We start from the raw sequence: 49498 nt of genomic DNA, 5'->3' as shown, positions 1-49498 counted from the left end.
ATGAGCGATCGTTCCAGCACTCCGTGCGGTAACTGTCGAACTGCATATGGAGCACGTTGCCGGCCAGATCCCCGAGTTCCGGGTACAACGATCGCAACTTGGCGATCACATCCTTGTCGTCGTACCACAGCTCGATGTCCGCGGTGTTCAGGCGCTTCAGATTGAACACCGGGACGTCACGCCAGATTTTCTGCACGCAACGCTCTGCACCCCACTCGATCTCAATGCAAGCGCGTTTCCACGCACGCTCTGCCTCCCGGGCCCGGAGGAAACGATACTCGTCGATCGGCTCGAATCCTGGCATCCACTCGACGTTGGCGAGCCCCACCCACGGCTCCCGCCCCGACTCATTCGTCTGGCCGAACGTCGGCAGCATGGAAAGACACAGACCGTCGACCTGTTTGGGTAGCTTCATCGGCTGGCCACGATAGACGAAGGTGCTCTGCTCGCCATCCACGACTTCTCCAAGCAGCAGCTTGACCAACGTGGCGTGAGTTGCTTCGCGCGAGCTGAATGCTCCGGGCACGAACGCGTTGAAGGGCTTGTGCCGGATCTCGAACTGCTGGGTCGCATCGTCACCCTCGGCGACTGACTCGACCACGTAGGGCTCCGGGACGATCGACCACTTGCTGACCGCTTCCTCGGCCGATACCGTGGCGTCTTCGATCAGGCTGCGCGCCAGATCGGCAAGTTGCGGGGCCTTGGGCTGGGCGCCTGTCTCCCTGACCAGTTGCACGAGCTTTTCGAAGACGAACACCCGGCCATTCCGCACCAGATACTTCGCGTTCGGAATGGCCTCGATTTCCCGTAGCGCCTCGCGCAGCGGATCGTTCTGCTGATTGAGCAGGAAGCTGGCTTCGTCGAGAAAGACCAAGGGCTTTGCCGTGTTTTGTTCCATGATTCCGTCCAGTAAAATCGTGGGTTAGATGCCAGCCGTGTCTTTTGTGAGGCTGTCCAGTTTCGCCTGCGCATCCGGTGACAGTTGCAGGCTGTTCGGCAAATTGTCGATGATCACCGCAACGTCGCGCGCGAAGCTCTCACCTCCCTCAACCCTTGCCAAGGCGACAACGTCCATCTCGCATTGGTTCGGCCCGTTTTTCGGCTCCAGCGTCATCGTCGCGAACCGGCCGTAGCCCTGCGTCACGGCCGTCTTCTCGTCGACGCACGGTTTGTAGTGAGCGGCCACCATCTGCCCTGCTTTGCCGCTGCTGGAGATCTTTGCCCAGGCTGCATCATTGCTCTGATTGATCGATTTCATCAGATCGTCAGCCGCGTGCTCCAAGGTCATATTGAAGCCGAAGGTCAATGCAAGGCAGGCCGTCCCGGCCGCAAAGGGCAGGCTTTTCGGGGACTTTTTGCGGCGAAATAGATTCTCGATGATGATGGCTAGCAGGTGCGCCATGGTTCCTGCAGATAACGCTGCCCACCACGGCCCAACAAAGAGCGCAGAAAGGGCGACTCCGATCGGGAAACGCTTCGCGCGCTCGCCGAACATGACTGCCCCGGCAGCGTGTACGGAAAGCGCCGTGATCGCGCTGACGATGATCGTATGGAGAAGATGATGCAGCATGCCGGCCCTTATCGGTCGAAGTACTTTCTGTTTTGAAGCGGTTCGTGTTTGGGACGCGGCGGCACGTAGATCCGGGCTGCGTTGTCCAGGAAGGGAACGCGGCTACGAATGGCACGATCCCATTTATGCCGTGGATCCGGGAACTTCTCCCGCAGTAGGCCTTGGTAGTAGCCACTATCGAGTGCCTGCCCGAGCAGGAAGCCAAGGTCGAACAGCGCCATGCGCTTCAGGAATGTCCGTTCGCTTTCTTGCACGAACTTTGCGCTGAAAAGCGGAAGCCTGTATTTGACGTTGATGTTGTACTGAGCTTCAGTCGCATCCACGCTGCTCTTGAAGTTGAATCGGTCTTCCGGCGCGACGTCCTTAAACAAAATCCGCAGCGACTCCAACCGCCCAAAGTGCTCCCCGGCATCGTCCAGGTATTCCGGATCCTTGGTGAATTGAATGTTCACCACGCCGAGTTCACCGTTTTCGAGGGGACGGGAAAAGGTCTTGACCTCGGATTCCAGCATGGCCTCGACAGCAAGCACCAGATCAAATCGCTTGATCTTTTCCCACGCATATTCAGATTGATACCTTCCCATGTTGCTCCGATTCCCCCGTACGCAAGCGACTGGTCGTGCCAGCCCGTTCCACTCGATGTCCCGATCAATTCCTGTCCTGAAATTAACGGCAGTCAGGCACCACGCCTTGAGTCTCCGCGGCAACATTCTTCCTGCTGGGAACCAATCGGCTGAATAGAAGCCTATCACGCCATACAGCCGAAACCAGCCCCCTGTAGTCGGCGCAAAATCGGCGCGCGCCCCCTAGAAACTGAGTTTGTGATGTTTAGCATGGGATCTGTCCGGCTCGCAGCGACGTGTGCGTTACGAGTTGGCCTAACCAACAGGAGCTGAACATGAACAAGCGGAAGGGCAATTCTCCGGTGATGGGCGAACAGCTCGTCATCCCTCTGGACGTCGATCTCGCATTCCAGGCCGGCGTGAAGAAGAAGGCGTTCGAGGGTACGAAGTCCGCCGACCTTTATCGCCCGCTCATCGAAAAGATCCGGGTGATCGACGGCTTCAACCCTCGCATCAAGACCAGGAAGTACCGACTCGGCATCGAAAAGCTGGCTCGCGACATGGCGCGCGACGGCTTCGACGAAACTCAGACGCTGACGGTTTTTCTCATCTACGAGAACGGCCAGCACATCATCTGCCTGCACGACGGCCACCGCCGCCTCGAGGCAGTGTTCCTGGCCAACCAGTACCGCGTGGCGGAAGGAAAACCACCCATCGAGCGCGTACCGGTCACCATTACGGACAAAGCCGACAGCAAGTCGCTTAACCTCGGCGTGATCCGGCGAAATGACAAGGAGCCCCTGACCGTTCTCGAGAAGGCCATCCTCGCTCACCGCCTGAACACCGTTGACGGTATGTCCCCGGAGGAGATCGCCGTGGAGATGCAAGACAGCCAAGGCGAGCTCACCCCCTACTACATCGAGGGCTTGCTTTTGCTGGCAAGCGCCGATCGCCGTATCCACGAGATCGTCGCCGAAGACAAGATCTCCGGCACGGAGGCGATCAAACAGATCCGGAAGCACAAGGCCAACGCGCTGTCGTTCCTGCAGCGCGCGACGGATGGCAAGGAGCACGTGCGGCCGCGCGACCTCCCGGGCGCACTGGTCAAGCGCGTGACGAAGAAAATCGCGCCCCGTCTCGTGACGGCGGTTCGCGAGCTCGAGACTGACCCGGCCTACGGCCAGCTCAAAGAGGAAACGCGCCTGAAGATCAAGGAGCTGATGGACAGGCTTAGCGAGGCGGAGAAGAAGGATCCGCCGCTTGCAGCCGACGACGGCAATTCAGCACCTGCGGCAGATGACGATGAGTGAGATTCTCGCCGGGCGGTTGAGGAAATCGCCCGGCGATCTAGCCGCGTTGGTCAGTGGTCATCCCACAGGCCGAGCAGCTTCTCTGCAGTCTCGACGAACCCCTCGACCGGGGAGAGTCCCGTCCGGATGCCACCATGCTTTTCAGCCACGGCTTTCGCTTCATGGACCAGCCGTTGGTGATGCGCGCTCAGACTCGCTCCTTCGTATGGCGGAACGCCATACTTGATCGCACTGCCCAGCACGTCAAGACGCGGCCTACCGCCGTTCCTTTGAACGCCGGGTGGTGGCTTCCCATGTCTGATATGAGGTCGGCAAGGCGGTGCCAAAGCTTCGTCTGAATCGTGATGGTGGACATTGTCCATCTCTCCTGTCAGGAACGGTCGATCTCGACGTGCTTCTCGTCGAGCCGCAGTACCACGCGATCGATAAGTTTCGGCAGCACAAAGCGAGACGTTTTCTCGTCCCACCTGGCGTCCACGACCGCGTACTTCCCGTCGTCGAGTTGCTCGAGCACGGCCGGGAGATCGCCGTGATACGGGGCGCGGAGTTGGATGTACGTGAACTTGCCGTCGTCCCATACCTTCGTCGGCGTGAACTGCGGCGCCGGCGGGACGACGATCTGGTATTTCGTGCTGAACGGCTCGTCAGCGTGCGCCATTGCGCTGAACGCGGCGCACATCAGCATCGCGAGAACACTCTTTTTCATTTTGCCTCCTTCATCAAATCACGACCCACGGGTCGGGACATTACCTTGTGTACGCGTGCTGGGTATCAGATACTTGGCTCTTTGCGGCTACGCACCAGCAAGCGTCGCATTCGTTCGAGCATGCATACCGCAAAGACACCGAGCCCGCTGAAGCTGGCAAAGTCAATCCAATTCAGCCGCTCGTTGAACGCCGCCATCAAGGCCGCATCCTGCGGAAGTCGGAAGACCACCGGCGCACGCGGGGCCAAGACCGCAGCGACGATCACCATGAACAGCCCCAGAACCATCCCCGCGTTCAACACGATGCCGGTGTAGCGGCTTGACGTCTTCATTCGGCCGATCACAATCGTCATCAGCAAGGCAACCAGCAGTCCGGACAGACTGGCAAGCAACTGCATGGTGATGATTTCGGCCGTTTGCGTGTTTCGATTGTGCTGGCCAAGCCCCCACGACAGCCCGAACGTATTCCAGACGAGCAGCGAGATGAACAACGCGGTAGCCAACGGATGACGGCGCATCGCGTCGATCACACGGGCCGGCGCAAACATGAATGCAATGAGAGTCAGGTCGGCCAACGCGGCAGAAAGCATCCATAGCGGCGACCAATTCACCCAATCATGCAGAACAACAGGGATAGCAGCGCAACCCAGCAACCATGCAAGGAACTGGCCCTTCGGAAGCGACCGATTCTGGTAATGCTGCCTGACGCGCACCTCGAGCATCGCGATTCCCTGAACGAGCAAAAGGCCGAGCCAGAAGTACAGCATTCCGGAGGCAATGTGCTCGAACTGCGTTGGCATATTCGGCCCCAGACCCAGTTCCACTTGCCGCAGGCGGGTGATTGGCTCGAAAGATTGCGCGAGGCCTCGGTGCGCCTGAGTTACTGCTGCGGCCACCAGCCAGATTCCCGTGCGGAAAGCGAATTTTTCTTTCGTCATATTGCGTGTCATGTTCCAGATGCGATTAAAGGGGATGATGGTCAAACGCCGATAGGGAGTAATGGTCCCGTGCGTCGGCCGCCGCAGCTCAAAATCGCCAGGCGACACACCATATAGCCCCGCTTTTTATTCCGCCCTTCGCTCCTGTTTTTTCTCCGTCGCGGAGCCGTTCGGCTGCTTCGCCTGAAGCGGCTGGACGACGTGGTATCCAATCCCGAACCAGCCTTGCTTTTCCTGGACGATGCAAGTAGGCGACGGCCCGGTGCAAGGCTTTGCCGCCCCCACGCCACTCTGGAATCCGAATGCGTACGCGGCGTACGCCACTGCGCCCCAGCCGAAGATGGTTGCAAACGCGCCCAACCCGCTCAGCCCATCCCAGCTATCGAAATCGTCGAAGATCATGTCGTCGAGTGCTTCAGAGTTTGTCAACGCGGAAGTGGATCGCGCCGAGCAGCCTGGTTGGGAAGATGCCGCCGTTGTTTACTTCCAGTCCCGTCGACGGAATGTCCTCCGAGACGATCTCCGGCTTGTAGCCGTTGCACTGGTTGGCCTTGGTCTGGTTGTAGTTGTCCGGCCCGGATGCCGTACCGGAAATCTGCAGTTTCACCGAACCATTGGCGGAGATGGCTGAAGGTATGATCGCCAGGCGGTACTTCCATGCCCCCGACTTCAGCTCGACCGATTCATCGGAGGTCGGGGCGTGCGGAGACCGCTTCTCAGCCTCCTCATGAGCCTGTTTCGACGCAGCGTCCCCGTCGCCGCCGGAGAAGATCACATTGCGGATTGGCTCAAAGTCGGTTTTTGACATGCATGCACCGGCATAGGCGTAGTAGACATGGTCCGACAGGTCAATCGGCTTGCCGACGTGGACAGCCACACGCCGGCGCACCCCGAGCACGTCGACAGTGAGGAAGTAGTCCGGGCGGGGGGACGCTGCGTTTTCCGGCTGGTCGGAGACCTTGATCCGATTTCCCTGGGCATCGCACTGGAATTCGCTATGCTCGACAACCGGAAGGGCAACCTTGTCTGGGTCGTCCGTCGTGTGCTTGTATTCCGTCAACATGCAGAGTTGCCCTTGCCGTGTCAGCAATTCCCCCGCTGCGGGCGCCCCGAAAAGGCTCGTACCCGACCGGGTATCCTTGATCACGACCGCTTGATCCGCCATCGCGGCTGTTACGATGCTCGCCAGTGCGAGTGACAAAACCAGCTTCTTCATTTCATTCAACTCCACTCAGTTTTCGGCCGGGAAAAAAGCGCTGATACGCTATCAGCGGGCCGGAATCACCAGCTTCTGCCCGACCAAGATCAAATTCGGATTCGGAATGTTGTTCCGGCTCTGAATTTCACGATACCGCTGACCGTCGCCCAACTGGTTGGTCGCGATCAGGTTGAGCGTGTCACGCTGGCGCACTGTGTAGGCGTGCTCGCCGGCGCCCGCGGCCCGGGTCTGCGTCTGGTTGCTGATGAAGTACTTGCGCAGCAGATCGAGATAGGCGGGCGACTGCTTGACCTTCGCGATCGCAGCGTTCAGGTAGATCAGCAGCTCCTGGTCTTGTGCACGAACACCGATCTTGTAAGCGATGTTCGAGCCGTCGAGCTTCGTGATCGCAAACCGCAGGTCCGATCCCTTGATCGAATCGACCGCAAACGGATAGTCGTAAATGAAAGCGTCCACTGCACCGCTGTCCACACTCTTCTGGATGAAGGCGGGATCGGAATCGTCTTCCTCGACAACCGTCGTGTTCGGATACTGGCTCGTCACGAAGGCACGTACGTCCGGATCGCCTTTGAGGATGCCCACGCGCTTGCCTGCGAGATCTGCCGCCGTGCGAATCGGTGAACCCGAGCGCACGATCAGCGAGTAGCCGAAGTCGTCGACGTAGGGGACCGTGTACACCACCCCTTGGACCGGACGATTGTCCTGGAACGTCAGACCATCCATCGCGATATCGACGCCATGATTGCCGTCCGCATCGTTCGAAAGCAGTTGCTTGGGCACACCCGCATACGTATCGACCTCGTGATGCATGTCGACCTGCACCTGCTTCCCGTCCGTGTTGAAGGATGGATCGGCGAACAGCAACTTTGCGAAATCGACATTGAAGCCATGAGCCGGGGCGCCGTTCTCGTCGTCGTAGAACGGTGCGCTCGGGTTCTGGACTGAGACCCTCACGAGGCCATTCTTGATGATCGCCTTGAGCGTGTCCGAGTCCGGTTTATAACCGGCGGGTAAGGCCACCGTATTGGCCGCCGGCGCCCGTGCCAGAGCCGCTGCCGCGGAGCTCGCATCGAATCCGGTCGGCGTACCTTGAGTCTGAATGCTGGCCGATTGCTGACCGCCCGTCAGCTTCGACAGGCCGCCCTGCTGGAAAAGCCAAACCACGCCAATGACCACGATGAACGCGGCGGCGCCGAGAATTTTCCCGATATTCTTCATGTTTACTCGCTAGGTCGTTGTGGTACGTTTTACTGCTGCGGGCGTTGCGAAGGCAGCGACACGCGCGGATCGGTCGCGATCGCCGGTTGCGTGTCTTGTGCGAGCGCGGCCTGCTGCGCCTGCTTGACTTCCGGGTTGTCGAGAAGAGCCGTTTCCATCTGGCTGAATGCCATGTTGACGGACTTCATGACGGAATCGATCGACGCTTCGGTCTTGATTTGTTCGAACGTGTCGCCCGATTGCTGGCCGGCGACCTTGTTCATGCGCTGCGCGGCTTGCGACATATCCCACATAGCCCTCGCTCGGTCGATTGCATGCGCGAAATTGTCGAGCTCTGCGTTCACCTGCTTGTAGCGATCCTCACGGAAATGCAAAAGCTGCTGCATCGTGGCGAGTTGCGAACGGAAACGCGGCGCATCGTCCGGATACTGCTTTTCGAACAGACCAACCTTGTCCTGGAAATTCTTGACCTCCGTACGGAACTCGGTGATGCGGTCGGCGAAATCTGCGGCCGCACGGCGCTTGTCGGCGAGTTGGTTGATCAGCGTTTCGATCGGGTTGGCCTTCGCTTCGGCGACGACCATCTTGACCTGCGTGTTGCGCAGCTTCATCTCGACCACCGGGCCGAGATAGATCGCCGCCAATCCGACGGCACCGGCGGCAACCAGGGCCAACAGCCCCTTGAGCAGTAGCAGTGCTGCCGGTGCTGCGATCGCCACCCCGGCAGCGATCACGAGCCACTTGACGATCTTGGCTTTGCGAGCCGTTTCGGGGCTTACGTTCGGGATGAAAGAGTTCATTGAGGCTCCTCGGTTTATCTGATTCGGATTGGTTCTAAAAACTGACTTCGCCTTTTCAAGGGGCGACGTCTGCGTGCTTTAGTTGGGGAAACCTGAATCCCGTGGTCCCTCCCTTTGACTCTGCCGAAGCTCATCGGAACAAGAAAGCCATGTAGTTCCGGGCATGAAGCGGGTGCTGTTCCGCCTCAACGCGCCATTGCCATCAAGATCAACGCAGGTGTTAACGGCATAGTTGCGGAGAAATTGAAGCCCTCGCATCCCGCAAGTCCTCACCCTTCCCGCCCGTTCCACCTTCAGGCCCATCGGACACGCCGTACCGCATGCAGCGCCACCCGTTCTTCTCGTTCGACCTGGTCCGGCGGAAGCCAGTGCTCACCGCGTTCCAGTTGAGAAATGACGTCCCACTGCTGGATCTCAAATGCGACGCTCGGATCGGTTCGGACTCCATCGACGACCGGGTAGAGGTACCAGAACTCCGGGAACTGGTTCTCGCGCTCGAGTCGGAATCGGAGCTCGCCATCGATCAGGATGTCGTAGTTCCCCGTCGCGTCGTGCTCGCAACACACGCGATCAGCGTACTTGCCGGAACTCGCGCGACTGCGGACGGCGGGTTTTCGGGTAGATACAGGCATACGAGCCTTGCGATCAGATAGAGTCGACTCATTGTGCAGGGCGCCGCTTCCAGTTCAAGCCCCGACGAAAAAATCGGCCCCAGGCTGAGTACGGGGATACCAGCGTGGGGCCCAAGGGCAATCGACGTATTGACGTCGAATCGAGGGACGGTAATGAAGATCCGTCGAGTTGATCCTACCACAAAGCCCGTCTTTGGACTTCCTGTCCGGAAGTACCTAACACGGATCGATTCAGTTCTGACCGGACAAAAAAATGCCCGGCTGGGGTTTCCAGACCGGGCATCCGTTCGCGCTTCCTTTAACTTACTACCACTTACGGGAGAAGCGATTCCAATATACACATGAACTCCCGTCCCCTCCAAATAGTTTTTCGAGATCGCATCAAATTGTTCATTACATTCCCATCAGGAAGCGTATGGAGGCTCCATCGCGCCGCCTCGTGGCACCTTGCGGCCCCGCGGGCCGATGCTATCCTTGTGGCCATGCCAAGTACGTCCCCTTCCCCGCTTGCCGCTGTCGGCCGTCTCAGCATTCCGCCCGAAGCCCTTGAACACCGCTTCACTGTCGAAGCGCTGGCGGTCGCGCGATCCCGCGAGTCCGAAGAGCTTGAGCGCGTGATTGGAACCGACAACTCTGGACGCTGCGAACTGTATGGATGGGCGCCGCATGTAGCTCCACATGCCGACGGCTTCGGCTTTGTCTACCTCGTCTGCCTGAATGAAGGGGAAACGTCGATCTGTGCCCGGGATGCTTCCGACGAGGTGTACGAGGTGTTTGCGCCCGCCGGCGCCGTGATTCGGCTCGACGATCGAATGGTGCATTGGACGGCGGATACGGCCGTCCGAGTGGCGGCCTTCGTCGGACATTTTCCGGAACCTGTCGATGAAGTCGCGATCGCTCAGCTCGAAGCTGGGATCGCCGCCTTAGCCAAGGGCCTCTATGCGGGAGCGCCTCGCGTGCGGGACGGATTCCGCGTTCTGCTGGATGACGAGTGCTGGTCGGCAACTACGCTCGACGATGAACTCGAAACGACGTTACTGCGGGAAGCGAAGGCCGCGGGGCGCTGGATCGAGATGTGCTCGTATTGCGGCAACGCTGCCGTCAGGCCGGATCCGAAATGGCCGTACAGCATCTCACTGTCTCGATGCATGAAGCATCTTACTGCCAGCTGACAACAGACGGCCTTACAGTTGTTCTGCGGGCTGACCGGCCATCAGAATAGCAGCGTGCCTGTTTTGGTGGATCTCGCTACGCCCTTTGTCCGCCAGTGCAGACAGGAAAGTTCGATCGTCCATCCTGAACCTGCATAGCAGCTGGTTGATATTCGCGACCTTGACGACCTGGGCGATTGTCAGATTGCCGAGGATTTCGGCCACTTCTGCGGAGATCCCCAGCCGGAACATTCCGGTGTCGCGGTCCTCGCGCAGCATACGTTGCGCGAGCAAGAGATAAGACATGTTCAGTTCCCGAATCTCGGTCGGGATGTCGTGATTCGATTGCATGGCCGGTGCCTTACCTGATTTATCGCGTGACCCGCCTCGACAGATCCGCTGTTTCGGGGTAGCCGCGCTTTCGAGTGGCGCAGGTCAGGTGAGATTTTGCAGGAACCGATGCTATATGAATTTCTCGCTAGGAAGCTATACCAGCCAGAATTTTTTGTCAGAATTGCAACGAAATCGCCTCTTTCTTCTTTTCTAGTTCCTGATGAGAACGCCTTTTTGAGTCATGAGCACCGCGATTGCGCGCCGATACCTCTTTATGAGATCGAGATCGCGTTACGTTGGATTTGGAATTCGCGACAGATCGCTGTTGTCTCCGATATCGCGGAGCTTGACCTTCCGGCCGATCAGATTCGTCGCGGCCCACTGTGGATGAAGTCCCGTAGATCTCCCCCGGCATCCGCGTCTCGGATACGACCGCGTCGACGATACGCATGGAAAAACCTTCTGCCCGGCGCCTCGCTGCCGTCCAAACCCCACGACTGTCTTCGATTACATCATGGAGCACCAACGATGCGCTCGTCGTCAGTGTCACCCGCGAGCATGACACGCATCGGGTGCAGGACGTAGGGATTTCCGCCCTTGTCTACCTGTCCTGAATGGAGCTCGACCATGATCTGGGTTCGCGCGCTCGAGCGTCGCCATGTGGCTCTCCTGCCCGCCCGTCAGACACTCGGGGTGGTCCGCACCGGCGCACCGCGCTTGACGAAGAACTTGTCGACCCGCGCGTCGATGCCGGCCCGATAGCGCAGGAGCTTCGCGGCATTTGTCGCTTGCCATTCCAGATCGAAGGACTGGAGAACGGTTGAATCGATACGATGCGCGATCAGGTAGTACATCACTGCTCTGACTTTCTTCCCCTTCACATTGGCGTAATGCCGCGCGAGCTTCACCGCGTTACGCGCCGCCGGCGTGTACGACTTGACCTTGTGCGCCCGGAAACCGCTGCACTTGCGCTTGGCCGCGAGGATCTGGTCCTTGTCCGATACCCAGAAGCGGCCGGACCAGCCAACAAACCCGGCCGTGTCGACCGACCACGTTCCATCGCGGAACTCCGCTTCCACGGCGTTTCCGCTCCCGTCCTTCAGCCGATATTTCCCGGTCAGGCTCGGCTTGACGTTGAAGCTGAAATGGCCTTCTTGTTCTGTCCACTGCACGGTAGCTTTCCCCCTCACTATTTCCGCCTGTCGCTTTCGGCGTTGGCCCGCCGATAGCTCCTGTAGGTGCGCCACATCAGGGCAGCCTGGCACGCTCCGCCGAGGATACCCAATGTCGCGAGAAAACCGACATCGAATTCCCGCTGGAATAGCAGGAACGCGATGATTACCAGAGTGGCGCCGCAGATCAGGCGCAGGCTCCACTCCACACCATCTTTCCGGGTAGAAGGCAGCGCCATGATGGCAACGTCGCCGATCGCCGAAATCAACAACGTCAGCGCTATGATGTCCCACCCCTCCATTACTTCTACTCCCATTTTTCGGCGAACGCCTGCATGCGCACCGCCTCTTCCGGCTCGACTTCGCCAAGCGATTTGATGACCGACCAGCGTCCATCCTGATACAAGATCTTCTTGCCCTTGCGTAGCGCCTGAACACGACGGTCTAGCACGAGATCGTATTGGCTGGCGCCCGTAGCGTCGGCGATACGTTTTCACTCCGTTTCGATGCCACCAGTCAGCATCTTACGGAAGGTGTTCTGCCCGCTCTCGATCGCGTCGAGAATCATCGATTCGAGCTTCGTGTAGGTCGAGGTCATCGCGAGTCCCTAGAGCAGCTCGTACTTTTCCATCAATTCGAGCTTCCTGCTTTCCTTGCGACGGCGATCTTCTCGCGATTCCTCGGTCGGGACGATATCGCGTTTCGCCGCGAGCGTCGCGTCGTATCGCTCCGTCTCGGCAATCAGCTTGACGAGTTCCTTCAGTTCATTCTTTGCTCGCGTGAACATGCCAGTTCCTTCGTGTCAGAGTTGAGAGGTATTACGCGACCAAACAGACGTGTTCTGCGATCTCCGAATACGACATTCCGCCGTCGTAGTAGTCTTGCAGCGAATGCTCATTCGCCCGCACGTACGCTTCGGCCTTCGCCGGGACGTTCATGCTGACTTCGCGCATCGCCTTGAGCTCACAGAGGACGTTCGGCACGACGCCCTGCTCGAGGACGTTTCCGGTCTTCGCGACCGGGGTGGCATTCTGGCCCATTTTCTAAATTTCCAGAGAGTGACGAAACGGCGATGATGGAATTTTAGTGCAGCTTCTCGCCCCAGCCGTGCGCGGCCGGATTCATGACGGGACAGGCCTGCCGGATAAGACTGTCGAACTCGCAGTCGATCTCGCTCCAGTCGTCTGCGTCTGCGAAAATTAGCCGACCACGATCGGCAGCGCCGATGTAGCGCACGAGATTGCCGTGGATCTCGAACTCGTCGCCTTGCGCATTGATATCCACGAAAGTGCAGCAATACATCGCGCCGACTTCGAGAGCGTTGCCAGCGTGGTCCGTGATCACTGCAACCGGCGCATGCACGGGACGGGTTGTTTCCGTGGGCGCCAAACGGGCGTGGTTCAATACGTTCATGGGTGTCCTGTTGGTTGGTGGCTGACTTGCCATGCGTCCACTATAGCGGCGCGTATGCCCCATACAAGATCGCGCGAAACTCGCTTTCCCGGCTTTCCCTCGTTCTTTTTAGGCGTCGATTCCTGTTCGGAATCAGGTGAGCTTTTTCGGGAATCAGATCCTGATGCAATCGAATTCTGGTCCGCGCGCCGAACCTTGAATGGTGCGCGCCTCCTGGGATAATCCGTCCATACCCGATCACCGAGGAACGGAATTCACCATGCATCTCGCTCACATCGATCAGCACCGGACCCCGACACGCGCCGCCGGCGCCCTGCCACTCGGCTCCATTCTCGGCTCCGTCCAGGTGCCTGGCCACGTCATTCGCCTCTCAGATCAGTTGGCTGGCGAGTTCTACACCGCCGCCGAGGAAATCGAGTTCTGCGGCGATCAGGTCGAGACCTTCGCGATCCCGCCGTGGGCCAGCCGCGACGGTGCCGCGTGGCTTCCGGATCTCGCTGCGCTCGGCTACCGCCGCGCTGACAGCGGCCACCTGGGTGGCCGTGAGGAACTGCTCGTGGCGACCGCGGCCGCAGACATGCACACGGACGACGAGGGCCTGGTGCTGATGGTTGTGCTGCACAACGACGGCCTGACCTTTCGACAGGGAAAGGTCCGCCACAAGCCGAAGGCGGGCGACTGGTTCATCTTCGACGATCGCCTACCTCACGGCGTTGATGAGGCGCCCGGCCGGGCATCGTTTCTTGGCTGGAACATCCCTATCGCCCCGCTCTGATCGACGGCTATCGCTACCCAATTCTCGAGAGGAACACGATGAAACAACAGGACATCAAGGTCGGTAGCGTCTACACCGACGGTAAGGCAGGACTTCGCCGCGTCACGGCTGCTGGTCCGGAATACAAGCTCTACGACAGCCAGGAGGAAACGGACTGCCTCCAATACGAGGTCATCACGAGCGCAGCGGCAGGGTCCGTTGTCGAGCGTGGCAAGTCAGTCGACGGTAAGCCGCTCGCCCACTCCACACGCCAGTCGTTCGCGGCATGGGCGAAGGCCGAGGTGCCGGCCGACCAGCTTGAGCAGAAAGTCGCTGAGTTCGGCGCAAAGCGGGTCAAGCTCACCCCACCTCAGGCCAAACTCATGCGCACCTTTGACCCGGCGGACGAGCTCAAGACGGGTACGCACTGGTGCTGTGAGCCGGACGAGCTACGCCCGGCTCGCGCGTGCCAGGACAAGGGCCTGCTCACGATCGATGGCGAGCCGGGCCGCGGCGAGCATTTCGAGGTCAAGCTGACGCTTCTCGGCATCGAGGTCGTGCGGATCATGACGTCTGGCGTAACGGTGCCGGCGTAACCGTACTTCATCTGGCCTATTGTCTGTCGGGCCACAGTCCGCGGCCCGTCGACACTCGATTACTTTGCGGCGTTAGCGCGAGCATCAGTGCGCGCGACCATTCTCAGCAGTTCGGCCCGAATGAATTTCGGGAGCGTTTCACCGTTCCCCATCCTGATGAATGCCGCCCGATGTTCGCGTGAACTCGAGCACAGCGCTTCCAGCTTTGCGAACGCCTCACTCGACGTCCGATAGCTTTCAGTCTGGCGTACGAACTGACTCCACCAAAATTCAAGCGTGGACACTCTGCGGCGCAGGAGGGCGGCCGCGATCAGATGGTCTCTTACCTCGCGCTCTTCTGGCGGAATGCTGCCCACTGCAAAGCTATCGAAGGGTTCGGTCACGTACCTCTCGTCTAGAGGAGTGTCCATGTGCCGAGTCCGCTGACCATCTTGCATGAAAGTCAGGCTCGGATCGAACGGTTCCTGAGCGTATTCCCACGACGGTCGCGGAATAGCGCCGGCCGGAGGAGCATCAGCGCCCTGTCTGTTGCCGAGGTTATTCATAGTGATGTCTTCCTGGTTTGCCGCGGCGTTTAAAGGCTCCATGCGCCCGCTTCTCTTCAGACCTGATCGCCTGTAGGCCGCTGGCCAGCGCGAGCTTCGACTTCGAATGCGCCATTTTTCCCCGGAGACACATCTAAAGCTGCTTCGTCGTGGCCCCGCATGTCGATTTCGCGCCAAACTTTCGCGCTCAGCCCGAACTCCTCACGATAGGACGCGATACCCCGATTGATGACCTGCTCGAAGCGTCTGAAGTCCTCCTCCGTTTCGGCAAGCACGAGAGCCATGACCGGCTTTGCTTCCATGTCACCGAAACCCACTCGTGGCAGAGCGTGCATTGCATAAAACGTCTGGCCCGCCGGGAGCGCGTTGCAAAATGCCTCCACCGCTTTCGTAAGTTCTTCTTCATTCAACATGACTTTTCCTTCCCTTTTTTTGGAGTGACTAGGCTTCGACCTGAACCAACTCGAGGTCACAACTAGCCATCCAGTTCACTCCGGCTTCTCCTTCAGCAGTCCATTGAAAGCATACTCTCACGGGCAAAACGCACCCGCAGATCTTCAACGCTGACCTCGGCCGCCGACGCCGCTCGGACAACTGCATCTCGCAGATCCGTATGTTTCTCTACTGGGCTGCATCCACTGACTGGACGTACGTACGCACGACCACGCCACTCCTACCGGATCGATTTGCTTTTAACGCCATCGTCCCACGCCTGCAGCGCAGCCGATTTTGTTCGCATCGGGGTTGCCCGGACTCCCCCGGAAAGTGCGACTTCGTGCAGTACGCGGTCCAATACGTCGGCCCCTTCGTCACAGCCGGCTGCGCACCACATCGCGGACAGGGTTCGTTCATCGAATCCATCGCCGTTCTTCCGTCAGTGTGCCGGAACGACGTAGTCCCCGTTGGGGCGCTTGACGACCGTCGCTGGCATTCCGTCGTGCTCGCGGTGTTCGACGGTCCACGTTTCCACCACTCGCTCACCACCAGTCAGAAACTGGACCCGCACGGTGTTCGTGCCTGGTTTGACGACGACGCATCCGGTGAACGGGCGGAGGCTATCATCCGGACGGCCTCCGATCCAATAGTCCTTCCACGGACGAGGATCATCAGGGCAAGGATCGAAACCGAAAATCGCAGTCTCATGACCGTCAACCTGCACCTTGTATCCCGGCTTAATGACGATGTCAGGGTTACCCATGCCGGATTGGACCATGACATCACGAGCCAGATCCCGCGCGTACGGAAACGCGATGGCCAATACAACGATAAGGCCGGTGATGACTGCTGCGGCGTAACGAGCTCGGCGTTCGAGCTTACCTAGTGCCGCCGTGATAACATTTACCATGTCGATCCTACCTTCCCCATTCATTCCGAATTGGCTGCGGCCACCCGATTGACCAGGTGGCCGGAGCGCCGTTGTCACTTGTATTATTTGCCCCGCGCCGCCGCGTAAACCGCAGGCATGTCGACCTCGCCGTCGACGATCGCTTGCAGCACGTCGTCGGAGAAAGCCTTGACGACGCCGAGCTTGCGCGCCTTGAGCTCGACAGCTGCAGCTTCTTGCCACTGCTCGCTGTCGGTCAGTTCCGGCTCCAGGTCGGGATGAGTCGACACGTAGCCAGCCATCACGTTCTTTGCTTCGCTCCGAATATTTCTCGGCATTTCTCTGCTCCTGTCAGGAACTATCGCCACGCTTTCAAAGTGTGCCAGGCGGTTCCCACGAATCTAGCGATCGCAGCGGGCCGAGCCGATCGTTTTCCGATCTGGATTCTCGCCGCCAACTATCGCGTAAAGATCACACCGATCGCTGACAACATGACTAGCAGGCCCAATCCGATCAGGAACAGTACCTTCGCCCGCCAGCCCTTGGCCAGGTCGATTCCGATACGGTTGCTCAAAGCACCCCACACCATTGCAACAAAGAGCAACAGCCCGCCCCTGGTCGTTTCGTGAACGCCCAAAGCCATCATTGCCAGTTCGTACACCGCAAAAACCGCTGTGCCCATCGCGGCGGCGAATGTCACATCGTTGAACGTCGGACGACGAAGCTTCACTCCAAGGATCTGCATGGCTGGTTCTTTCGGGTTAGCCGGAACTTGGCAACCACAGGTTAACGGATTCGAACGGAGCAGCCTTAAATGCGGATGGCGGCCCGCACCGCGTCACCAGCGGCCTTCTCGTACAGCCGAGCGCTCTCATGGCTGTCGTCGCATGCGCGGCTGATCACACGGGCAATATGCGGCACCGCGCTCCGGCCCGGTTCACCTCCCTCGGCGGCCTTCAGCTCGGTCAGCACAGCGTCCGCGACGTAGAGGTAGTCCTGCCATCGGTATTCATTTCCCGCAGCGTCGCCCTGATGCATCGGCTGTTCGCCACAGGCCGAACAGATCGCACCGGCAACCCGCTCCCGAGTTGCCCGGTCAGGCTGAGTAGCGCGAAGTTTCTCCATGACCTGCTGGTAGTTCTCGTGGAGCACCGGCCAGTCCGGACCCCGCTCGAGCGCGTCCGGATCCAGACGACCTTCAAACACGCCAAGACGGACCTGCGGATGCTTGTGGCCGACCGTGGCCAGCCAACCCGCGCACGCGAGCTCTGCGCCGATCCTCGACTGGTGGCAAGCAAAGATCCTCGCTCCGATCTCCGGTCCCATCCCGCGATGGTCCGGACAGGTCGCCGCCAGATTCTCGGCAAATTCCATGTCGAATTGGGGGATATCAGTCGCCGAACTGTCGAGCCGCCACGGGCACGAGGCACACGGCTTGGTCATGTGGTGAAGCGGATTGTCTGCCATTTCCTGTCGCCTCTATTGAACCTCGGCACGGCCCGATGACGCCACCAGCACGGCCTCTCCGTTGATCCCCGGCGCATAGCCCACTCTCCTGAGCGCGTCCAGCGTCGGATAATACGTGAACTCCCCGAGTACTTCGGCACCATCGCCTTCCTCATAGGATCCGCACAACATGACCGTGCGATCCGTCACCTGGCAGGAGAGCCCCGGTCCCGGGTTCGCCACATCACGGACGAAGCCGTCTTCGTCCACGAAACACCCTTTCGGGTAGCTGGAGTTCGACATGGACGTGCCCCCGATCATGCCTTGACGTCCTGCAGGAATGCGTTGACCCGCGCCGCCATCAGCGGATCCAGTCGGCGCTCGATCGCGTCTTTCAGTTCCTGGCTGACAGCGATCTGGTAACCATGCTTACGGCCAAGCGCGAGGAAGGGTTCGTTTTCGGCGCACCACTTAACGAAACTGTCCAGCGCGTCGACGCCGAGCACCTCCCCTTCGACGAGTTGCGTTTCGCGCTCGAACAGCATGTCCCCGTCGCCCATTTTCGCGAGAATCACGGTCTTGCCGACTTTCGTCGGGATCGCGGCAAACCACAGGTCGATCACGGATCCGTCGATCTTGGCTCTCAGCTTCGCGGTCTGCCGGCGGTCATCGAGCTGGTAGGTAGGATGGGACGCCACCCTGGAGTGGATGTTGTACAGGTACAGAAATGCGGTATGGGCATCCACGACGCTAAGTGAAAGACTCAGACTGTCGCCCGGCTGCTGCTCGCCATAGGTGATGACCGCCGTGTCATTGTCGTCGCTGATCTCGCATTTGGCGATGATCCTGCCCGCCGCAAATTGGCGAAGGATCGCGGCTGGGAGCGTGGGAATTTTCTGGTCTACGTGCATTATTCTCATCCGGATTGAGCGTGCTGTGGCGAGACCTCGCCAACCGCGTCATCATCGCTTGCGCGGTCAGACTTCGAGGATCGTGAAGTCCGGGTTGACCTCGACGAGGTTGCCAAAATCGTCCGGTACCGCGAGATACGGGCCGGTGCCGTGCTCGAACACATAGGTCCACCGGATATCGAGCTTCCACTTTTCGATCGTCGCGTTTCCGTACATTGCCGAATCCTCCATTTATCTTGACCGGCAGGTCATGGCGACACATTACCGGGCCGGCAGCGGGATTCAAGCCTCTGCGCGAAAACTCAGTTCGTTCGACATGCCTCAAACGCGCGAGCTCGACGCGTATCTCGATTGACCGCTATGTTGTATGCCGCCGGCGAGTGCGCAATGGTCATCCGCCGGATGCCGATCGGCATTCCGCTACCTGATGCCCGCGTGGCGGCGGGCACCAGGCGAATTTACGCAGTCTGGATGTCGACGCGCAAGTTGTTGAACCATGCAGCGAAGTCTGCGGCGTCGGTGAAAACCTTCGTCAGCGCACCTTCATTGCTGATGCCGACCGTATAGCCCTCGTTGAGCAGTCCGACGATGTTCGTTTCAAAGAGAGCAGGATTCCCTTGTTTGGTAAGGGAATCGCTGATCGTTTCTACGGAAATGGTGACTACGGGGGTGCTCATGGTTCTCTTCCTTCATTTTCACGGCGGCCGGCCGTGCGCGGGGCGCCGCTGGCGCCGGTTGTTTTTCCTACCGGCTCGACTTGCAACGTCACGGCGAGGCAGGCACTCGCACCGACTCTACGCGATAGCCGTCTGCGCGCAGACGTGCGACGAGGCCATGTGGGCCAGGCAGGTGCAGTGCGCCGACGACGATTGCAGCATCACCATCATCCAGATAACCGCGCAGGCGGTCCATCCACGCGGCATTGCGTTCGTCGACCATGATGTGCCGATGCGTGGCGGCGTCGGCCAAATTGGCAAAGGACCCGTCTACGAGACGCTGTAGGGCATCAAAGTCGCCGGCATTGAAGGCGTCGGCGACCGGAGCAAGCACCGCGGCCGGATCATGGGACAGCGCCCATCTGAACCCGCGCCGCTCGATGCCCTCGGGCACTGCGAGTCGTTGACGCTGGGCGAATGCGTCGTCCTCCAGATACTCAGGCTTCAGGTGGTAGTCGCGCATTGCGGATAGCGTGAGCGCAAAATCCGCTGCATGAAACGGATTCAGTCCACACACCGTATAAGCGACCTGATTGGCATCGCGCACTTCGGGATGGGTGAGCAGTTCGTCGGCCTGCTCGGGCGTCTTGCCGGAACAGGCCGCTCGTCGATGATACGTATCGAGCTCGGCCGCGCTCAGCCCGACAGCCCATGCAGCTGGTTCGGCAGGTTTTGTCGTTACCGCCTGCGGTGCACCGAGTTTATCCGGCGACGTCGCTCCCATATGTTCGAGGACGTAGTGTCGTTTGCCGGCAAGCACTGCGGGCGACGGCCGCAACAGTCCTTTGGCCGGGACGTGCATGACACCAATCAGGAGACTCTGTCGTCCGCTGGGGGCGGTGACCGCGAATGCAGGCACTCCCTCAGTCGAATGATTAGCCAGCGGGCCAGCGCAAGCCACGCGAGTGCAGCACAAAAGAAACAACGCGAGCAAAGTTCGCTTCAATTTTGTTTTCCGACGATTACTTGTTCAATTCCCGATGGAGGTAGAGGGAACACCATTGCGACACTTCCAGTCAAGAATTCTGAAAGCGTCAAGGGCACCACTGCTTTCTTGCTTGCGACAGGCCCATCCATATAGCCGCACGCAGGGGCTTTTCAACCCCAACTGACCTGGTATCCGCCCGCCTGCGCCTGCTGAAATAGGTCCACAAAACGCAGCGCAACGCGCCGGATGTAATCGTCTGTCCGCCCGAGGGACACCATACGAGGCCCCCGACCGATCGAGACGACTCCTCCGGAGCGGTCAAGGGCTCGCATCGCCCCTTGTGTGTCGAGCGTCTCGGACGTCGCGAGTTCGCGCAGCGATTGAAGGTTAGCTACCTTCACTGCGCGGCGCAGCATCTCCGGAAGCTCGCTTGCTGACCAAGAGCCGCATTGATCGGGCGCCAACCCAAAAGCCTCGAGCATTGCGAACGCATTGCTATCCACCAGCTTGATCTCCGGCAGCACGGACACCTCCTCGGTGTACTCTTCGTAACCATCCGGCCGGTGTATAACTGTTCGCGTCGGCGCGTCGGGCGCCCAAAATGTGATGCTCACGTCAACTTTTCCTGACTGCAGTCAGGCTCGCCTTTATCGGACGACGCGGTTCGGCGAACGAATGCGTCCAGCCAGCCCGGCCACTTGCGCAGATCCACAAAGCCGTTGGGTTCTGCCGGCTGCTGCTTCGCCCACGCATCCAGCGATCGTCTTTCTTCGTCGTTGAGGCGATCCAACATCGAAGTCGGTTCTCCGCCTGTGATGATGCCCATCAGGTTGCTCGTCACGGTCATTCCCTCCTCTTATAGGGCCCTTTCCTTGTTCAAGGCGAGCACGGCCTTCACGCACGCGCGCTCCGGGTTTTCCGCATCTGCGGTTACTGTCGTGCGATAACCCGCTGTATCCGTGATGCGGACCAGGCATTGCCAGCTCTTCGCGCCCTTGAACCCCAATTGGAAATCCCCCTTCTTCCCGATGGGCAGAGCGTTCTGAATCAGCTTCTCGCTAAACTCCCGCCCGGCCTGCATCTGTATCCCGGTATCACGCATCTGGTCCTGCGCGAAAGCAGTTGTGGCCGATCCGATCAGCAAAGCCGCGACGATCGGTTTCATGTTGCGTGAACTTCCGGCCATATCGGGCTCCCTTTAAACACCCCGTTTGGAGAAGGCATTCCGGCTTACGCTCCCTGCCAGTTGCATACTGCCGACCAGCTCTGCTGCGCTCGCCTTCTCCAAACGAGGCGGATTACCATCCCGGAAGACGCTGATACCGCTGTCGGTCGTCATCCCACACCCTTAGTCGTCTTGACTCGACGAAACACCGCTCTCCGGAGTCCCAGCCCGGGAAATCTTGGAGATTTCCTCTTGCGTCAGCGCCAGTTCCCGATACACCTCCTTTTGGTCGGCATCGGTGGATTTCGGGATGAAGGTCTTCGATTCAATCATTGTCTTGACTCCTGTTGGATACTCAATTTTCTGCTACGGCATCTGAAAGCCGCTATTCGGGCCAGTGCCCTTGTGCGCAATCGAGCGCCTGGACTCGCCACCCCTCCGGATTTGCAATCATGTCCCGCCGGAGCTCGACCTTGCACTTCTGGCCTGCGACTTGCGCAGCGACAGTTGCACTATCCCCGTGAACGTTGGGAGCGCCCATCGCGATGAACCTACTGGCGAGGAACTTCTCGGCGACGCGTCCCGCACTGCTTTCTCCGCTTTCGTCTGCCGCCATCGCCCCGCCCCACGCACTCGCCAGCGCGAGCAGCACAACCATCTTCTTCATCTGATCACCCTCGTAGTTCGTATCTGGCGGTCCAACACCTTTGGGCTGCACCTCGCCAGTGTTTATGCTCACCCGCGAGAGTCTTCGTTTGCCGCCGTCGTCAAGGGGAAGACGCCCGTCACGTAAAGCAGCCCGACCACGCCAGCGAAGATTGCGACGAGTGCCGGGAAGCCCATCACGCCTGGCGCCATCCAGGCTGCGGTCATTGGCGCGTTTTTGAGACTACCGGGCGGAAACGGTTTGGCGAGCCATCCCAGCATCCATGCCCAAATGCCTGCACAAAATGCCAGCAGGAGCAGTCCCTTCAACCGGTTCCAAATATTTCTCGCCATGTCGTTCATAGACCCGTTCCAGATCAACCGCAAAATCATTGTTTTTGCACCCACTCAACGCGGTTGGGCTTCGACCGGCGTCAAGATGTAGCGCTTGTCGGTGCCATCCGACTGACGCACAGTGATCCCGCTCTTCATTATGCGTGTCAAGGCCGAAGCCCAATTTCGGGCGGCTTCCAGTTTCCCGTCGGAGCTGCCCCGCTCATACCCTTTTTGAAAGGCGATGCTTGCGCTGCCCACCGCGGACGTGACAGCTACAATCGCTAATGCGGCGGTCACGCTTGCCGGATGAGGTGCAATTTTCTTCACGATTATCCTGACTCTTTCCCCACCGCTTGCCGCTTTACTTGGCATATCCAGTTGAAATTCGTGGACACCTGCTACGCAGTTGCAACGAAATCGGCTTCCGTGATCATTCTGACCTAGGTGTTAACGGCCGCGACTGCCCGATTCTTAACCCACTATATCCAGCTGCGCCCCCTATTCAAGCTGCCTCAAGATGCCGCAATTTGGCCCGCGCGTACTCGGCCCAGGCCTGCACCAGCACGACCAAAATAATGGCCTGATCCGGCGTATCGCAGTTATGGGGCGTGTATTCCACCTCTGGACCGATCCAGTCGAGCCGATCGGGTCTTTGCAACCGACCGAACGCCTCAGGATCTGCGCCCAGACTCCCGCCAAACAGGGGATCCGCAATGAAGGCCCTCGGGCATGCCGTTCCCTCGACGAACATGATCTGGGCCTGCTGCCCCGCCTCACGCACGGAACCGCCCACCCTCTCGATTCGCCGGTGGATGCCAGACATCAGGCGCTCGATCTCGACAGCCGGGACCTGAATTTGGATCAGATCGCACAACGCCTGGGTCAAGACGGAAAAGCAGAATCCGGCCGTCTTGTTACCCGGCACGAGATCGAAACCGTCGATGCGATAGAAGAAGCGGTATTTGTCCATTGAGCGGCCTGGCGCAAACTCAGTTTATGGCGGGTACCTCGGCAAGCCTCGCGTGCGTCCACTCCGCGGTGAGGTTTGGTCAGCGGACAACTTCGTGATGGTCCTCGCTCAGCTCGCTGCCGGTGCCGAGCTCCAGGCCTGCGGTCCCGGTGTACCGACATCGGTGCGGGGCAATGCCATGCAGCCGTGGCCCGCGCAGTACCCCCACGAAACGCACCGCGCGCACGGGGAGGACGCCGCCACTGCAGCGGTGGGATCGTTGCCGGCGGGCGGCACGTTCCTTTTGACGCACTCGCCCGACGAGCACGTACCGGTTCCAGCCTCCTCGTTCAGACGACACGCGCTGAGCCGTCGGCTTACCTCCCGCACCCACGATGCGTGATCCTCCGGCCTCGCGTCGGCGTGCGCGCACAGGCACGCAACCACGTCCTTGGTCGAAAGCTCATCGTGCAGGGCCTTCCAGAGGCGTTCGAGATGAAAGCGGTTGGTGATACCGTCGCTCGGCGAGAACTCGTCCAGCAGCCTCGCTGCCTGGCGCGTACGCACATCCTTTCGATCGAATTCCGTGGTGATGTTCAGCAGCCAGCGCAGCGCATTGATGCCGCCGAAAACGCTTCTGGCGAGATCCTTGCGCGAATCGGCGCCGACTTGCGAGGCTTCCGTGACGTTGAACGCGACGAAGTGATCGTGCCCGCCGTTTTCGGGCCGGCATTGGCACGGGCGCCGAGGTGTGTGTTCGCAGCTCACGCCCGCCTGGAGCAGAGCCGGGGAGCAATGCACCCACTGGCCTGCCCGTGCTGCCATTTGCGCATTCTCGTCTACGAACGGGCGCGGCATCCAGTGGGTCGCTGCCCGGCATATTTCCGGCTGATCGTCCGGCGATTCGTAGGAGTTCTCGTTGAGCGAGTCAGCTTTCACGTCGAAAAACGGCTCACCGTTGAAGTCCACGCCCTCGGTGTAGATCAGTACGCGGGGATGCCTGTCGGAGTCGGGGAGGCTGTCTGTCAGACGGCACCATCCTACGTTCACCCTGCGGTCAGAATCTTCGCTGGCCCTCTCCGGCGCGGTGCTCTCGTAGACTTCTAGCGCACGGGCGCGCAGCTCGTAATCGTCGTAGGTCTTGGCGATCGCGTACAACGCGCTGCGCGCCTCGGCGAGCAGCGTCAGGATGTTGCTATTCGACATGGGGTTCCTTCCGGGGCGGTGGGATTGCCCCGTTCTGCGGACACTCTACCGAACGAGCCTTCCGGTTCAAGTCTCGGAAATCAACCGACCTGGGTCTTACGACCGCGCCGCCACAGCTTGGCGGGAGTTTGGTCGGCGATTGTCACGCCGTCTCGTTCCAGTACGCACCGGGTCTTTCCGGTGTCGAGGTCCGTGACCAACCACTTGCCTCTGGACAGCGCCGTAACGCGCGTGCGCGGATACCGCGCCTCGATAGCAATGCGGCGCCGCGCGGCGCGAATTGCCATGAAGGTAACAACGGGCCTCGCCAAGATTCCGATCAGGAGGAAGAGCGCGAACGGGCCGACGAGTACAGCACCAGTAATTTCCAGTGCGGATTTCGCGGAATGCCCCATGTGCGTGGCGAAACCGTATGTGGCAATAGCCTCTGCCAGCCCCCACAGGGCTATGCTTCTATACATGCCTTGACTCCTGACGGAAAATTGCTTCAGACAGCGAACACGTCATGCTCAGCCAGCCTTTCGAGGCCGATCAGCGAGTAGTAGGCCTCGTCGACCTCTGCGGCTTCAAGCCCGATGTCCCACGCTTCGCTTCCATCGGCGGCATAGAGCTTAGTGCCGCCAGTGCCGTCGTCCTTGTTGAATCGTCGCCCGCGATAGAAGCAGCCAAGGACCGTCGGCATCCCCGGACGTTCGAACAGCGCATAGCTGGGCCAACTATCGAGCTGATTGGCCTGCGCTGCCGGCTCTTCCGGATCGCAGGCGTTGAAGATCCGATCCGTCTCGTTCCAGACGTACAGACGCACGAACCCGGCCTCACGACTGCCTTCCGGCGCATTCCGGTTCCACCAGTCACAGAGATAGCGGACAGCAGGATGGGCCTCATAGTCCTGCTTGGCGGAAGACCGCAGCGAACTTTGCTCGAGCAGGTCGATCGCGACCTCAAGCACCTGATAGGGACCTGCGACGGTCTGGTTGGCGCGCACCGTATCCAGGCCCGGTCGCTCGCCACGCTTGGCGGCCGAGACGCGTGTGCCGTGGAAATCTGCGACGCTGCGTAGATCCACGCCTGCCAGATCCTTCAGAACCCCGCTGCGCTTCGGATGATCGGGATTATTCCAGATTCCCCAAAGCCATTCGTTGCCGCGATATAGGAACACGAACTTCTGCCCAACAGAGCTTTCCGGGCTCGATGCGATCGCGTCGCCGAGCGTGGCCGCATCGATGTCCAACTCCTTCTTCCATGACCCATACGCCTCGTTTTGGTCCAGCGTACGTAGTATCTGGATGCCCCGCTCGACCTCTTCCGGCTCGACGAACTTGCCCGCGAACGTGACATGGAAGGAGGAGCGCATCTCCCGCATGGCGACGCCGGTCACGCGGCCGTCCGGCAGTTCGCGCAGCACGAGTTCCGGATACCCGGGAAATTCTTCGGGAGCGCTGCTCGCGGTATTGGATTCCTGCATGGAATTCTCCAGTGAGGTTTGGGGATTACGACAGGCTGGACGGGGTATCGTTGGTTTTCCAGCGAGCCATCGGCGCCTTGTCCAGATCCGCCCGTACGTCGAAGATGTTGGCGAACAGCGCATCGGCGAGCTTGCTGCGAAACGTATCCGGGTAACCGTGCCAACCATGCTCCATGACGGCTTTCTTGACCGCCAACTCGGGCGTGTATCCCACTGCCCCGTTCTCGATCCGACCGTCATGGAAAACGAGCGCGATGCTATGCATCCGGAGGTATCGGAGCATATCGTTGACGAAGTCCGGCACCAGATCCACCAGCGCCTCCTGCCGCAGACGATTCAATTCTTCGGCGTTCAGGTCCCGGCACGGGTCAGCGAGCCTTGCGCGGATTGCCACGTTCAGCCGATTGCGCTCCTTGACCAGCTCGTCGAGGCTCTGGTCCGGAACGGATTGCTCCGCACTCCCAATCATGCGTCGCTCCCGTAGTATCCGATCGATTCGTCCATCTTCGGCACGATGACCGGTTGCCAGTAACCTCCGTAGGCATCGCAGTCGATCGCGGTAGTGATGCCGTATTGGCCGATGCTGACGAAGCACTTCTTGGTGCTTCCGGACCAGAGCACGGACAGCGGCACCGGACGGGCGTCGAGGTCGCCGGTCCAATGCCAGTACAGGCCCTGCTCTTTCGGCGGTTCCTTCGTCCATGCGAACGCGGGCACGTCATCGCTGGCCGTCGCGCGACCGAACTGGACGCCGCGCGAAAAACCCGCGCCGAAATCAAATTCGGCAGAACCGCCGGGCTTTGCGCCGTAGTCGCGCAGCGCCATCTTCTGGGCATCAACGTCGGAACGGATCACCCCGGTCCGCGTGAGCCCCCATGACGGCATGAGCTGCGCACCAGCCGGCAGGTCGTTCGTTTCCATTCCATTGCTTGCTTCTGCATTCGACATCGCAACCTCCATCAGATCGTGCCGCCAGTCATGTCTTGTCGTGAGTCACCGTGGCCACGCCGTTCGTGGTTTATCGATTGCGGCTGGTCACCACGGTTTCGAGGTGCTCTTTCATCTGGTCGAGCAGGAGCCGCGCATTGTTGTCGCCGCTCAACCTCGTGTCCTCGGTGTCTTCGTCCGGGACATGAAGATCCTTCTCGTACACTTGGCAGAGCCAGCCGCCTGGGTACATGGCATAGCCGGTCGCAACGAGCCTGCGCTTGCCGGTTGATATCTCGACGATCTGGCTGAAGTGCTGCGGAGTCTCGCGTGTCAGCAGCCAGCGGCGCGCACTCAGGAAACTTGCAGGCGCTTCCTTCAGTCCGAACCCTTGCCCCAGGAAATTGATCGTGAACCGCAAGCCGAGGATGTGTTCGGTCGAGTAGTCCCACCGGCCGAGCGCGACGCGACGCGCAATCCCGCGTGGGCTGCAGTTCCGCATGACGTGGTTCATGATCGTTACTCCGCTAGCGAGGACGAGTTTCGGACGGTCACTCAGCGCAGGTAATGCGGGCGGTGCCTTCGATCTTCACGCCGTCGAGCGAGCACTTCGGCCGCTCGGTACCGGCCATGTCGTGATTCGCGCCAACGACCTTGGCCTCGGGCGCGCTGGCGGCACTTGCCGCGCCGGCCACGCCGGCGGTGGCAGTCACGTCGGGAGCCTTCGGGCCGCTCACGATGACGGCTTGGCGCTGACCTTCCTTCAGGACGATGACGATCGGCGCATCCGCGGGCGTGCGGTACAGGACATATTCCATGTGGTCCTTCTCGGCCACTTCCTGGAAGAGCGCCACGCGATTCTTGCCGGCCTCGTCCTGGAGCAGCACAACCGGGCGCGGAAGGATCGGGCCGTGACCGAATATGAGGTGGATGCGGCCATCGGGGCTCGTGACCGCGTTCGGACGCAGTTCGTCGGCGCCGGCGATCGCGAAAGTCTGCGGGATCGGCTGACCAGCAGCGGGCTTGACCGGTTCGGCGTTCGCAACGCCGACCACCGCCAGCAGCGCCAAGATGATGGTTGTCTTCATGGATTTCATTTCCTGATTGGACGGGTTGAATGAATGGCTCTGCAGATCGCCGATCAAGCTGACGGCTTAAGCTCGGACACGCGGGTCTCGCTCACCAGCCCAGTGAACAGGCTCCAACCGATGCCCGCGCATCCCAGCAGCCAGATGATCTTTCCGATGAGCATCCACATGGCGACCGCATGCATATCCATCTGGACCATGTCGATCCTGATGGGCACCGGCGTCTCGTTACACGGAACTTCCTTACCTGTCCGCGCATGCGGCTTCGTGTCCAGATACGACGTACGCCATTTCACGTCGTCGGCAAGCAGACGATCGTGAGCGACGGACCACGCCAGATGATCAGTCTGGTCAACGTTCCAGCGGCATACGACCTGGTAATCCGTCACCGTCTGTAGTTCACGGAATACGGCCGGTACCGTGATTTGCGAAACTGCGACCGTCGCCTTGGATCCCACATACGCGCCGAGAAATAGCGCAACGGACGCGAGGTAGGCGATGCCGGCACGTCGCTTCGTTGCAGCGGACATGGACGGGGCCCGCTTAAGCAAGAGTACGTATGCGAGAAACGGCCCAAGCAGGATCGCGGTGACGACAGGGACATCCAACGCCAGCAAGTGCGGCCCATCTATCAGGATGGTCCAGAAGTTGTGCATGTGATTTCTCTTTTCGTGATTGGTGGCACAAGGCCGGCTACGCCGCCTTGCGGGCCGACTTGCGACGGTCCTCGTCGCTCCGCTCCCTGACCCATGCTTCGATCTTCGGCAGCAGCGCGGCCAGATCCTCGCCGTACAACCACTCCGTTCCGTAGTGGCCCCAGCTGAATCCGAAACTGTTGCTGTCGTGGCCCTCGAAGTACTCACGCACCGGCGTGGCGACGTTGACGAGGAGCCCCGTCAGATTCTTGTCCAGCACGTATTCGACGAATTCATCCGTCTCCATCCGAAGCGCCTTCTTGCCGGGAACGCCCACGGCCTTCGCGATTTCGACCAGTTCTTCGTCGATCGCATCGCGGCACGCTGGCGGCAGCGAGTCGTGCTGGGCGATCGCGCCGAGGTGGAATATCGCTTCAAATCGCCAGACGTTTTCACGCGCCGAGCCGGTGATCTGCTCGTTGATCTTCTTGGTCATGGTCGTGTCTCTGCTTCGGATGGAGTTTCGGGGCCGCTTACAGGCCGCCGTTCTGGATCAGGTACTTCAGCGCGTCCTGATTGCCGGCCGCTGCTGCGCGACGCATGAGCTCAAAGCCCTTCGCCTTCACCTGGGAAGCCGACATCGACGGATCAATCTTGATCACGCGCTCGGGATGGTCGGATCCGCTCATCAGGCGGCCGACCAGGAACATCGCCGTCGGCTCGCCTGCGTCGACTTCCTGCTGGAGCAGGCCCGGATAGTCCTTGCGGAAGTGCAGCGCGAGCCACGTGCCGGCAGCGCGGTTGCCTGCCTGCATCGCAGTCTCCATCGCGGGACGCATCTGCTTGTTTTCGTACGACTTCGACCAGGCGTCGATCGGATCCTTGATCGGCAGCAGAATGCCGAACACCAGCATGGCGATCATCCATCCAACAGCCTTGAGCCGTTTTCGCTGAGCCGGATCCGGATTGAGCAGAAATGGCGTGCTCTCCGGCCATGTGAGTGCCGCGGCGAGGTTACGGCGCTCGAGATGCAGTTCCTTGTTACGTTCGTTACGGGTCATCGACTTCTCCGAAAGATCCAAACTTGCGCCCGCTAGCACCTACCGTTCGGACATCAGGCATGGAACTAGCCGGCGCCTCCACACAGCATCACTGCTGTTCGGTTGTCAGTCGCTCGCGCGCATCGTTCAGCGTCGCGACCGGGTAGAAAGCGATCTTTCGGTCGGCAGATTCGAGCCAGACACGGATCAGGTGCGTGGCGACCTTTGCGTCGTGCATGCCGATCCACTCGAAATGCCCCGGATCGATCGCATCCTCCAAAACCGACTCACGCGGGCCAATCGCCAACATCAGCTTCGGCTTGCGCTCGCGGGCCAGCCAGAAGGTCCAAACCTCCCCTTCCGCCTCAGCCACGTCGAATTGCGCACAGACTCCCGCCGGAAGTTCCTTGAGCGCGACGGTCAGTTCCTCGATCGCCGCTTCGAATGCTTCCATCGCCAGTTGGCTGGCCCGCTCATAGATGTAGGCTGGCTCCATCGGCTGGATGATCCTGCCCCACGCCCGCTTCAATTCCTGTCGGGAAATTTCCGGCATGATGCGCCCCACGGCTGAACACGTCGGCGCACGAGCGCGCAAACGACACGGCAGGCTGGCCATAGCACCTTCTCTGCCTTGTAGCCGAACATTCTAGGGAGATCGATTCTTGTCAGGAATCTTGAATCGTGACCTATCAGGGATGTCTTTCCATGGAAATTGCGCCCAACAGTCCTTGGGCCGCGTCAAGCACAGCCAGGTCTCAGCGTTCCGCGCCATGCGCACGGTGCCATCCGATATCGCCGGATAAGACCGCAAGATCGCGGTCGAGGCGCGGAAGAATCGGCCTGCGTGTCAGGCGGCAAGCGCGATCACGCGTGGATTCCCGGACGCGGTCGCGGCGCCGGGATTCTTTCGCTCGCGCGAGCTCGCCGTGCGCCGGCCGCGGCTCGAGGCGATATCGCGGGCGATGCTCTTCGAGAGGTGAATGCCCCAACCCATGTCGCGGAATAGTTCCTCACGATCGCCAAGTTCATCCTTGCGAATTTCGATGATGCGGGCCATCTCCTGGCCGATGTCCTTGCGCATCCACTGGAGCGCGTAGCGGCCGTTCTCGCGGATCATTCGGCGGGCGATGCGATACTGGTTCTTGTTCATGGTCGGAGCTCGCTGGAAGGGATCGTACTGGTGCGCGGTCAGGTACGGCCGCCTGCGGCTACACGGGCAGCCGTCTTGAACGCGCCGAAGGATTCCTGCAGGTTGGCCTGCCAGGCGCCGGTCGCGCGGCTTTCGCAGAAAACGACACCCTGCGAGACCGCGTAATCGAAATGCATGCCGAGCACACGGCGAGCGATCTCCTCGCTCATTTCCTCGTGCCAGTAGCAGATCTCTTTGGACATCGCTGTTTTCCCCGTGATTGGCAGCAGTACGCTTGCGTGACCAATACTAGCGATGTCATCCTTCGTTTCAAGCCAGCACGTAGATCTTCCCTATGCGGTCTTCCTGGACGCCCACAGGTCTATTGCTTTCCTATCGGCCATTTCGGAACTCGTCGTGGGCGGCCACAACGAACGCTGCGATCGCAGCATCACCCTGAAAATGGCCAATGCGCAAGCCATTCTCGGATCCGTCATCGGCAAAGATCTCGCCGGCGCAATTCGAGCGCCATGGAAGCGTACGGACGTCCTCGGCGATCGCCGAGTGTAAAAAGTTGATCTTCGCTTCAACCGTCATAGCCGCCGCCCTTCGCGAGCAACGCTTCAACACAACGAGGGCACAGATCGAGGGGCTGGTCGAACAGTTCCTCGAACGCAATTCTCTGATCATCCTTGCTCCAATCCCATCGTTCCGCGCAGATGGGATGGTCGTAGTAGCCGCTGAATCCGCCGTCCACCTCTTCTGCGACATGGAGCACACCGCCGGCTTTTAGGAAGCAGCGCCGATTCTCTTCGAATCCCCTGCTGAGCGGGTACAAGAGTCGATCGTCCGTTGCCAAACCGAATAACGGCTCGCCATAAATCTCTCCGCTCGCGGCGAAACTATGCCCGTGAGCCAGCACCTTGCGAATCACCCGCACAATGGTGCTGTGCTTCGGAACGGCTGCATACAACGCTTCCCCGTTTTCGTCCCGGTCATAGACGCGCCACGCCTCTGCTGGGTCGGCAAAAAGCGGCGGCATTGACCATCCTGACGTGTCGCAATGAATAAAGAACCGGTTCGGCTCTTTTGCGTTGGCTCCATACTCCACGCGACCCAATATGCGTCCCATATTTTTTCCCGAGTGGTTTCAACCTGGGTGGTGTGAGGTGCGCGAAGGGCCTCATCGTCGCACGTCATCGTTCAAGTCAAGATTCCCAGCGGGAATTCCCCGCCTTCCTAGTTCGCCTATATCGCGTTCTCGCACGTTCCGGCTGTAGGCACGGGCGAAACCAGCGTGGCGATCAGCACGTACCCCGGATACTGCGTTTGCGCGCTCTTGATGAAGATCTGAAGCGCGGTGCTTCCATCGTCAGCCGTCAAGATCGACTGAATCGGCTTGATGACGTCCGTGCTGCCGTTCTTCCGCAGCACCCCAGACACCATAAAGCGGGTCGGCTGACGAACATGCCAGCCAATACGAGTCGATCGGTCACCGAACCCTTCCGCGAGCGCTGTCGTAGAAATCACAAGCAAGGTCGCGACAAACAGGCCCTTGAACACCCCACGCATGTCGTTTACTCCCTTCAATCAGGTTACTTTGATTACAATCAGCGCGACAATGCCCAAAATCCCGGCGTACAAGAGGGCGTTGACAAATGCTGCCGTCATCGCCTTCGCATGGCCTGCGCTTCCGTCCTTCCATTTATTCAGCAACATGCTTTTCCTTGTTCCGCTTATCCGCCTTGGCTCGGAACCAGCTTCCACCCACTGGCCGGGTCCATCAGCAAATCATTTGCATGAGCGCAGGCCTCCGGCGTCAGCAGCTGCATGCGAATGACCCCCGGCTGCGGATTTCTCACGTGGCATTCGACGGTGTCGCCCACCCGGGCAAACTGGGTCAGATCCATATCGCATTTCCTTTGCCCTTTCCACGTACGCTCCCACGTTCTCGGGCAATGTTTGACCAGCTCAGCAACAATCGATCGGATGTTGTCATGATCGCGGCACCGATCAACACCGCTTCCCGGTATGCAGTGGATTTCCGGAATGCCATCCAGGCTACCGGCGAAAAGGCCAACATGGTCAGCCTGGATCAACGCTCGACGTTGCAATTCGTCGCGGCTCATGCCTTTGACCTCAGCCACAAAATCCGGGCGAACATGCGTCAACTTCGTGGCAAGCTCGTCGATCCAGTCGTTGTCCGGTTCTCCCATTTCTGTTCCGTTCAATCACTGGCTGTGTTCGTCGTGCTCGAGCGAGTTTTCGACCAGACAGCGTCCGCGCTCCGCGAGCACGACGTGCTTCACGCCGGCGGCCCGCTCAATGATCTCCAGGCTGATGGACGGGCGGCTCACGCAGTTGCCGGGGATCTGGTGCTCTTCCCGCCAAAACGTGCCGGTAGTCGTTCTTCGAAAGATGCGATCGCCGATCCGCACACGCGTTCCCGCTGAGTAGTTTTGCAGACTCATTACACCCCCTTGCCGAGCAGCAGATCAACGTTGACGCCGGCATCGCGCAGCAGGCCGGCGGCCTCGTCGGTATCGATTGCGACGGCTTCTTCGACGTAGTCGGTATTGATCGCGGTCATCTGCACGCGGCGGTCCGGCGTGACCTCGACCAGCATGACGGTCGTTTCTCCAATCAGGTCGTAATCAATCGCATGCTCACGCATGTAGGGCATGTCGGTCACCGGGAGTTTCTTCGTGTAGAAAACGCCCTGCTGACCCGGGTATTCAACGGCCACAAACCCGGATGCCTTGAGTACTTCGATGTTCATGATGTGCAATTCCTTGTTCGTTACTTCTGCCGCTCGAGCGAGTACTGCTTGGCCGGGTTCTTGGCGGCACGTAGGTTCATCTCCTCGCGCGCCGCCTTCTGCGGTTTCCACGTGCTGCCGATATCGATCGTCACGCGACCTTGTTCCTTCCAGACGGTTTCGACTACCCGGTAGAGCGTCTGTGCCATCATCAGGCGGCCTCGCCGACGCACACCCAACCCTTGCCCGTCGACCGGATTTTCTCGGCCTTGCGAAGCGCCTGCAGGCGGCGATCGATGATGCGCCATCCCGGGGCGGTGCTTTTCCCGTGCCTGGCTTCGGCCTTTTCGATCTGCGCAAGGCGTTCGCTTTCGGCGCTGATCGCGGGATTCGCGCTGAGCAGGAGGAACGGCACCGGCTCGGCCGACGTCAACAGCCCTGGTGCCGGCGTTGCGCCGATCCGGTCGAGAATGAGTTGGTCCAGCTTTTCGTACTTGCTCATGAGATCCTCAAGCGCCTGCGCGCGAAGTTGTCCCCATCAGGACGGCCATCGCCTCATCCTTCGTCTTGAAGCCCGGGCCCAGCAGCATGGCTGCACGGGTGCCGCGACCCAGCGTAATCGTGCTGCGGGCCTGCTTCGCAAACCAACGCCACCGCTCGGCCGTCACCCGTGGCGCCGTGAGCTTGCTCACGACGACCTTGACCTTCTCGCGCCAGATCTCCCCGACGGTGTTCTCGCCCACGTGGACCTGCTGATGCGCGGACTTCTCGCTCCCAGCGACCCTCGTCAACTTGGTAGTCATGGTTAGATGCTCCTCTATCGGTGCCAATTCTAGCGACGCAGCCCAACGGTTCTAGCCCTCGCGGATGCCCTGCCGCATATCTCGCCACACGACAATGACGGGTCGCCAGCCGCGCCATTCGACTTGGGAATCTCTGGCCATCCCTCCCTGATATCGGCGTCTGCGCGCACAAATCCAGTCCGGAATCGCTGTTTCTGCTTCTCCCCAGCGGATCGCTCATCTATGGCTTCATTTAAAGCCGTTATCGCGAATTTTTATATTTGTGGCTCTTTTTGAAGCCCTTGAGACTTCAAGTATTGCATTCCGCGAGCCATTTACTACAATGGTCTTGTTTAGAACCCTTGTTGACCATCATCCTGTGGCTGCGAGCTTAAATGAGGCCATTATGGCAACTTCAAAGTCTATGACGCCCGACCAGATGGTCGCTCGCGTCGGCGAGAACATCAAGGCGCTGCGCCTGCAGCGGAACATCGAACAGATCACCCTGGCCGAGCGCGCCGGCGTGAGCCGAACCGCCCTCAAGAACCTTGAGAACGGCAGCGGCTGCACGTTGCGCACGCTCGTGAGCGTCTTGCGAGCACTGGGTCAGGAATCGTGGATCGACAGCCTGGCACCCGTCGCGACCATCAATCCGATGACGATGCCTCGCACCGGCGCCGTCCGCACGCGTGCGCGCAGCAAGAGCAGCGCGAGCGCGAAGTCGATCCGATCCACCCGCTCCTCCTGAACGAAAGCGCATGGCCACTACCGCACCGAAAACCCGCCGCAAGAGACCGCGCCGCGCCGCCTACCAGCACGTGGACCGCGTCGAGGTCTATCTCTGGGACGAACTGATCGGCGCCGTCGCCCTCGATCCCGGCTACGGCTACTACGCCTTTGCCTGGGCGCCCAACTTCATTGAGTCTGGCGTCGAGCCGGCTCCGCTTCAGATGCCGACCGAGCGCAGCGGCCCGTTTCTGTTCCCGAATCTCCCGGAGGTTACGTACAAGCGCTTACCCGCGCTGCTGGCGGATGCTCTGCCCGACGACTTCGGCAACGCGCTGATCGACCGCTACATGGCCGAGCAGGGTATTTCCGCCAAGGACGTGACGCCACTCGATCGCTTGGCGTACATGAACTCTCGTGCGATGGGTGCCCTAATCTTCAAACCTTCGCGCGGTGGTCACAAGCGCGTGCCGACCTCGATCAAGCTGAGCGATCTGGTTGAGGAAGCGCGGCGGGCTGTCCACGGCGTCGCGGACGGCGATGACGGCACGAATGCGGCGTTGCGCAGCATCATCGACGTCGGCACGTCGGCCGGCGGAGCGCGGGCAAAGGCCGTGATCGCCTTGAATCCGGCAACGAACGAGATCCTGTCCGGACAGCTGGACGTACCGGACGGATTCGAGCACTGGCTTCTCAAGTTCGACGGAATGGGCAAGGACCACGAGCTCGGCGCCAGCCAAGATTATGGCCGCATCGAATACGCCTACTACCTGATGGCCACGGCCGCGAAGATCACGATGTCGCCCTGCCGGCTTCTCGAGGAAAACGGTCGTGCGCACTTCATGACCCGCCGGTTCGATCGGGAAACGGGCAATGTCCGTCACCACATGCAGACGTTGTGCGCGATGGCGCATATCGACTTCAAAAAAAAGGGGACGAACGCCTATGCTCAGCTGTTCGGGACGATCCGCGATCTGGAGCTGCCGTACGAGGACATGGAAGAGGCGTTTCGCCGGATGGTGTTCAACGTCATGGCGCGCAACTGCGACGATCACTCGAAGAATTTCTCATTCCGTCTGCGCCGCGGCCGCGCGTGGGAACTGGCGCCGGCCTACGACGTGACCTTCGCGCATAACCCGAATGGGGAATGGACGCATCAGCACCTAATGTCCGTGAATGGCAAGTTCAAGGACTTCACGATCGACGATTTCCTGGATGAGGCCGATCTGTTCGGTGTCGGTTCGATCCGTCGCGTCATCGCCGAGGTTCAGGATGCGGTCGCACGCTGGCCCGAGTTTGCGGCTCAAGCAAGCGTGAGTCCCATGGAGACACATCGAATCCAGTCGCTGCTGCTGCCCATGGTTTGATTGCCGGGCCGCAGGCATTTCGCCAACAATTCTCGACACGGGACCACACCATGGCCACGAGCCAAACCGACAAGAAACTCGAATCTGCTTGGGCGACGTTCATGATACTGAACGCGAAGGTGCCGTACATTCGCCGCTCGCAGGTGATCGAGTACCTCGCGAAAAGCGTGAGACGCGATCAGCGCGAGCTAGCCATCAAGGCTGCCGATCTGTTTATGAAGCAAGCCCGCAAAGAGGACAAGCTGGTGAAGTCGGGGCACGTCCACTGGCGTTTTGTGGGCGTCTCCGACTGCCCCCGCAAACTGATCGATGGCCGGCCGGTTGCGGAAACAGCACTGACTAAACTCGAGATCACCTCCCGCTGCCCAGCAAAGTGGCTGTCCGTAGATCTCGAAACCGGCGACGTGTGGCAAGCAAACGAGGCGGGCCAGTGGGTGCGGGCCACGTCCGAGAACGTGCTCACGCTCAAGCTTCTGGCCGAGAAGATCGCCGAATAACCCTCATCGCAGCGGCGGCGCGCCGCTTCAGACGCCTCCTGATGAGACTACCCCGCGCAATGAAAACAGCCGGGCATCGCCCGGCCGTCCTGTAGCCGCGTAGCCTACTTGCCCGCCGCGGCCACTCGACGCAGCCGCTCCACGGCAGACTCCGTCGCCGGGTCCGCGCCGCCGGCGGCGATACGACGGGCTTCTTCAACGGCATTCTGGCGATCGATCGGCTTCTGGCCGATGTCGGCAATCGTCGTCGCGGCATCCGCACGCACACGAGCGGCGTCGGCCGCCCGGTTCAGCGCGGCGAGCCCCGTCGACGCGCCGCCCGTACCCGAGCGCAGCGCGTTCAGTTCGTCCTGTTGCTGGCGCCGCAGGTTCGCGCGCTCTTCATCCGCACGTGCCTGGTTGAGGCTGCTGATCGCGGCTTTCGCCTTGGCGTCGAATTCGTTGAGGTTTTTCTCGACGGTGTTCAGGATGTCCTGAAGCGTGTCGACGAGCTGCTGCGTGGCTGCCGCATCCTGCTGCAGGCCCGGCAGCTTCGCCTTGTTCGATTCGAGGTTGCTCGTGAACTCGTTGAGCGTCGCTTCGTCGATCTCCTTCTTGTCGAACTTCGCGATCAGGATCTCGGCCGCTTTCTCATCGGTCGCGATGCTCGTCGCCAGATCCGTTGCCGCCTGCTGCGCGGCCGCGTTTTTGTGCTTCGCGTCGGCGAGTTTCATCGCGACTTCACGCAGCTTCGCTGCCAAGTTGTCCCGGTCCACCTGCGTCGCGGTTTCCGGGTCGAACGACGCGATGGCCGTGGCGATGCTGTCGCCGAGAACACCGACATGCTTCTTGATGAGGGCTGCCGTGAGGCTCCAACCAGACATGTGCAAAACTCCTTGAGGGGGATGGCGAAAGTGAAATGGCCGGCGCTACAGCACCTTGACCTTATTGCGGTCGAGCGCGAGCCCGGCCAGGAAATCGACGTACACCGCCGCTGACGTCTGGCCGTCGCGACTGAGCACGTTTTCGAACGAGATCAGGAGGCGTTCAGACTGCCCGCCAGCAAGCGTCCGCGTGTACTGCATGAACGAGAGATCCTTCTTCATTCCGCGATCGCCAACCGCGTCGTCCAGCCGGTTCTCCGTGGCCCGGAAGGGAGACACGTACTGGCCCACGCCCCCCTCGCGCGTGAAATGAATCTCAGCGATGTCGCCGGGCAGCAGCGCGTCCAGACGGGAATCGCTCATACCGCTGATCTGCGAAAGCTGGTCTTCCGCCATGTAGTAGTCCATCTCGCCCAACCCGAAGCCTTCGCCGCGGAACGGTGCCTGTTCCTCGGCTGTCACCGGGTACTGGCGCGTGAGGAACTGGTAATACGCGACGTCGCGGATATCCTCGAGGCTGTCCGCGCCGCAGAGCACCTGCAGAAACGCGCCGCCGATGCCGAGCCGGTCCTCGCCTAAGGACGTGTAGAGCCGAAAGAGCTTGAGGTCCTCGTCGCCGTTCATATGCAGACGACTTGCCGATTCGATAGGCAGGTGAGCGTCCTTCGGCGTATCCAGCAGACTTGCGTCGAGCAGCGCGAACTCAGCGCGCGGGATCACCAGCAGCGCGCCGATCTGCGCGTTGAACGGCAGACCCGTATCCACGCGGTCGAGCTTCGGGGCATGGGCGCGAGCAGAGTCGTCCAGCTTCTGGTCGACTATGCGGCTGGCGAAATTGAAGAGGCTCATTGTGGGTCTCTGAATCGTGATATGCATGGGTCGCCATGAGGAGGAAACGGCAAGCCGGCGTCACCGGCTTGGTTTCCCGTTCCGCCTCACAGCTTGTAGTGATTCGTCGCGGTATAGCTGTCCTTGCGGGCCGACCAGTTGGTCCAGAGCCTGTAGGATGCGAACCCGATCACACCGATACCTGCGATCCAAAGCAGGACATGCAGGATCTGGCTACCGGTATGGGCTACTGACGGCGCAATAGCGCCCGTCGACGATCCAGCGTTGCTTGCCGGCTGCGACCCAGTGTCCGCGATACTCCCGGACTGCACGTAAACCGGCTGGGACGGCCGCTGCTCGATCACGACGGGCGCGGAGCGCGAGCTTTCATGCCCAAGCATCCATCCGAACAGGAAGTTGCTACTGCCACTTCCGGAGTTGTCGTAGTGGTGCACAACGATCGGCGCAGGCGAGTTGTAGCGGTTCCCCGTTGATGCACTGCCCGAATAGTCACCGGTGCCGCCAGCGTTTGTGTAGACCGGCGCCGGGGCCGGGGCCGGGGCCGGACGGTTGTACGTGGCAGCGGCCTGCCGCGACGCCTGGCTGTTGTATAGCGCGGTGCCAAGGGACGGGCTGGAACGAGAGACACTCGCACTCGAGCTCGAAACGTTCGAACGTGAGCTGCCGAAGCCGCTACCCAGGCTGCTACCGCTTGACGAACTGTGCGAGCTGGACGAGGCATGGCTTGAACCGAAGCCGGAGTGGCCGCCACCGCCCCCACCCCCGCCTCCGCGGGCCCAAGTGACGGGCGAGACCGCCAGGGAGAGTGCAACAGCCAGCGTGGCCAGAAAGCTGCGATTCATGTAGAGGGCTCCGTTCCAGAAATCGACCGGTCTGATAGCCAGACGTCATCAGTCGCGGCCGGATAGCTGGATGTTATTGACCGCCGGGCCCGTCAGAAACGCTGAATCAGGGTCTATACGGGGCATCTTTCGCCACGACAACCGTGGGAAGACGATGTGCCGCCGAAATCCAAACGTGGTCCTCCACGTACCGTCTTGCAATGGCGCGCTGGCATGGCACTCTGGCCTCTCCTCACCGGAGCGCCAGCCCATGACCGACGTCGCATACGAAACTGTCCTGCCCGATCAGCCGCACGTGAGCACGCCGCCGGCTGCCCCGAATACTCCCTTCGATAGTGCAGCATTCGATGCCGCACGAGCGAAGAGGATCAAGGCGTCCCGAGAGGCCGGGAACATCCATCTCGATCAGATTCCCTGGTATGTCGAAACGATGCGCGGCCGCGAGATCTTCTATGTTCACGATCCGAAGGTCCTCGGTGTCATCCGAACCGTGAGCAACAACGGGAGCATCTACATCGACTGGGCCGACGCCGACTCGGCAAAGAAGGAACTCGCCTCGCCCGTCCAGGACGGCAACAAGACCGTTTTCCGGTCCTCTCTCGGCCCGCACGACTTCAAGGACTATGCGCTGGCGCAGCCAGCTAAACGGCCGCAATAGGCGCCCATAGAGGGCTTGTTGGCTTATGGGTACAATGCCGCCACTAGGCCGTCAAACGAGCGCGCGGTGATCTGTTTTTCGGGGATATTCAAATGAAAGTTTTGGGCGTGACCATTCACAAGCCGGACGCGCGAAGCGTGCTGCTGAGTCTTGGGTCCACCGTCGCAGTGTTCGCGATCCTGATCGGAATCGATCGCATGATCAACAGGCATGTGGACCTGACCTTCATCGGTCTCATTTTCACGATCATGCTCTGGTACAGGCTGTCCGAACTCATGGGGCTTAACCTGAAGCGAGCCGGCTGGAAGGGTATGGTCATTCAGGTGATCTGCACCGTGTTGATCGTCATCGGCTACAGCGTAGCCACGATGCACTGATCGATCGTTGATCAAACCACACGGCCCGCTGGCACTCCTAAGGGGAGCACGCAGCGGGCCGTTTGCTTTGATCGACTCGGCTATCCGCGATCGCCTCGGGCGATTCGCGCGGCATGAAACTGCAACTATTGGAGTCTCAGTTTCCGTCGACTACCCGGTACACCGGCGCACCGCTGGTTCCGGCGACCACGTTGAACGAATACTTCCCGGATTCGGTAGTGATCGTCAGGCGGCGTGGCCCGGTTATATTCGGACCGCCGATCATCTGCGCGTACTTCAGGGCGACGTAGTGATGATCGATCACCGCCTGAACCTGAAGAGCGAGCGGGCGCGTCCACTCGACCTGCTTGACCGTGTCCGGAAATTCGAGGACCGATACCCGCACCGGCGCGAGTTCGAGTGTTCCATCGTTCCGCATGATCCGTCGGTCGGTGTTCAGATCCACCCGACCGTCTTTTGCGATGTCGTAGATCACGAGCCCGGTCGGCGTCACGAAAATCATGTCCGTCGCAGTTGCGTACTGCGCATTTCGCTCGATCGTGACCGCTCGATGATCGTCACGGACGCGGACAAGCCATCCGATCGAGTTTCCGATCAAGACCTTGCTGATCGGAGTCTCCGACTGGATGCTGACCGGTTGGATAGGTGAGCCGGCGTACGCAGTTGCAGTGGAAATGACTGCGATCGCCGCGGTGACCCAGTGAATGATCTTAGGGGTTGCCTGTCTCTCGTTCATAGCAGCGAGGTTCATGGGGTTCCTTTGAGCTTCCTGATCAGATTCGCTTACGAGCGCTCGCCACGGGAGCCACGCGCTGCCAGAAATCCACCGATCGCGCCGCCCAGATGGCTCTGCCACGAGATTCCTGGATAGATCGGCAGCACGCCGAGCAGCATGCTCAAGCCATAGGTGCCGACGACGAACAGCGCCACCACGATCGCGAGGACGTTGCGCGTGTAGACCCCACGGCCGACGAGGTATCCAGCAAATCCGAACACGACGCCACTTGCCCCAATATGGTCGGACCAAGCCGCGCCGAAAAGCCAGGAGCAGAGCCCGGCGCCCAGCATCGAGCCGATCAGGGCTTCGTAGAAGTTCGAGATGCGCGGCCACATGACCAGCCCGCCGAGGATCAGCAGGCCGCCCGTGTTCGCTACGAGGTGCCCGATGTTCGCGTGCAACCAGGGAGCAAACAGGATGCCCTGCAGACCGCTCAGCGTGCGCGGAATGACGCCATGCCGGTCGAGATGCAGCCCCGGTATTGCAACGGACAGGAAGAACGTCAGCCACATCGAGCCGACGAACATGGCGAGCAGTAACGCTCGTGCTCGGATCTGTTCGCCGGCGGTGCGGACCGCGCGGGTCATGGAATAGGCGTTCAACATCATTCGGTCGCGAAGACCCGCTAGCGGCGATGATCGCCGCGACGGGTGTACCTGTTCAGGGGGAGATCGAGAGGTAGGCTGAGCCGACCTCGTCGCTGTCGGGGTGGTTGAGGCGTGCCGCAACAAGGTCCATGTGGGCGTCGATTCCCGCGAACAACTTCGGCAGATCCGCATCGCGAGCGCCGCGGGCGTTATCGCAGCCGGTCAGCTCGCGCATGTACGTGTCGAGCGCCTTGAGAACCGCGTCGCGGGCACCGTCGCGGAATTCGTCGGCCGTGATCGTCTTCGTGTGCGCCGTTGCCCCCGTGTCGACGAGCTCGACGATATCGAAATCGGAACTGGTGATGGATTCCCCGTTGGGGTCCCAGTAGGAGGAGTGATCCGTCTTGTGGAAAGCCTCTCCCGTGTAGTCCTCGGGGTTGGCCGGCCGGTAGACGACCTTGCAGTAGTCGCCATTGCGCATGCGCACGAGCACTTCACCTTCGGCCTCGCAGCGCACCTTGAGCGCGAGCGTGAACGGATTGAAATCCTTCCTCGTGGCCAGTACCGTGGTGTTCCGCATCAAAACTCTCCCTCTTATTTCGATGCTCTCAGGCGTCGTGACCGCTCCCGAGACGCGCTAGCGTTTCGAGTCCGTCCTCAGCCCATCTCACGAACTCCTCGATGTCGGTGCGTAGAGCCACGAGCTCACTCGCATTTGATGTGGGTTTCATGCCCCGCAACATGGCGAGCCATGCTTTTCCCGTCTTCTCGAAACCTTCGAGGAGCGATTTACGCCGCTCCATGAAATGAATCTTGAACGCATCGTGCAGCGGGATCTGCATATCCGTTGCCTTGCGCCACATGTCCATACTCACTCGAATGAACGATGGGTCCAACTCGACGGGAAAAGCGACGTCGCGCTCCCCTGGCCGAGGCGACAACAACGCACTCAATTCGTCCGCGGCAGCTGCATGAACCGCAGTTCCATCGTCGCCAAGCGGTTCCCCGGATGGCATCTTTCGGGATTCCGCAGAATCCCGAAGCAGATTGATGGCTAGGCGCATCGCGTCGGCAATGGTTATTTCACTCATTGCGGCTTTTCCTTCACAACAGTTCAATCTGACCAAGGTTGGCTTCGCGGAGGTCTCGCTTGCCTTCGGTGATTTCGCTGGTCGTTCGCCGCGCGGATTGCGTGACAGACTTAGACTGTGCGGCGGGTGGATACTGCCGATGTTCGCGGCCCCATTCGGGACTCAGCACTTCGGCAGCGAACAGGACGCCGGGAACGATCTGAATATAGCGACTCATTGGCGTTATTTCCGTTTAAAGGGTGCTGACCTCCGCGAGATATGACGTCAATGGCAATTTCCCGAACTGAGTTTTTCGGCCCATGCCCGGTCCTTAGCGGCGTCGCGCACGGTCAGGGCGTGATATGCACGAGCCTCATCGATGGCGCCCTCGCCGGCCCGATACTTCTCTTCCGAGAAGCCATCGAGAAATGCCACTTTCTGTACGCTGCCGTCAGGGTAATCGTGCTTCGTTCGCCCCGTCACCCCGTGTTCGCGGAATGCGTCGCGGCCTTCGCGCTGGCAGTCGCCAATCGCCGGTGTTGATGTCATGAACAGATTCATTGATTTTTTCCTATTCCTGTCGGAGTCGGTCGCGCAGCGCCAAACCTGACGGCGTCGCTCGCCAGCATCCCTGATTGTCACGGGTAGCGAACCCCGCGCGATACAGCGCCTGCATCGTATCCACGTTGCAGATGCGGGCGCCGTTCACCATTACGGCCGACCCGGCGCCCGGCTCGGCCGCCCAACCTCGAGACAGCCATCGCATGACACGGATCTGCGCATCCGTCAGCTTGGGCGAGATCGCTTCCATCGATCTGCTCCTTGTTGGTTGCCGATTCAAAAGTCGATTACGTCGACTGGAACATCAATCCCGTGGTGTTGGAGAACTGCCTCACGGAACGCTTTCCACTCGGCTTCCCCGGCTGGCTCATGCGTACAATGCAGGCATTGATCGGCACCCTCCAGCTGCTCCGTCACGGTTCGATGCACGTCGATCCCAAAGCGCTTGCTGAAGCGCCCGACGCACGAGCCATCGTGCGCCGTCACCCACACGGTATCTCCCCTCGAGGACACATCTATGCTGTGAGGTTTCGTCACGCTTTTTCCTATTCCTTCGTTGGCGAGGTGAATCCGTCTCGCCTTCTGCGGTTTGATGGGAAGCGTCATCGCCTTTTCCTTCGTCGCTTAGCGCGTTTCGAATCAACACTGTACTGAACGGCGAGCCTGGATCAAGCTCTCCCGACAAGGCAACGAATCGCATGTCCCATGCTTCTTCGCTCTGACCGTAACTTCAAAAGAGCGCCCATGCGAGCGCCTTCGCGGTCAGATGACGGAGATCTTCAGGCTGTCCGCCAGCCGCAATACCTTGCTCCGGAGCGGATCGACCGCCAGTGAGTCATCGCCGAGAACGTCGAGACGGGGTGATGACAGCCTCTGCCCGAAAAGCATCACGCACCGGCCGGCGTCATTCCTGCGGGATCCGTACGCAATCCCCTGCGCTGTCGGGCACTGATCGTGTGCAGCCTGCGACCACTGGCGGGTCTGCGGATACTTGGCCGGAATGCTGTCGATCAAATCGGCCCGCGTCAGCTCCAGGGCGGGCAGATACGGCGTATGGAAGCTGACGCACTGGATCGGGTCAGGCAGAAGCACCTTCGCGATCCGGTAATGCGTCAAGCGGTCGAGATAGAAGACCCCGGGCGGATTGAGCGTCACATCGTGGAAAAGCGACTCCATGATGGCGCACTCGAACGAACTCGCCGCGTACCACGTGTGGACCGGCGAGCCGTCCGGGAGGTTGATCGGCGCGAACCGCGTATTGCCCCAGCCTTCGGAGAACGTGGTCGACGTCGTGCCGTGAGGGTGGGTGCAATACGCGTGATACCAAGCGGGTACATCCTCTCGGGAAATGGGCAGGACGGTGAACGGCTCCGCCGCGCCGGGTACGTGCAGGCCGGTCATCAGGCGACGTACTCCCCGTGCAGATGATGGGCGGCTTCAACGACGTCATCACGACGATCGAGCGCGTCCCGCGGCGCAACCGGCTCGGCCTCATGTGCGCCACGCCCGGCAATCCATCCATTCGGGAAATGGAACCACGCGGCGACCTTCCACGCATCCTCTACTGGCCCGAGCGCCTCGAGGATGTCTTTGATCACTGGCAGCGGCTGGCACATCGCGTCGAACTGGTAGCCCGCGAAGTATTCCTTGCCATTGAACGTCACGCCAAAGACACGCCCTCGCCGCTTCCAGTCACTCGCGGGTTGAGCCTTATTGGTGGGCGGCGTTGCCTGCAGCGCATTGATCTGCTCTGCCGTGAGCCAATCTCCCCGCGCGAAAACCTCGCGCATGGTCTTCTGGCGCCGGATACGCTCCTCGATCAACGGCGCTGCCGGCGCCGACAGGCCCGAAAAAGCCCGGGCGATTTCATCCGCGCGCTGGAACAGCCCTGTTTCCCATTGAGGCGTGGCCAGAATGACAACCAGCAGCTCTTCGATCCCCTTTTGCAGCGAGGAAGCAATGACCGGATCGGTGCCGCGCGGGAGCGGCAGGCTCAACACTACGTCCGTGTTTGAGTCTTCATGGACTTGAATCATGACTCCCTCCGAAAATTTGCGACTCTGCCAACATTATAGTTGTCGTCGTCAAAATCGCAAGATTCGAGGGCTTGTGTACGAGAGGACGACATCACCGCGCTGGGCGGCATATCGGCAAAAAGTGCTGCGTCCGCACACGCGAAATTTCGCGCCCGGCGTCCCTTGGTGCAGAATACTGTATTTTTGTACAGTACCCAAGGATTCGCCATGTCCGCCACCCCGGATCCCAACACCGCGCCGCAGATCGACTGTGGCAAGCCCGTGCCCGTGGCCGAAGTCCTCGCGCGCGTTCCGGCTGGCTTCCCGTCACCCGCGCAGGACCACGCCGTCTCGCGCATCGACCTGAACCAGGTCTTGATCCGCCACCAGCTCGCGACCTATTTCCTGACCGTCAGCGGCCCGTCGATGCGCGACGCTGGGATCGACGACGGTGACCGCCTGATCGTCGATCGTGCGGTGCGACCGCGCCACGGCGATATCGTCGTGGCGGTGGTCGACGGTGAATTGACCGTCAAACGGCTCTATCAACGCGGCGGCGTCGTCAAACTGTTGGCCGCCAACCCCACGTTTCCGGACATCCGCCCACGTGACGGTAACGTGCTCGAGATATGGGGCGTGGCGACGTTTTGCATCAAGGCGTTGCCGTGAAGACGTCGCGCCCCGTCGCGCTGATCGACGGCAACAGCTTCTATTGCTCGTGCGAACGGGTGTTCCGTCCGGCGCTCGTCGGCAGGCCGCTGATCGTTCTGTCGAACAACGACGGCTGCGCGATCGCACGCACCGCAGAAGCCAAGGCGCTGGGGATCAAGATGGGCCAACCTTGGTTCGAGATTCGCCACCTGGAGCACGACGCAGGCCTCGTCGCGCTGTCCGCGAATTTCGAACTGTATGCGGACATCAGTGATCGCATGATGGCCATCATCGGGCAGTTCGGGCCCGACCAGCACATTTACAGCATCGACGAGTCGTTTCTGTTCGTCGACGGCATTCGTGACAACCTGACCGACTACGCGCAACAGATGCGCGCTCGCGTGCTGCAATGGGTCGGCATCCCAACGTGCGTCGGCATCGGCTCAACCTACACCCAGGCGAAGCTCGCCAATCACGTCGCCAAGAAGCGGCCACACTGGAACGGCGTGTGCGACCTCACTGCGATGCCGCGCGGTGCGCTGGCGACCCTGATGAGGGAAGTCGACATCGGCGACGTATGGGGTGTGGGGCCGCGCTTAGCGCCGCGGCTGCGTGAACTGGGCATCGCGTCCGCACTCGACCTCGCACGCGCCGACCCGGAGGGGATCGCTGGCGGGTTTTCGGTGGTTCTTGCCCGAACTGTGCGCGAACTGCGCGGCACGCCCTGCATCGACCTGGGCGCGGACACGGCGCCGCGCAAGCAGATCATGACGTCGCGCTCGTTCGGCCGCGTCGTGATCGAGCAAGCCGAACTCGCCGAGGCGATCGCGGAATTTGCTGAGCGCGCTGCGCACCGGCTGCGCGCGCAACGCTCGCGGGCGGGCGCACTGCAGGTCTTCATTCGCAACAGCCCGTTTCGGGAGCGCGAAGCGCCTTTCTCCGCGTCGACCTCGATCCGGCTGACATCGGCAACTCAAGACACCCGGCAGATCGTCCAAGCCGCACGATACGCGCTACGCCGGATTTTCAGGCAAGGGGTGCGCTACGCGAAAGCGGGCGTGATGCTGTTCGACCTCAGTTCGGTCGATGTCGAGCAACTGGAGCTGTTCGGCGCCGACGTGCCGACAGTGACGGGAAATGGCCGAGATCCGCAAGCACTGATGCAGACGGTCGACGCACTGAACGCGCGCTTTGGTCGCGGCACCGTGAAGTTAGCCGGCGCCGGATTCGCGCAGGAGTGGCGGCACCGACCGGAGCGGCTAACACCAGCCTACACGACCGATTGGAACCAACTGCCAATCGTACGTGCTTAGGCTGCACGACGCTGGACAGGCGGAGACGCCGGCGGCACGGTGAAAAAAAAGCGTCGCACTTTTCAGGGCGACGCTTCAAAAGTGTTCTAGCCAATCCGAGGGCCGTGCTAGAACCTGAGAGGAATTCAGTATGGCACAACTGCTTCTTGTTGGGAAGCTGTTTCTAATTTGGTGTTGTCGTGCCCCAGATTCAGTGACCGCCGGTCACCTCGTCAAAGAACTCGGATATTCGAAAGCATGACGTCCAGCGTGTTCTGTGCCGGCCGGGCGGTACCGACGCCGCCTTCGCCGGCGACTTCACCAGGTTCGGCGAACGCGGCGAGACAGACCATCAGTTCTTTCGAGACGCCGAGGCCGATACCCATTGATGCCACGTCTTCCTGCAGGAGGGATCCGTTCATCAGGACCTTCGCCAGGCCGCGCACGCTTTCCACGAGCGTGCGATCGCTGTCCGTCCACACGTCCGGCGGGAGATCGCGAAGTTGCAGGAGTTCCTTCAGCCTTGGCGGCATGGGCCGCCGGCCGACGCGAGTCGCGTACCCCGACGTCGCGGAATCCATGATGGTGGTCCCCACGAGCATGTTCCAAAGGTGTTCCGGTTGCATTCGAGCTCCTATCAGTTATCCGATATGGGCGTGTCGCTGTTCAAGGTAGCGGCAGAATCCCTTGACCAAAATTCTATTGACGCCGCTTCCGCGCAGGAATCCGGAATGAGCGCCTATTCGGGCCTCTTTCTGACGTACGCGTGGTCGGCTCGAATGTTCCCCGACACGAACTTGCGAAATTTCGCAAGTTCGCAAACTGGACGCACCAATAAAAACGCCCGCCGGCGCTCCAAAGGAGCACACAGCGGGCAGAGTTCATGTTGATGGATTACATGGTGGGCGAAGACTAATTGCCCTGCTTGTGCCTCGGGTCTTCGAACGGAATGGCGAAGTGCGCCGCCAGTTCCGCGATCGGTTGTGACGCGCACTCGACAGCAACGTCCGTGTGCTTCACATAGGCTCGAAAGTAAAACGCGTCATCGGTAACCACCAGCATGTCGCACTCGGAACGGACGGCGTTCTCTTCGCCCGCATCCAGCGCGTCATCGGGATCAGTCTCCGGATCATACTGAAGGTACTGAGCTCGACAGTCGTACTTCTCGACCTTGTACAGGTCGTTGGCCCTGACCACCGAGGACAGCTTGATGATACTCCGGGCCGACTCCTCACTCACCTCGAAGATCGCGACACCAGGCGACTTATCCAGATCGCCGCCGCCCGTCACTTCGACGCGGTAGGCCTTTGGCAAGCTCGCGGGTGTGGCCACCGAGACTTCCGGCAGTTTCCCCGTTGCCTGTCCTACTACCGGATGGTTCTGGTAGGCCGACCATGCTTCATCGCTCGTCTCGGGACGATATCCCAGGTTCTTCCATGCCAGTACGCCACGGACATAGCCGTGTGCATAGGCGCGATCCTGATGACCCTCCATGTCCCTGACCGCCGCACGTTCCGCTTCGGCCGTGCCATCGTGAAAGCCCCAGTTGAATCGCACGCGCTCCGGGAAGGAGCCATTGCGCTGCCCGTTCCTTTTCATGATCGTCAAAACGTCGCTGGGCGTGCCGCGCTCCAGCGCCTCTTCGACCATCTTCAGGAATGTCGCCTTGTCCTGCTCGGGGCCCACATGGGCAGTTGCTGCCGGATCCGGCTTCCCGGACCACGAGTTCTTTTCGCCTTCCGAGTTGTAAAGAATCACCTCGTATGCGTCGTCGTAATCCGGACGGCCGCGGAGTGCCACGTGACCGATCGCAATTCCGTCCACCTTCGCGATTTCCGTAGCGAAACCGTTGGACGCCCAGACGATTTCCGGCAATTTCACTTGATCCATGTTGCTTCTCCAAAGTTGAATGCGAGAAGCGCTCCCCACGATCGGGGAGCGTCCCCGCGAGGGTTTGAAAAGTCACTTGAGGCCCGTTGCCCCCTCGAGGGGGCA

General features: G+C 60.4%; 85 protein-coding genes (1 of these 85 cut by a window edge). 14 read left to right on the top strand and 71 right to left on the bottom strand.

Annotated features, from left to right (window positions below; all coding sequences use genetic code 11):
• The 3 genes in view from KH616_RS01065 to KH616_RS01055 are tightly spaced (at most 24 nt apart) and all read right to left on the bottom strand, a layout consistent with a single transcriptional unit that may run on beyond the window.
• Positions 1-898, bottom strand: the 5' portion of a protein-coding gene (locus KH616_RS01065) for a hypothetical protein (RefSeq protein ID WP_046196204.1). 356 nt of this gene lie to the left of the window's left edge; the window shows 898 of its 1254 coding nt (coding positions 1-898); it begins with the start codon at positions 896-898; its stop codon lies beyond the left edge, outside the window.
• Between the two features lie 24 nt (positions 899-922).
• Positions 923-1570: a hypothetical protein gene (locus KH616_RS01060; protein ID WP_046196203.1), complete on the bottom strand. Its 648-nt coding sequence runs from the start codon at positions 1568-1570 to the stop codon at positions 923-925.
• 8 nt (positions 1571-1578) lie between these two features.
• Positions 1579-2154, bottom strand: coding sequence for a hypothetical protein (locus tag KH616_RS01055; protein WP_131754349.1), 576 nt, complete (start codon positions 2152-2154; stop codon positions 1579-1581).
• Between the two features lie 314 nt (positions 2155-2468).
• Between KH616_RS01055 and KH616_RS01050 the strand changes: the two genes are divergently transcribed.
• Positions 2469-3443 (top strand): hypothetical protein, encoded by a 975-nt coding sequence (locus tag KH616_RS01050; RefSeq protein ID WP_292232983.1) that lies wholly within the window; start codon positions 2469-2471, stop codon positions 3441-3443.
• Positions 3444-3813: 370 nt separating this feature from the next.
• Here KH616_RS01050 and KH616_RS01045 read toward each other — a convergent pair whose 3' ends face one another.
• The 7 genes from KH616_RS01045 to KH616_RS01015 form a co-directional block, all read right to left on the bottom strand.
• Positions 3814-4149, bottom strand: a complete 336-nt coding sequence (locus tag KH616_RS01045; protein ID WP_212124163.1) for a TrbG/VirB9 family P-type conjugative transfer protein — start codon at positions 4147-4149, stop codon at positions 3814-3816.
• Between the two features lie 65 nt (positions 4150-4214).
• Positions 4215-5132, bottom strand: coding sequence for a hypothetical protein (locus KH616_RS01040; protein WP_292232979.1), 918 nt, complete (start codon positions 5130-5132; stop codon positions 4215-4217).
• 81 nt (positions 5133-5213) lie between these two features.
• Positions 5214-5489 carry a hypothetical protein gene (locus KH616_RS01035; RefSeq protein WP_292232978.1) on the bottom strand — a complete coding sequence of 92 codons (276 nt, stop codon included), beginning with the start codon at positions 5487-5489 and terminating at the stop codon, positions 5214-5216.
• Between the two features lie 13 nt (positions 5490-5502).
• Positions 5503-6303 (bottom strand): hypothetical protein, encoded by an 801-nt coding sequence (locus tag KH616_RS01030; protein ID WP_046196197.1) that lies wholly within the window; start codon positions 6301-6303, stop codon positions 5503-5505.
• A 51-nt stretch (positions 6304-6354) separates the two neighbouring features.
• Positions 6355-7524, bottom strand: coding sequence for a transporter substrate-binding domain-containing protein (locus KH616_RS01025; RefSeq protein ID WP_292232974.1), 1170 nt, complete (start codon positions 7522-7524; stop codon positions 6355-6357).
• Positions 7525-7553: 29 nt separating this feature from the next.
• Entirely contained in the window at positions 7554-8324 is a 771-nt protein-coding gene (locus tag KH616_RS01020) for a hypothetical protein (protein ID WP_292232972.1), read from the bottom strand.
• A 293-nt stretch (positions 8325-8617) separates the two neighbouring features.
• The gene (locus KH616_RS01015) at positions 8618-8956 is read right to left on the bottom strand and encodes a hypothetical protein (protein ID WP_292232970.1); all 339 of its coding nucleotides are present in this window, start codon (positions 8954-8956) and stop codon (positions 8618-8620) included.
• A 482-nt stretch (positions 8957-9438) separates the two neighbouring features.
• On the opposite strand from KH616_RS01015, the gene KH616_RS01010 reads away from it, so the two are divergent.
• A complete protein-coding gene (locus KH616_RS01010; RefSeq protein ID WP_292232968.1) occupies positions 9439-10128 on the top strand; it encodes a hypothetical protein in 690 nt (229 codons plus the stop codon).
• Between the two features lie 12 nt (positions 10129-10140).
• Here the strand turns inward: KH616_RS01010 and flhD are convergent, their stop codons facing one another.
• From flhD to KH616_RS00975, 7 genes are all read right to left on the bottom strand, one after another.
• Positions 10141-10458, bottom strand: a complete 318-nt coding sequence (gene flhD / locus KH616_RS01005; RefSeq protein WP_046196193.1) for a flagellar transcriptional regulator FlhD — start codon at positions 10456-10458, stop codon at positions 10141-10143.
• A gap of 662 nt (positions 10459-11120) precedes the next feature.
• Complete coding sequence (locus tag KH616_RS01000) at positions 11121-11612, bottom strand: hypothetical protein (protein ID WP_292232966.1); 492 nt, start codon at positions 11610-11612, stop codon at positions 11121-11123.
• 17 nt (positions 11613-11629) lie between these two features.
• Entirely contained in the window at positions 11630-11914 is a 285-nt protein-coding gene (locus tag KH616_RS00995) for a hypothetical protein (protein WP_292232964.1), read from the bottom strand.
• A gap of 5 nt (positions 11915-11919) precedes the next feature.
• Positions 11920-12063, bottom strand: a complete 144-nt coding sequence (locus tag KH616_RS00990; protein ID WP_292232962.1) for a hypothetical protein — start codon at positions 12061-12063, stop codon at positions 11920-11922.
• 156 nt (positions 12064-12219) lie between these two features.
• On the bottom strand, positions 12220-12399 hold the full coding sequence (locus KH616_RS00985; protein WP_212124184.1) for a hypothetical protein: 180 nt from the start codon (positions 12397-12399) through the stop codon (positions 12220-12222).
• 31 nt (positions 12400-12430) lie between these two features.
• A complete protein-coding gene (locus tag KH616_RS00980; RefSeq protein ID WP_292232957.1) occupies positions 12431-12652 on the bottom strand; it encodes a hypothetical protein in 222 nt (73 codons plus the stop codon).
• Positions 12653-12695: 43 nt separating this feature from the next.
• A complete protein-coding gene (locus KH616_RS00975) occupies positions 12696-13025 on the bottom strand; it encodes a hypothetical protein (RefSeq protein ID WP_292232955.1) in 330 nt (109 codons plus the stop codon).
• Positions 13026-13284: 259 nt separating this feature from the next.
• On the opposite strand from KH616_RS00975, the gene KH616_RS00970 reads away from it, so the two are divergent.
• A complete protein-coding gene (locus KH616_RS00970) occupies positions 13285-13800 on the top strand; it encodes a hypothetical protein (RefSeq protein WP_292232953.1) in 516 nt (171 codons plus the stop codon).
• A gap of 38 nt (positions 13801-13838) precedes the next feature.
• Positions 13839-14375 carry a hypothetical protein gene (locus tag KH616_RS00965; protein ID WP_292232951.1) on the top strand — a complete coding sequence of 179 codons (537 nt, stop codon included), beginning with the start codon at positions 13839-13841 and terminating at the stop codon, positions 14373-14375.
• 59 nt (positions 14376-14434) lie between these two features.
• Here KH616_RS00965 and KH616_RS00960 read toward each other — a convergent pair whose 3' ends face one another.
• From KH616_RS00960 to KH616_RS00805, 32 genes are all read right to left on the bottom strand, one after another.
• Positions 14435-14920, bottom strand: a complete 486-nt coding sequence (locus tag KH616_RS00960) for a hypothetical protein (protein WP_292232949.1) — start codon at positions 14918-14920, stop codon at positions 14435-14437.
• Positions 14921-14976: 56 nt separating this feature from the next.
• Complete coding sequence (locus KH616_RS00955) at positions 14977-15333, bottom strand: hypothetical protein (protein ID WP_292232947.1); 357 nt, start codon at positions 15331-15333, stop codon at positions 14977-14979.
• Positions 15334-15794: 461 nt separating this feature from the next.
• Entirely contained in the window at positions 15795-16265 is a 471-nt protein-coding gene (locus KH616_RS00950) for a hypothetical protein (protein ID WP_292232945.1), read from the bottom strand.
• An 83-nt stretch (positions 16266-16348) separates the two neighbouring features.
• Positions 16349-16582, bottom strand: coding sequence for a hypothetical protein (locus KH616_RS00945; RefSeq protein ID WP_292232943.1), 234 nt, complete (start codon positions 16580-16582; stop codon positions 16349-16351).
• 119 nt (positions 16583-16701) lie between these two features.
• The gene (locus tag KH616_RS00940; protein ID WP_292232941.1) at positions 16702-16989 is read right to left on the bottom strand and encodes a hypothetical protein; all 288 of its coding nucleotides are present in this window, start codon (positions 16987-16989) and stop codon (positions 16702-16704) included.
• A gap of 65 nt (positions 16990-17054) precedes the next feature.
• The gene (locus tag KH616_RS00935) at positions 17055-17711 is read right to left on the bottom strand and encodes a DUF6283 family protein (RefSeq protein WP_292232939.1); all 657 of its coding nucleotides are present in this window, start codon (positions 17709-17711) and stop codon (positions 17055-17057) included.
• 12 nt (positions 17712-17723) lie between these two features.
• Complete coding sequence (locus KH616_RS00930; RefSeq protein WP_292232937.1) at positions 17724-18011, bottom strand: hypothetical protein; 288 nt, start codon at positions 18009-18011, stop codon at positions 17724-17726.
• On the bottom strand, positions 18008-18601 hold the full coding sequence (locus KH616_RS00925; protein WP_292232935.1) for a hypothetical protein: 594 nt from the start codon (positions 18599-18601) through the stop codon (positions 18008-18010). Before KH616_RS00925 ends, KH616_RS00930 begins: the two co-directional genes overlap by 4 nt.
• Before the next feature lie 66 nt (positions 18602-18667).
• A complete protein-coding gene (locus KH616_RS00920) occupies positions 18668-18817 on the bottom strand; it encodes a hypothetical protein (protein ID WP_292232933.1) in 150 nt (49 codons plus the stop codon).
• A gap of 242 nt (positions 18818-19059) precedes the next feature.
• Positions 19060-19278, bottom strand: a complete 219-nt coding sequence (locus tag KH616_RS00915; protein WP_292232931.1) for a hypothetical protein — start codon at positions 19276-19278, stop codon at positions 19060-19062.
• Positions 19279-19366: 88 nt separating this feature from the next.
• Positions 19367-20176: a TraB/GumN family protein gene (locus KH616_RS00910; protein ID WP_366834244.1), complete on the bottom strand. Its 810-nt coding sequence runs from the start codon at positions 20174-20176 to the stop codon at positions 19367-19369.
• A 239-nt stretch (positions 20177-20415) separates the two neighbouring features.
• On the bottom strand, positions 20416-20859 hold the full coding sequence (locus KH616_RS00905) for a hypothetical protein (protein ID WP_046196177.1): 444 nt from the start codon (positions 20857-20859) through the stop codon (positions 20416-20418).
• Positions 20856-21086 (bottom strand): hypothetical protein, encoded by a 231-nt coding sequence (locus tag KH616_RS00900; protein WP_212231849.1) that lies wholly within the window; start codon positions 21084-21086, stop codon positions 20856-20858. The genes KH616_RS00905 and KH616_RS00900 overlap by 4 nt, the downstream gene beginning before the upstream one ends.
• 15 nt (positions 21087-21101) lie before the next feature.
• Entirely contained in the window at positions 21102-21410 is a 309-nt protein-coding gene (locus tag KH616_RS00895; protein WP_292232924.1) for a hypothetical protein, read from the bottom strand.
• 183 nt (positions 21411-21593) lie between these two features.
• Complete coding sequence (locus KH616_RS00890; protein ID WP_165487664.1) at positions 21594-21743, bottom strand: hypothetical protein; 150 nt, start codon at positions 21741-21743, stop codon at positions 21594-21596.
• Between the two features lie 52 nt (positions 21744-21795).
• On the bottom strand, positions 21796-22077 hold the full coding sequence (locus tag KH616_RS00885) for a hypothetical protein (RefSeq protein ID WP_212208777.1): 282 nt from the start codon (positions 22075-22077) through the stop codon (positions 21796-21798).
• Positions 22078-22145: 68 nt separating this feature from the next.
• The gene (locus KH616_RS00880; RefSeq protein WP_131754337.1) at positions 22146-22418 is read right to left on the bottom strand and encodes a hypothetical protein; all 273 of its coding nucleotides are present in this window, start codon (positions 22416-22418) and stop codon (positions 22146-22148) included.
• Positions 22419-22463: 45 nt separating this feature from the next.
• A complete protein-coding gene (locus tag KH616_RS00875) occupies positions 22464-22718 on the bottom strand; it encodes a hypothetical protein (protein WP_292232918.1) in 255 nt (84 codons plus the stop codon).
• 175 nt (positions 22719-22893) lie between these two features.
• The gene (locus KH616_RS00870) at positions 22894-23361 is read right to left on the bottom strand and encodes a hypothetical protein (protein WP_046196173.1); all 468 of its coding nucleotides are present in this window, start codon (positions 23359-23361) and stop codon (positions 22894-22896) included.
• 108 nt (positions 23362-23469) lie between these two features.
• Positions 23470-24546 carry a hypothetical protein gene (locus KH616_RS00865; RefSeq protein ID WP_292232914.1) on the bottom strand — a complete coding sequence of 359 codons (1077 nt, stop codon included), beginning with the start codon at positions 24544-24546 and terminating at the stop codon, positions 23470-23472.
• 80 nt (positions 24547-24626) lie between these two features.
• The gene (locus KH616_RS00860; protein WP_046196171.1) at positions 24627-25007 is read right to left on the bottom strand and encodes a hypothetical protein; all 381 of its coding nucleotides are present in this window, start codon (positions 25005-25007) and stop codon (positions 24627-24629) included.
• A gap of 26 nt (positions 25008-25033) precedes the next feature.
• A complete protein-coding gene (locus KH616_RS00855) occupies positions 25034-26011 on the bottom strand; it encodes a hypothetical protein (RefSeq protein WP_292232912.1) in 978 nt (325 codons plus the stop codon).
• A 25-nt stretch (positions 26012-26036) separates the two neighbouring features.
• Positions 26037-26480 carry a hypothetical protein gene (locus KH616_RS00850; RefSeq protein WP_292232910.1) on the bottom strand — a complete coding sequence of 148 codons (444 nt, stop codon included), beginning with the start codon at positions 26478-26480 and terminating at the stop codon, positions 26037-26039.
• Complete coding sequence (locus KH616_RS00845) at positions 26477-26836, bottom strand: hypothetical protein (RefSeq protein WP_292232908.1); 360 nt, start codon at positions 26834-26836, stop codon at positions 26477-26479. Before KH616_RS00845 ends, KH616_RS00850 begins: the two co-directional genes overlap by 4 nt.
• Before the next feature lie 193 nt (positions 26837-27029).
• Positions 27030-27452 (bottom strand): hypothetical protein, encoded by a 423-nt coding sequence (locus KH616_RS00840; protein ID WP_292232905.1) that lies wholly within the window; start codon positions 27450-27452, stop codon positions 27030-27032.
• 37 nt (positions 27453-27489) lie between these two features.
• Positions 27490-28083 (bottom strand): hypothetical protein, encoded by a 594-nt coding sequence (locus tag KH616_RS00835; RefSeq protein WP_292232903.1) that lies wholly within the window; start codon positions 28081-28083, stop codon positions 27490-27492.
• Entirely contained in the window at positions 28080-28682 is a 603-nt protein-coding gene (locus KH616_RS00830) for a hypothetical protein (RefSeq protein WP_292232900.1), read from the bottom strand. Before KH616_RS00830 ends, KH616_RS00835 begins: the two co-directional genes overlap by 4 nt.
• A 37-nt stretch (positions 28683-28719) precedes the next feature.
• Positions 28720-29157: a hypothetical protein gene (locus KH616_RS00825; RefSeq protein WP_292232898.1), complete on the bottom strand. Its 438-nt coding sequence runs from the start codon at positions 29155-29157 to the stop codon at positions 28720-28722.
• A 37-nt stretch (positions 29158-29194) separates the two neighbouring features.
• On the bottom strand, positions 29195-29722 hold the full coding sequence (locus KH616_RS00820; RefSeq protein ID WP_021158997.1) for a hypothetical protein: 528 nt from the start codon (positions 29720-29722) through the stop codon (positions 29195-29197).
• Between the two features lie 88 nt (positions 29723-29810).
• Entirely contained in the window at positions 29811-30317 is a 507-nt protein-coding gene (locus tag KH616_RS00815) for a hypothetical protein (RefSeq protein ID WP_292232896.1), read from the bottom strand.
• 231 nt (positions 30318-30548) lie between these two features.
• Complete coding sequence (locus KH616_RS00810) at positions 30549-30851, bottom strand: hypothetical protein (protein ID WP_046196163.1); 303 nt, start codon at positions 30849-30851, stop codon at positions 30549-30551.
• Between the two features lie 38 nt (positions 30852-30889).
• Positions 30890-31093 (bottom strand): hypothetical protein, encoded by a 204-nt coding sequence (locus KH616_RS00805; RefSeq protein WP_046196162.1) that lies wholly within the window; start codon positions 31091-31093, stop codon positions 30890-30892.
• A gap of 52 nt (positions 31094-31145) precedes the next feature.
• Here KH616_RS00805 and KH616_RS00800 point away from each other — a divergent pair, with 52 nt between their 5' ends.
• On the top strand, positions 31146-31400 hold the full coding sequence (locus KH616_RS00800) for a hypothetical protein (RefSeq protein WP_042974520.1): 255 nt from the start codon (positions 31146-31148) through the stop codon (positions 31398-31400).
• A 16-nt stretch (positions 31401-31416) separates the two neighbouring features.
• Here KH616_RS00800 and KH616_RS00795 read toward each other — a convergent pair whose 3' ends face one another.
• From KH616_RS00795 to KH616_RS00780, 4 genes are all read right to left on the bottom strand, one after another.
• Positions 31417-31872, bottom strand: a complete 456-nt coding sequence (locus KH616_RS00795; protein ID WP_046196161.1) for a hypothetical protein — start codon at positions 31870-31872, stop codon at positions 31417-31419.
• Between the two features lie 206 nt (positions 31873-32078).
• Positions 32079-32402, bottom strand: a complete 324-nt coding sequence (locus KH616_RS00790) for a hypothetical protein (protein ID WP_046196160.1) — start codon at positions 32400-32402, stop codon at positions 32079-32081.
• Positions 32403-32420: 18 nt separating this feature from the next.
• Positions 32421-32549: a hypothetical protein gene (locus KH616_RS00785; RefSeq protein ID WP_256870287.1), complete on the bottom strand. Its 129-nt coding sequence runs from the start codon at positions 32547-32549 to the stop codon at positions 32421-32423.
• 17 nt (positions 32550-32566) lie between these two features.
• Positions 32567-32740, bottom strand: coding sequence for a hypothetical protein (locus KH616_RS00780; protein ID WP_165487662.1), 174 nt, complete (start codon positions 32738-32740; stop codon positions 32567-32569).
• Positions 32741-32788: 48 nt separating this feature from the next.
• On the opposite strand from KH616_RS00780, the gene KH616_RS00775 reads away from it, so the two are divergent.
• On the top strand, positions 32789-33283 hold the full coding sequence (locus KH616_RS00775) for a hypothetical protein (protein ID WP_292232888.1): 495 nt from the start codon (positions 32789-32791) through the stop codon (positions 33281-33283).
• Between the two features lie 17 nt (positions 33284-33300).
• Here the strand turns inward: KH616_RS00775 and KH616_RS00770 are convergent, their stop codons facing one another.
• From KH616_RS00770 to KH616_RS00755, 4 genes are read right to left on the bottom strand one after another with little or no spacing between them, the layout of a single operon-like run.
• Entirely contained in the window at positions 33301-33609 is a 309-nt protein-coding gene (locus KH616_RS00770; protein ID WP_046196157.1) for a hypothetical protein, read from the bottom strand.
• Between the two features lie 20 nt (positions 33610-33629).
• Positions 33630-33800 (bottom strand): hypothetical protein, encoded by a 171-nt coding sequence (locus tag KH616_RS00765; RefSeq protein WP_165487661.1) that lies wholly within the window; start codon positions 33798-33800, stop codon positions 33630-33632.
• Positions 33800-34090 carry a hypothetical protein gene (locus KH616_RS00760; protein ID WP_021159006.1) on the bottom strand — a complete coding sequence of 97 codons (291 nt, stop codon included), beginning with the start codon at positions 34088-34090 and terminating at the stop codon, positions 33800-33802. The genes KH616_RS00765 and KH616_RS00760 overlap by 1 nt, the downstream gene beginning before the upstream one ends.
• 7 nt (positions 34091-34097) lie before the next feature.
• Positions 34098-34391 carry a hypothetical protein gene (locus KH616_RS00755; RefSeq protein WP_046196156.1) on the bottom strand — a complete coding sequence of 98 codons (294 nt, stop codon included), beginning with the start codon at positions 34389-34391 and terminating at the stop codon, positions 34098-34100.
• Between the two features lie 403 nt (positions 34392-34794).
• Between KH616_RS00755 and KH616_RS00750 the strand changes: the two genes are divergently transcribed.
• The 3 genes from KH616_RS00750 to KH616_RS00740 are packed head-to-tail and all read left to right on the top strand — an operon-like array spanning position 34795 to position 36960.
• Positions 34795-35118: a helix-turn-helix transcriptional regulator gene (locus KH616_RS00750; RefSeq protein ID WP_021159008.1), complete on the top strand. Its 324-nt coding sequence runs from the start codon at positions 34795-34797 to the stop codon at positions 35116-35118.
• Positions 35060-36463, top strand: coding sequence for a type II toxin-antitoxin system HipA family toxin (locus KH616_RS00745; protein ID WP_292232885.1), 1404 nt, complete (start codon positions 35060-35062; stop codon positions 36461-36463). The genes KH616_RS00750 and KH616_RS00745 overlap by 59 nt, the downstream gene beginning before the upstream one ends.
• Before the next feature lie 50 nt (positions 36464-36513).
• On the top strand, positions 36514-36960 hold the full coding sequence (locus tag KH616_RS00740; RefSeq protein WP_021159010.1) for a hypothetical protein: 447 nt from the start codon (positions 36514-36516) through the stop codon (positions 36958-36960).
• 104 nt (positions 36961-37064) lie between these two features.
• Here KH616_RS00740 and KH616_RS00735 read toward each other — a convergent pair whose 3' ends face one another.
• From KH616_RS00735 to KH616_RS00725, 3 genes are all read right to left on the bottom strand, one after another.
• On the bottom strand, positions 37065-37823 hold the full coding sequence (locus KH616_RS00735) for a hypothetical protein (protein WP_080324329.1): 759 nt from the start codon (positions 37821-37823) through the stop codon (positions 37065-37067).
• 45 nt (positions 37824-37868) lie between these two features.
• Positions 37869-38672 carry a DUF2491 family protein gene (locus tag KH616_RS00730; RefSeq protein WP_046196249.1) on the bottom strand — a complete coding sequence of 268 codons (804 nt, stop codon included), beginning with the start codon at positions 38670-38672 and terminating at the stop codon, positions 37869-37871.
• An 86-nt stretch (positions 38673-38758) separates the two neighbouring features.
• Positions 38759-39514 (bottom strand): hypothetical protein, encoded by a 756-nt coding sequence (locus KH616_RS00725; protein WP_131754330.1) that lies wholly within the window; start codon positions 39512-39514, stop codon positions 38759-38761.
• 250 nt (positions 39515-39764) lie between these two features.
• Between KH616_RS00725 and KH616_RS00720 the strand changes: the two genes are divergently transcribed.
• Entirely contained in the window at positions 39765-40172 is a 408-nt protein-coding gene (locus tag KH616_RS00720; protein WP_080323291.1) for a hypothetical protein, read from the top strand.
• A 107-nt stretch (positions 40173-40279) separates the two neighbouring features.
• Complete coding sequence (locus tag KH616_RS00715) at positions 40280-40549, top strand: hypothetical protein (protein WP_292232877.1); 270 nt, start codon at positions 40280-40282, stop codon at positions 40547-40549.
• A gap of 136 nt (positions 40550-40685) precedes the next feature.
• Here KH616_RS00715 and KH616_RS00710 read toward each other — a convergent pair whose 3' ends face one another.
• From KH616_RS00710 to KH616_RS00680, 7 genes are read right to left on the bottom strand one after another with little or no spacing between them, the layout of a single operon-like run.
• Complete coding sequence (locus KH616_RS00710; RefSeq protein WP_080323289.1) at positions 40686-41300, bottom strand: hypothetical protein; 615 nt, start codon at positions 41298-41300, stop codon at positions 40686-40688.
• A gap of 32 nt (positions 41301-41332) precedes the next feature.
• Complete coding sequence (locus KH616_RS00705; RefSeq protein ID WP_232357129.1) at positions 41333-41935, bottom strand: rhomboid family intramembrane serine protease; 603 nt, start codon at positions 41933-41935, stop codon at positions 41333-41335.
• A gap of 52 nt (positions 41936-41987) precedes the next feature.
• Positions 41988-42494, bottom strand: a complete 507-nt coding sequence (locus KH616_RS00700) for a hypothetical protein (protein ID WP_046196124.1) — start codon at positions 42492-42494, stop codon at positions 41988-41990.
• A gap of 28 nt (positions 42495-42522) precedes the next feature.
• Entirely contained in the window at positions 42523-43005 is a 483-nt protein-coding gene (locus KH616_RS00695) for a hypothetical protein (RefSeq protein ID WP_046196123.1), read from the bottom strand.
• Between the two features lie 13 nt (positions 43006-43018).
• Complete coding sequence (locus KH616_RS00690) at positions 43019-43222, bottom strand: hypothetical protein (protein WP_131754329.1); 204 nt, start codon at positions 43220-43222, stop codon at positions 43019-43021.
• Positions 43223-43269: 47 nt separating this feature from the next.
• The gene (locus KH616_RS00685) at positions 43270-43545 is read right to left on the bottom strand and encodes a hypothetical protein (RefSeq protein ID WP_080323288.1); all 276 of its coding nucleotides are present in this window, start codon (positions 43543-43545) and stop codon (positions 43270-43272) included.
• 10 nt (positions 43546-43555) lie between these two features.
• Complete coding sequence (locus KH616_RS00680; RefSeq protein WP_046196121.1) at positions 43556-43795, bottom strand: hypothetical protein; 240 nt, start codon at positions 43793-43795, stop codon at positions 43556-43558.
• An 11-nt stretch (positions 43796-43806) separates the two neighbouring features.
• On the opposite strand from KH616_RS00680, the gene KH616_RS00675 reads away from it, so the two are divergent.
• Positions 43807-44199, top strand: coding sequence for a hypothetical protein (locus tag KH616_RS00675; RefSeq protein ID WP_165487660.1), 393 nt, complete (start codon positions 43807-43809; stop codon positions 44197-44199).
• A 108-nt stretch (positions 44200-44307) separates the two neighbouring features.
• Here KH616_RS00675 and KH616_RS00670 read toward each other — a convergent pair whose 3' ends face one another.
• Positions 44308-44946 (bottom strand): RES family NAD+ phosphorylase, encoded by a 639-nt coding sequence (locus KH616_RS00670; protein WP_080323287.1) that lies wholly within the window; start codon positions 44944-44946, stop codon positions 44308-44310.
• Positions 44946-45581, bottom strand: coding sequence for a hypothetical protein (locus KH616_RS00665; RefSeq protein WP_046196120.1), 636 nt, complete (start codon positions 45579-45581; stop codon positions 44946-44948). The genes KH616_RS00670 and KH616_RS00665 overlap by 1 nt, the downstream gene beginning before the upstream one ends.
• A gap of 207 nt (positions 45582-45788) precedes the next feature.
• Here KH616_RS00665 and umuD point away from each other — a divergent pair, with 207 nt between their 5' ends.
• Both umuD and KH616_RS00655 read left to right on the top strand, forming a co-directional pair.
• Positions 45789-46229: a translesion error-prone DNA polymerase V autoproteolytic subunit gene (gene umuD, locus KH616_RS00660; RefSeq protein WP_021159027.1), complete on the top strand. Its 441-nt coding sequence runs from the start codon at positions 45789-45791 to the stop codon at positions 46227-46229.
• Positions 46226-47524 (top strand): Y-family DNA polymerase, encoded by a 1299-nt coding sequence (locus KH616_RS00655; RefSeq protein ID WP_292232859.1) that lies wholly within the window; start codon positions 46226-46228, stop codon positions 47522-47524. Before umuD ends, KH616_RS00655 begins: the two co-directional genes overlap by 4 nt.
• Positions 47525-47736: 212 nt before the next feature.
• On the opposite strand, the gene KH616_RS00650 is transcribed toward KH616_RS00655, so the two are convergent.
• Both KH616_RS00650 and KH616_RS00645 read right to left on the bottom strand, forming a co-directional pair.
• Positions 47737-48129 carry a hypothetical protein gene (locus KH616_RS00650; RefSeq protein WP_046196994.1) on the bottom strand — a complete coding sequence of 131 codons (393 nt, stop codon included), beginning with the start codon at positions 48127-48129 and terminating at the stop codon, positions 47737-47739.
• Positions 48130-48415: 286 nt separating this feature from the next.
• Positions 48416-49393, bottom strand: a complete 978-nt coding sequence (locus KH616_RS00645; RefSeq protein ID WP_131754328.1) for a hypothetical protein — start codon at positions 49391-49393, stop codon at positions 48416-48418.
• Positions 49394-49498 lie beyond the last annotated feature (105 nt).

This window comes from Burkholderia sp., assembly GCF_018375725.1.
In the GTDB taxonomy this organism is placed as follows: Bacteria; Pseudomonadota; Gammaproteobacteria; order Burkholderiales; family Burkholderiaceae; genus Burkholderia.
This window is presented reverse-complemented; position numbering and strand designations above follow the sequence as displayed.

What these genes read in the sequence shown, in the direction of transcription:
- KH616_RS00685 (WP_080323288.1), bottom strand. Translation starts at nt 43,545, where the DNA reads ATGAATCTGTTCATGACATCAACACCGGCGATTGGCGACTGCCAGCGC.
- KH616_RS00840 (WP_292232905.1), bottom strand. Translation starts at nt 27,452, where the DNA reads ATGAACCACGTCATGCGGAACTGCAGCCCACGCGGGATTGCGCGTCGC.
- KH616_RS00795 (WP_046196161.1), bottom strand. Translation starts at nt 31,872, where the DNA reads ATGCCGCCGCTTTTTGCCGACCCAGCAGAGGCGTGGCGCGTCTATGAC.
- KH616_RS01030 (WP_046196197.1), bottom strand. Translation starts at nt 6,303, where the DNA reads ATGAAGAAGCTGGTTTTGTCACTCGCACTGGCGAGCATCGTAACAGCC.
- KH616_RS01060 (WP_046196203.1), bottom strand. Translation starts at nt 1,570, where the DNA reads ATGCTGCATCATCTTCTCCATACGATCATCGTCAGCGCGATCACGGCG.
- KH616_RS00810 (WP_046196163.1), bottom strand. Translation starts at nt 30,851, where the DNA reads ATGAACAAGAACCAGTATCGCATCGCCCGCCGAATGATCCGCGAGAAC.
- KH616_RS00980 (WP_292232957.1), bottom strand. Translation starts at nt 12,652, where the DNA reads ATGGGCCAGAATGCCACCCCGGTCGCGAAGACCGGAAACGTCCTCGAG.
- KH616_RS00785 (WP_256870287.1), bottom strand. Translation starts at nt 32,549, where the DNA reads ATGTTGCTGAATAAATGGAAGGACGGAAGCGCAGGCCATGCGAAGGCG.
- KH616_RS00695 (WP_046196123.1), bottom strand. Translation starts at nt 43,005, where the DNA reads ATGAGTGAAATAACCATTGCCGACGCGATGCGCCTAGCCATCAATCTG.
- flhD (WP_046196193.1), bottom strand. Translation starts at nt 10,458, where the DNA reads ATGCAATCGAATCACGACATCCCGACCGAGATTCGGGAACTGAACATG.
- KH616_RS00985 (WP_212124184.1), bottom strand. Translation starts at nt 12,399, where the DNA reads ATGTTCACGCGAGCAAAGAATGAACTGAAGGAACTCGTCAAGCTGATT.
- KH616_RS00970 (WP_292232953.1), top strand. Translation starts at nt 13,285, where the DNA reads ATGCATCTCGCTCACATCGATCAGCACCGGACCCCGACACGCGCCGCC.
- KH616_RS00920 (WP_292232933.1), bottom strand. Translation starts at nt 18,817, where the DNA reads ATGTACGGAAACGCGACGATCGAAAAGTGGAAGCTCGATATCCGGTGG.
- KH616_RS00955 (WP_292232947.1), bottom strand. Translation starts at nt 15,333, where the DNA reads ATGTTGAATGAAGAAGAACTTACGAAAGCGGTGGAGGCATTTTGCAAC.
- KH616_RS00845 (WP_292232908.1), bottom strand. Translation starts at nt 26,836, where the DNA reads ATGGCGCTGCGCGACTACGGCGCAAAGCCCGGCGGTTCTGCCGAATTT.
- KH616_RS00975 (WP_292232955.1), bottom strand. Translation starts at nt 13,025, where the DNA reads ATGAACGTATTGAACCACGCCCGTTTGGCGCCCACGGAAACAACCCGT.
- KH616_RS00725 (WP_131754330.1), bottom strand. Translation starts at nt 39,514, where the DNA reads ATGAATCGCAGCTTTCTGGCCACGCTGGCTGTTGCACTCTCCCTGGCG.
- KH616_RS00815 (WP_292232896.1), bottom strand. Translation starts at nt 30,317, where the DNA reads ATGGCCAGCCTGCCGTGTCGTTTGCGCGCTCGTGCGCCGACGTGTTCA.
- KH616_RS00645 (WP_131754328.1), bottom strand. Translation starts at nt 49,393, where the DNA reads ATGGATCAAGTGAAATTGCCGGAAATCGTCTGGGCGTCCAACGGTTTC.
- KH616_RS01045 (WP_212124163.1), bottom strand. Translation starts at nt 4,149, where the DNA reads ATGAAAAAGAGTGTTCTCGCGATGCTGATGTGCGCCGCGTTCAGCGCA.
- KH616_RS01055 (WP_131754349.1), bottom strand. Translation starts at nt 2,154, where the DNA reads ATGGGAAGGTATCAATCTGAATATGCGTGGGAAAAGATCAAGCGATTT.
- KH616_RS00755 (WP_046196156.1), bottom strand. Translation starts at nt 34,391, where the DNA reads ATGACTACCAAGTTGACGAGGGTCGCTGGGAGCGAGAAGTCCGCGCAT.
- KH616_RS00720 (WP_080323291.1), top strand. Translation starts at nt 39,765, where the DNA reads ATGACCGACGTCGCATACGAAACTGTCCTGCCCGATCAGCCGCACGTG.
- KH616_RS00690 (WP_131754329.1), bottom strand. Translation starts at nt 43,222, where the DNA reads ATGAGTCGCTATATTCAGATCGTTCCCGGCGTCCTGTTCGCTGCCGAA.
- umuD (WP_021159027.1), top strand. Translation starts at nt 45,789, where the DNA reads ATGTCCGCCACCCCGGATCCCAACACCGCGCCGCAGATCGACTGTGGC.
- KH616_RS00760 (WP_021159006.1), bottom strand. Translation starts at nt 34,090, where the DNA reads ATGAGCAAGTACGAAAAGCTGGACCAACTCATTCTCGACCGGATCGGC.
- KH616_RS00780 (WP_165487662.1), bottom strand. Translation starts at nt 32,740, where the DNA reads ATGGATCTGACCCAGTTTGCCCGGGTGGGCGACACCGTCGAATGCCAC.
- KH616_RS00855 (WP_292232912.1), bottom strand. Translation starts at nt 26,011, where the DNA reads ATGCAGGAATCCAATACCGCGAGCAGCGCTCCCGAAGAATTTCCCGGG.
- KH616_RS00730 (WP_046196249.1), bottom strand. Translation starts at nt 38,672, where the DNA reads ATGAGCCTCTTCAATTTCGCCAGCCGCATAGTCGACCAGAAGCTGGAC.
- KH616_RS00670 (WP_080323287.1), bottom strand. Translation starts at nt 44,946, where the DNA reads ATGACCGGCCTGCACGTACCCGGCGCGGCGGAGCCGTTCACCGTCCTG.
- KH616_RS00820 (WP_021158997.1), bottom strand. Translation starts at nt 29,722, where the DNA reads ATGACCCGTAACGAACGTAACAAGGAACTGCATCTCGAGCGCCGTAAC.
- KH616_RS01025 (WP_292232974.1), bottom strand. Translation starts at nt 7,524, where the DNA reads ATGAAGAATATCGGGAAAATTCTCGGCGCCGCCGCGTTCATCGTGGTC.
- KH616_RS01010 (WP_292232968.1), top strand. Translation starts at nt 9,439, where the DNA reads ATGCCAAGTACGTCCCCTTCCCCGCTTGCCGCTGTCGGCCGTCTCAGC.
- KH616_RS00740 (WP_021159010.1), top strand. Translation starts at nt 36,514, where the DNA reads ATGGCCACGAGCCAAACCGACAAGAAACTCGAATCTGCTTGGGCGACG.
- KH616_RS00925 (WP_292232935.1), bottom strand. Translation starts at nt 18,601, where the DNA reads ATGCACGTAGACCAGAAAATTCCCACGCTCCCAGCCGCGATCCTTCGC.
- KH616_RS01050 (WP_292232983.1), top strand. Translation starts at nt 2,469, where the DNA reads ATGAACAAGCGGAAGGGCAATTCTCCGGTGATGGGCGAACAGCTCGTC.
- KH616_RS00710 (WP_080323289.1), bottom strand. Translation starts at nt 41,300, where the DNA reads ATGAACCTCGCTGCTATGAACGAGAGACAGGCAACCCCTAAGATCATT.
- KH616_RS00960 (WP_292232949.1), bottom strand. Translation starts at nt 14,920, where the DNA reads ATGAATAACCTCGGCAACAGACAGGGCGCTGATGCTCCTCCGGCCGGC.
- KH616_RS00765 (WP_165487661.1), bottom strand. Translation starts at nt 33,800, where the DNA reads ATGATGGCACAGACGCTCTACCGGGTAGTCGAAACCGTCTGGAAGGAA.
- KH616_RS00860 (WP_046196171.1), bottom strand. Translation starts at nt 25,007, where the DNA reads ATGTATAGAAGCATAGCCCTGTGGGGGCTGGCAGAGGCTATTGCCACA.
- KH616_RS01015 (WP_292232970.1), bottom strand. Translation starts at nt 8,956, where the DNA reads ATGCCTGTATCTACCCGAAAACCCGCCGTCCGCAGTCGCGCGAGTTCC.
- KH616_RS00805 (WP_046196162.1), bottom strand. Translation starts at nt 31,093, where the DNA reads ATGTCCAAAGAGATCTGCTACTGGCACGAGGAAATGAGCGAGGAGATC.
- KH616_RS00995 (WP_292232964.1), bottom strand. Translation starts at nt 11,914, where the DNA reads ATGGAGGGGTGGGACATCATAGCGCTGACGTTGTTGATTTCGGCGATC.
- KH616_RS00735 (WP_080324329.1), bottom strand. Translation starts at nt 37,823, where the DNA reads ATGTCTGGTTGGAGCCTCACGGCAGCCCTCATCAAGAAGCATGTCGGT.
- KH616_RS00830 (WP_292232900.1), bottom strand. Translation starts at nt 28,682, where the DNA reads ATGCACAACTTCTGGACCATCCTGATAGATGGGCCGCACTTGCTGGCG.
- KH616_RS00945 (WP_292232943.1), bottom strand. Translation starts at nt 16,582, where the DNA reads ATGCCGAGAAATATTCGGAGCGAAGCAAAGAACGTGATGGCTGGCTAC.
- KH616_RS01020 (WP_292232972.1), bottom strand. Translation starts at nt 8,324, where the DNA reads ATGAACTCTTTCATCCCGAACGTAAGCCCCGAAACGGCTCGCAAAGCC.
- KH616_RS00775 (WP_292232888.1), top strand. Translation starts at nt 32,789, where the DNA reads ATGTTTGACCAGCTCAGCAACAATCGATCGGATGTTGTCATGATCGCG.
- KH616_RS00850 (WP_292232910.1), bottom strand. Translation starts at nt 26,480, where the DNA reads ATGATTGGGAGTGCGGAGCAATCCGTTCCGGACCAGAGCCTCGACGAG.
- KH616_RS00705 (WP_232357129.1), bottom strand. Translation starts at nt 41,935, where the DNA reads ATGATGTTGAACGCCTATTCCATGACCCGCGCGGTCCGCACCGCCGGC.
- KH616_RS01035 (WP_292232978.1), bottom strand. Translation starts at nt 5,489, where the DNA reads ATGATCTTCGACGATTTCGATAGCTGGGATGGGCTGAGCGGGTTGGGC.
- KH616_RS00700 (WP_046196124.1), bottom strand. Translation starts at nt 42,494, where the DNA reads ATGCGGAACACCACGGTACTGGCCACGAGGAAGGATTTCAATCCGTTC.
- KH616_RS00935 (WP_292232939.1), bottom strand. Translation starts at nt 17,711, where the DNA reads ATGGCAGACAATCCGCTTCACCACATGACCAAGCCGTGTGCCTCGTGC.
- KH616_RS00665 (WP_046196120.1), bottom strand. Translation starts at nt 45,581, where the DNA reads ATGATTCAAGTCCATGAAGACTCAAACACGGACGTAGTGTTGAGCCTG.
- KH616_RS00790 (WP_046196160.1), bottom strand. Translation starts at nt 32,402, where the DNA reads ATGCGTGGGGTGTTCAAGGGCCTGTTTGTCGCGACCTTGCTTGTGATT.
- KH616_RS00880 (WP_131754337.1), bottom strand. Translation starts at nt 22,418, where the DNA reads ATGAACGACATGGCGAGAAATATTTGGAACCGGTTGAAGGGACTGCTC.
- KH616_RS00885 (WP_212208777.1), bottom strand. Translation starts at nt 22,077, where the DNA reads ATGAAGAAGATGGTTGTGCTGCTCGCGCTGGCGAGTGCGTGGGGCGGG.
- KH616_RS00865 (WP_292232914.1), bottom strand. Translation starts at nt 24,546, where the DNA reads ATGTCGAATAGCAACATCCTGACGCTGCTCGCCGAGGCGCGCAGCGCG.
- KH616_RS00895 (WP_292232924.1), bottom strand. Translation starts at nt 21,410, where the DNA reads ATGAAACCGATCGTCGCGGCTTTGCTGATCGGATCGGCCACAACTGCT.
- KH616_RS00950 (WP_292232945.1), bottom strand. Translation starts at nt 16,265, where the DNA reads ATGGTAAATGTTATCACGGCGGCACTAGGTAAGCTCGAACGCCGAGCT.
- KH616_RS00890 (WP_165487664.1), bottom strand. Translation starts at nt 21,743, where the DNA reads ATGATTGAATCGAAGACCTTCATCCCGAAATCCACCGATGCCGACCAA.
- KH616_RS00800 (WP_042974520.1), top strand. Translation starts at nt 31,146, where the DNA reads ATGTCATCCTTCGTTTCAAGCCAGCACGTAGATCTTCCCTATGCGGTC.
- KH616_RS00680 (WP_046196121.1), bottom strand. Translation starts at nt 43,795, where the DNA reads ATGGAAGCGATCTCGCCCAAGCTGACGGATGCGCAGATCCGTGTCATG.
- KH616_RS00965 (WP_292232951.1), top strand. Translation starts at nt 13,839, where the DNA reads ATGAAACAACAGGACATCAAGGTCGGTAGCGTCTACACCGACGGTAAG.
- KH616_RS00650 (WP_046196994.1), bottom strand. Translation starts at nt 48,129, where the DNA reads ATGCAACCGGAACACCTTTGGAACATGCTCGTGGGGACCACCATCATG.
- KH616_RS00870 (WP_046196173.1), bottom strand. Translation starts at nt 23,361, where the DNA reads ATGGACAAATACCGCTTCTTCTATCGCATCGACGGTTTCGATCTCGTG.
- KH616_RS00750 (WP_021159008.1), top strand. Translation starts at nt 34,795, where the DNA reads ATGACGCCCGACCAGATGGTCGCTCGCGTCGGCGAGAACATCAAGGCG.
- KH616_RS00770 (WP_046196157.1), bottom strand. Translation starts at nt 33,609, where the DNA reads ATGAACATCGAAGTACTCAAGGCATCCGGGTTTGTGGCCGTTGAATAC.
- KH616_RS00940 (WP_292232941.1), bottom strand. Translation starts at nt 16,989, where the DNA reads ATGCAGATCCTTGGAGTGAAGCTTCGTCGTCCGACGTTCAACGATGTG.
- KH616_RS00825 (WP_292232898.1), bottom strand. Translation starts at nt 29,157, where the DNA reads ATGACCAAGAAGATCAACGAGCAGATCACCGGCTCGGCGCGTGAAAAC.
- KH616_RS00915 (WP_292232931.1), bottom strand. Translation starts at nt 19,278, where the DNA reads ATGAGCACCCCCGTAGTCACCATTTCCGTAGAAACGATCAGCGATTCC.
- KH616_RS00930 (WP_292232937.1), bottom strand. Translation starts at nt 18,011, where the DNA reads ATGATCGGGGGCACGTCCATGTCGAACTCCAGCTACCCGAAAGGGTGT.